At 71.1% G+C, this 57,671-nt stretch carries 30 protein-coding genes and 2 pseudogenes (2 of these 32 running past the window's edge); 24 read left to right on the top strand and 8 right to left on the bottom strand.

Going from position 1 to position 57,671, the window contains the following annotated elements; all coding sequences use genetic code 11:
- From WMF11_RS13390 to WMF11_RS13360, 7 genes are all read left to right on the top strand, one after another.
- A protein-coding gene (locus tag WMF11_RS13390; protein WP_437977753.1) for an amino acid adenylation domain-containing protein crosses the window boundary here: on the top strand, window positions 1-11,164 show its 3' portion. 1,364 nt of this gene lie to the left of the window's left edge; only the last 11,164 of its 12,528 coding nucleotides appear in the window; its start codon lies off the left edge, out of view; its stop codon occupies window positions 11,162-11,164.
- Window positions 11,165-11,270: 106 nt separating this feature from the next.
- Window positions 11,271-11,861, top strand: coding sequence for a cysteine hydrolase family protein (locus tag WMF11_RS13385; protein ID WP_437908794.1), 591 nt, complete (start codon window positions 11,271-11,273; stop codon window positions 11,859-11,861).
- Window positions 11,862-11,949: 88 nt separating this feature from the next.
- Complete coding sequence (gene hypE / locus WMF11_RS13380) at window positions 11,950-12,978, top strand: hydrogenase expression/formation protein HypE (protein WP_437977752.1); 1,029 nt, start codon at window positions 11,950-11,952, stop codon at window positions 12,976-12,978.
- Window positions 12,950-15,331: a carbamoyltransferase HypF gene (gene hypF / locus WMF11_RS13375; RefSeq protein ID WP_437977751.1), complete on the top strand. Its 2,382-nt coding sequence runs from the start codon at window positions 12,950-12,952 to the stop codon at window positions 15,329-15,331. Before hypE ends, hypF begins: the two co-directional genes overlap by 29 nt.
- Window positions 15,328-16,971, top strand: a complete 1,644-nt coding sequence (locus tag WMF11_RS13370) for a cyclic peptide export ABC transporter (protein ID WP_437977750.1) — start codon at window positions 15,328-15,330, stop codon at window positions 16,969-16,971. The genes hypF and WMF11_RS13370 overlap by 4 nt, the downstream gene beginning before the upstream one ends.
- Before the next feature lie 50 nt (window positions 16,972-17,021).
- Window positions 17,022-17,660 carry a glutathione S-transferase family protein gene (locus tag WMF11_RS13365; RefSeq protein WP_437977749.1) on the top strand — a complete coding sequence of 213 codons (639 nt, stop codon included), beginning with the start codon at window positions 17,022-17,024 and terminating at the stop codon, window positions 17,658-17,660.
- 369 nt (window positions 17,661-18,029) lie between these two features.
- The gene (locus tag WMF11_RS13360; RefSeq protein WP_437977748.1) at window positions 18,030-19,016 is read left to right on the top strand and encodes a hypothetical protein; all 987 of its coding nucleotides are present in this window, start codon (window positions 18,030-18,032) and stop codon (window positions 19,014-19,016) included.
- 103 nt (window positions 19,017-19,119) lie between these two features.
- On the opposite strand, the gene WMF11_RS13355 is transcribed toward WMF11_RS13360, so the two are convergent.
- Window positions 19,120-19,680, bottom strand: a complete 561-nt coding sequence (locus WMF11_RS13355) for a dihydrofolate reductase family protein (RefSeq protein WP_437977747.1) — start codon at window positions 19,678-19,680, stop codon at window positions 19,120-19,122.
- Between the two features lie 98 nt (window positions 19,681-19,778).
- On the opposite strand from WMF11_RS13355, the gene WMF11_RS13350 reads away from it, so the two are divergent.
- Window positions 19,779-20,438, top strand: a complete 660-nt coding sequence (locus WMF11_RS13350) for a winged helix-turn-helix transcriptional regulator (protein ID WP_437908784.1) — start codon at window positions 19,779-19,781, stop codon at window positions 20,436-20,438.
- A gap of 50 nt (window positions 20,439-20,488) precedes the next feature.
- Here the strand turns inward: WMF11_RS13350 and WMF11_RS13345 are convergent, their stop codons facing one another.
- Both WMF11_RS13345 and glgX read right to left on the bottom strand, forming a co-directional pair.
- Window positions 20,489-22,003: a serine/threonine-protein kinase gene (locus WMF11_RS13345; protein WP_437977746.1), complete on the bottom strand. Its 1,515-nt coding sequence runs from the start codon at window positions 22,001-22,003 to the stop codon at window positions 20,489-20,491.
- Between the two features lie 393 nt (window positions 22,004-22,396).
- On the bottom strand, window positions 22,397-24,736 hold the full coding sequence (glgX, locus tag WMF11_RS13340; RefSeq protein ID WP_437908781.1) for a glycogen debranching protein GlgX: 2,340 nt from the start codon (window positions 24,734-24,736) through the stop codon (window positions 22,397-22,399).
- Between the two features lie 304 nt (window positions 24,737-25,040).
- Between glgX and WMF11_RS13335 the strand changes: the two genes are divergently transcribed.
- Window positions 25,041-26,693 (top strand): 4-alpha-glucanotransferase, encoded by a 1,653-nt coding sequence (locus WMF11_RS13335; RefSeq protein ID WP_437977745.1) that lies wholly within the window; start codon window positions 25,041-25,043, stop codon window positions 26,691-26,693.
- Between the two features lie 230 nt (window positions 26,694-26,923).
- Complete coding sequence (locus WMF11_RS13330; protein WP_437555378.1) at window positions 26,924-28,228, top strand: ammonium transporter; 1,305 nt, start codon at window positions 26,924-26,926, stop codon at window positions 28,226-28,228.
- A 102-nt stretch (window positions 28,229-28,330) separates the two neighbouring features.
- On the opposite strand, the gene WMF11_RS13325 is transcribed toward WMF11_RS13330, so the two are convergent.
- The 3 genes from WMF11_RS13325 to WMF11_RS13315 form a co-directional block, all read right to left on the bottom strand.
- The gene (locus WMF11_RS13325; RefSeq protein WP_437977744.1) at window positions 28,331-29,041 is read right to left on the bottom strand and encodes a hypothetical protein; all 711 of its coding nucleotides are present in this window, start codon (window positions 29,039-29,041) and stop codon (window positions 28,331-28,333) included.
- 2,478 nt (window positions 29,042-31,519) lie between these two features.
- Window positions 31,520-31,744 (bottom strand): hypothetical protein, encoded by a 225-nt coding sequence (locus tag WMF11_RS13320; protein WP_437977743.1) that lies wholly within the window; start codon window positions 31,742-31,744, stop codon window positions 31,520-31,522.
- A 382-nt stretch (window positions 31,745-32,126) separates the two neighbouring features.
- On the bottom strand, window positions 32,127-32,330 hold the full coding sequence (locus WMF11_RS13315; protein WP_437977742.1) for a hypothetical protein: 204 nt from the start codon (window positions 32,328-32,330) through the stop codon (window positions 32,127-32,129).
- A gap of 427 nt (window positions 32,331-32,757) precedes the next feature.
- Between WMF11_RS13315 and WMF11_RS13310 the strand changes: the two genes are divergently transcribed.
- The 5 genes and pseudogenes from WMF11_RS13310 to WMF11_RS13290 all read left to right on the top strand — a co-directional run bounded on the left by WMF11_RS13310 (window position 32,758) and on the right by WMF11_RS13290 (window position 41,567).
- Window positions 32,758-35,730, top strand: a complete 2,973-nt coding sequence (locus tag WMF11_RS13310) for a diguanylate cyclase domain-containing protein (protein WP_437977741.1) — start codon at window positions 32,758-32,760, stop codon at window positions 35,728-35,730.
- Window positions 35,731-36,103: 373 nt separating this feature from the next.
- Window positions 36,104-36,379 (top strand): annotated as a pseudogene (locus WMF11_RS13305) (glutathione S-transferase C-terminal domain-containing protein); the annotation flags it as partial.
- Window positions 36,380-36,417: 38 nt separating this feature from the next.
- The gene (locus WMF11_RS13300; RefSeq protein WP_437979434.1) at window positions 36,418-36,693 is read left to right on the top strand and encodes a hypothetical protein; all 276 of its coding nucleotides are present in this window, start codon (window positions 36,418-36,420) and stop codon (window positions 36,691-36,693) included.
- 141 nt (window positions 36,694-36,834) lie between these two features.
- The gene (locus tag WMF11_RS13295; protein ID WP_437977740.1) at window positions 36,835-39,540 is read left to right on the top strand and encodes a TIR domain-containing protein; all 2,706 of its coding nucleotides are present in this window, start codon (window positions 36,835-36,837) and stop codon (window positions 39,538-39,540) included.
- A gap of 722 nt (window positions 39,541-40,262) precedes the next feature.
- The gene (locus WMF11_RS13290; protein WP_437977739.1) at window positions 40,263-41,567 is read left to right on the top strand and encodes a TIR domain-containing protein; all 1,305 of its coding nucleotides are present in this window, start codon (window positions 40,263-40,265) and stop codon (window positions 41,565-41,567) included.
- Window positions 41,568-42,532: 965 nt separating this feature from the next.
- Here the strand turns inward: WMF11_RS13290 and WMF11_RS13285 are convergent.
- The gene (locus WMF11_RS13285) at window positions 42,533-44,722 is read right to left on the bottom strand and encodes a substrate-binding domain-containing protein (protein ID WP_437977738.1); all 2,190 of its coding nucleotides are present in this window, start codon (window positions 44,720-44,722) and stop codon (window positions 42,533-42,535) included.
- Between the two features lie 229 nt (window positions 44,723-44,951).
- On the opposite strand from WMF11_RS13285, the gene WMF11_RS13280 reads away from it, so the two are divergent.
- The 6 genes and pseudogenes from WMF11_RS13280 (at window position 44,952) to WMF11_RS13255 (ending at window position 50,846) form a co-directional block, all read left to right on the top strand.
- Window positions 44,952-46,043 (top strand): hypothetical protein, encoded by a 1,092-nt coding sequence (locus WMF11_RS13280; RefSeq protein WP_437977737.1) that lies wholly within the window; start codon window positions 44,952-44,954, stop codon window positions 46,041-46,043.
- Window positions 46,043-46,648, top strand: a complete 606-nt coding sequence (locus WMF11_RS13275; protein WP_437552182.1) for an RNA polymerase sigma factor — start codon at window positions 46,043-46,045, stop codon at window positions 46,646-46,648. The genes WMF11_RS13280 and WMF11_RS13275 overlap by 1 nt, the downstream gene beginning before the upstream one ends.
- The gene (locus WMF11_RS13270; protein WP_437977736.1) at window positions 46,645-47,397 is read left to right on the top strand and encodes a hypothetical protein; all 753 of its coding nucleotides are present in this window, start codon (window positions 46,645-46,647) and stop codon (window positions 47,395-47,397) included. The genes WMF11_RS13275 and WMF11_RS13270 overlap by 4 nt, the downstream gene beginning before the upstream one ends.
- 539 nt (window positions 47,398-47,936) lie before the next feature.
- The gene (locus WMF11_RS13265; RefSeq protein WP_437977735.1) at window positions 47,937-49,931 is read left to right on the top strand and encodes a hypothetical protein; all 1,995 of its coding nucleotides are present in this window, start codon (window positions 47,937-47,939) and stop codon (window positions 49,929-49,931) included.
- A 16-nt stretch (window positions 49,932-49,947) separates the two neighbouring features.
- Window positions 49,948-50,370, top strand: a pseudogene (locus tag WMF11_RS13260) (sigma 54-interacting transcriptional regulator); the annotation flags it as partial.
- Window positions 50,367-50,846 carry a hypothetical protein gene (locus WMF11_RS13255; RefSeq protein ID WP_437552177.1) on the top strand — a complete coding sequence of 160 codons (480 nt, stop codon included), beginning with the start codon at window positions 50,367-50,369 and terminating at the stop codon, window positions 50,844-50,846. The pseudogene WMF11_RS13260 and the gene WMF11_RS13255, both read left to right, overlap by 4 nt.
- 49 nt (window positions 50,847-50,895) lie before the next feature.
- On the opposite strand, the gene WMF11_RS13250 is transcribed toward WMF11_RS13255, so the two are convergent.
- The gene (locus WMF11_RS13250; protein ID WP_437908750.1) at window positions 50,896-51,399 is read right to left on the bottom strand and encodes a hypothetical protein; all 504 of its coding nucleotides are present in this window, start codon (window positions 51,397-51,399) and stop codon (window positions 50,896-50,898) included.
- 300 nt (window positions 51,400-51,699) lie between these two features.
- Between WMF11_RS13250 and WMF11_RS13245 the strand changes: the two genes are divergently transcribed.
- From WMF11_RS13245 to WMF11_RS13235, 3 genes are all read left to right on the top strand, one after another.
- On the top strand, window positions 51,700-54,048 hold the full coding sequence (locus WMF11_RS13245) for a DUF2169 family type VI secretion system accessory protein (RefSeq protein WP_437977734.1): 2,349 nt from the start codon (window positions 51,700-51,702) through the stop codon (window positions 54,046-54,048).
- A 97-nt stretch (window positions 54,049-54,145) separates the two neighbouring features.
- Window positions 54,146-56,572, top strand: a complete 2,427-nt coding sequence (locus WMF11_RS13240) for a type VI secretion system Vgr family protein (RefSeq protein ID WP_437552174.1) — start codon at window positions 54,146-54,148, stop codon at window positions 56,570-56,572.
- A gap of 108 nt (window positions 56,573-56,680) precedes the next feature.
- On the top strand, window positions 56,681-57,671 hold the start of the coding sequence (locus WMF11_RS13235; RefSeq protein ID WP_437977733.1) for a DUF2169 domain-containing protein. It continues 1,676 nt past the right edge of the window; the window shows 991 of its 2,667 coding nt (coding positions 1-991); it begins with the start codon at window positions 56,681-56,683; its stop codon lies beyond the right edge, outside the window.

The raw sequence follows: 57,671 nt of genomic DNA, 5'->3' as shown, positions 1-57,671 counted from the left end.
AGGCGAGCTGTTCGTCACCGGGCGCATCAAGGACCTCATCGTCATCCGGGGGCGGAACCTGTACCCCGACGACATCGAGCGGACGGTGGAGGCGGCGCACCCGCGCGTTCGCCCGGGCTGCTGCGCGGCGTTCTCGATCGAGGTCGGCGGTGAAGAGCGGCTCGGCGTCGCGGCCGAGCTCGACGGCCGCGGCGGCGATGCGCCGCCGGACGTCGTGGAGGCGCTGCGATCGGCGGTCGCCAGGGAGCACGACGTGCAGCCGCACGCGGTGCTGCTGCTCCGCCCCCGGACCCTGCCGAAGACGTCGAGCGGCAAGGTCCAGCGGCACGCGTGCGCCCAGGGCTTCCGCGAGGGGACGCTCGACACGCTCGCGGTGTCCGTGGCGCAGGAGGCGCCGGCGCCCGCGGGGGCCGAGGGCGCGCGCGCGGCGGCCGATCCGGCGCGGGTGCTGCGCCTCGCGCTGCGCGCGGTGCCCGCCCCGGGGAGGGTGGGCCTGCTCGTCGAGGTGGTGCGCGAGGAGCTCGCCCGGCTCGCGCGGGTGGATCTCGGGAGCGTCACCCCGACCTCGAAGCTGATGGCGCTGGGGCTCGACTCGCTCGCGAGCGTCGAGCTCCAGGCGCGCTTCGAGGAGCTGCTCGGCGCCGCGGTGCCGCCGCAGCTGCTCTGGCAGGCGACGACGGTCGAGGAGCTCTCGGCGGCGCTCTCGGCGGCGGTCGACGCGCCGGCCGCCGGGCCGGCCCCCGCGCCAGCCGCGGCGGACGGCGAGCCGGCGGAGCTCTCGTCGCACCAGCTCCGCCTGTGGTTCTTCTGCCGGTTCGCTCCGGAGAGCCCGCTCTACCACGTGGTGTTCGGCGCGCGGATCGTGGGGGCGCTCGACGAGGCGCGGCTCGAGGAGAGCCTCGCGGCCGTCGTCCGCCGGCACCCGGCGCTCCGCACGGTGTTCCGCGAGATCGCCGGGGAGCCCCGGCAGATCGTGCTGCCGGAGGTGGCGGTGCCCCTCGCGCGCGCGCGGGTCGTCGACGACGTCGACGCCGCGCGCGAGGAGGAGCGCGAGGAGCGCCTGCGCGAGCTCGCCGCGGCGTGGGGCCAGGCGCCGTTCGCGCTCGAGCAGGGGCCGCTCCTCCGGGTGTGCCTGGTCTCGCTCGGCGAGCGCCACCACGTGCTCCTCTTCGCGCAGCACCACCTCGTGACCGACGGCCGGTCGATCGAGGTGCTCGTCCGCGATCTCGCCGCGATCTACGCCGGCCGCGCGGGCGCGCCGCCGGCGCTCGCGTACGGGTACGCCGACTACGCGCGCGCGCAGCGGGCCTCGCTGGCGCGCATGGACGCGGCGCGGGCCTACTGGAAGGCGAAGCTCGAGGGGCTGCCACGGCTCGAGCTGGGCGCCGAGCGCCGGCGAGCGGCGGCGTCGCCGTTCGCGGGCGGGACGGTCCGCTTCGCGCTCTCCGCGCCGCACGTCGAGGCGGCGCTCGCCGTCGCCCGGGCGGAGAACGCGACGCTCTTCGTCGCGCTGGCCGCCGCCTACGCGGCGCTGCTCCACCGCACGACCGGGCAGGAGGACCTCGGGATCGGCGTCGTCGTCGCCAACCGGAGCCGCCCCGAGCACCAGGGGGTCGTCGGCTTCTTCGCGAACACGGTCGTCCTGCGCGTGGATCTCGGCGGGAGGCCGACGTACCGCGAGCTCGTCCGCCGCGTGCGCCGGACGATGGCCGAGGCGATGGAGCACGCCGAGCTGCCGTTCGACGAGGTCGCGCGCGCCGCGGCCCCGGCAGCGGGGCGGGACGGGGAGCGGGACGCGCTGATCCAGGCGAGCTTCGTGCTGGAGAGCGCCTCGGAGCCGCCGGCGGAGGTCGAGGGGGCGCTGTGGCGGCCCGTGCTCTGGGCCCCCGACGGGGCCGTGGAGGGCACGGCGAAGTTCGATCTGGGGCTGAGCGTCGCGCGCCTCCACGGCGAGCTCGCCGCCGCGCTGGAGTTCCGCGCGGACCGCTTCGCGCGCGACGAGATCGAGCGCATGACGGGCCACCTCGGGGAGCTCCTTCGCTCGGCCGGGGCGGAGCCGGACCGCCCGATCGACGAGCTCCGGCTGCTCCCGCCCGAGGAGGAGCGCTACCTGCTCGCGGGCTGCAACGACACCGCGGCGGCCTTCCCGCGGGACGCCTGCTTCCACGATCTCTTCCGGGAGCAGGCCTCCCGGACGCCGGGGCGGATCGCCGTCGCGTGGGGCGAGCAGCGGCTCTCGTACGCGGAGCTCGACAGCGCCACCGACCGCGTGGCGCGGGCGCTCTCGGCGCGCGGCGTCGGGCCCGATCGCCTCGTCGCCCTGCTGACGCGGCGCGACCTCGACTTCATGCTGCTCGCGCTCGGCGCCTTCAAGGCGGCGGGCGCGTACGTGCCGCTCGATCCCGCGCACCCGGCGCGGCGCAACGCCGACATCCTGGCGCGGGCGGGAGGCCCTCCCCTCCTCGCCGGCGCCGCGATCCCGGGCGCGCTGCTGGACGAGATCGCCGCGGCGGGCGCCGGGGCGCTCGAGGTGCTCCCGGCCGGCGCGCTGCTCGCCGACGCCGCGGCGGAGCGCGGGGCGCTTCCGGCCGCGCGCGCGGAGCACCTCGCCTACGTCATCTTCACGTCCGGATCGACCGGCGCGCCCAAGGGCGCGATGGTCGAGCACCGGGGGATGCTCAACCACCTCTTCGCGAAGGTGCGCTCCCTCGGGATCGGGCCCGAGGACGTCGTCGCGCAGACCGCGCCGATCACCTTCGACATCTCGGTGTGGCAGCTGCTCTCCCCGCTGCTCGCCGGCGGGACGTGCCGCCTCGTGCCGGACGAGATCGCGACCGACCCCGCGCGGCTGCTCGACGCCGTGGGGGAGCTCGGCATCACCGTCCTGGAGATCGTGCCGTCGCTCCTGCGCGGGGCGCTCGACGAGCTCGAGGCGCGCCCGGCGTGGCGGCCGCGCCTCGACGGCCTGCGGTGGCTCGTGCTCACCGGCGAGGCGCTCCCCCCCGATCTCGCGCGCAGGTGGCTCTCGCTCTACCCGCGGATCCCGCTGATGAACGCGTACGGCCCGACGGAGTGCTCGGACGACGTGGCCCAGCACGTCATCGCCGAGCCCCCGGCGGAGGACGCGGCGTACGTGCCGATCGGCCGCGCGATCCAGAACACGCAGCTCTACGTGCTGGATCGACGGCGGCAGCCCGTGCCGCTCGGCGTCGCCGGCGAGCTGTACGTGGGCGGCGACGGGGTCGGCCGGGGGTACCTCCTCGACCCGGAGCGCACGGCGGCGGCGTTCCTTGCGGATCCGTTCTCCACCGCGGCGGGGGCGCGCCTGTACCGGACCGGCGATCTGGTGCGCCGGCTGCCCGGCGGCGAGCTCGTGTTCCTTGGGCGCATCGACCACCAGATCAAGCTCCGCGGCTTCCGCATCGAGCTCGGCGAGATCGAGGCGGTCATCGCGCGGTGCGCCGGGATCCGCGATGTCGTCGTCGTCGCGCGCGAGGACGCGCCGGGGGACCCGCGGCTCGTCGCCTACGTGGTCCCCGAGGCGCCGTCCTTCGAGCCGGGCGCCCTCAAAGACCAGCTCTCGTCGCGCCTGCCGGGCTACATGATCCCGGCCGCGATCGTCGCGCTCGACGCGCTCCCGCTGAGCGCGAACGGCAAGGTGGACCGCAAGGCGTTGCCCGCGCCCGCGTGGAGCGCCCCGGGCGAGCTCGCGGCGCAGACGGCGCCGCGCACCGGCCTGGAGCAGGCGATCGGCGACGTGTGGCGCGCCGTCCTCGGCCTCGATCGGGTCGGCGTCCACGACGACTTCTTCGCGATCGGCGGGCACTCCCTCTCGGCCACGCGCGCGGCGGCCCGCCTGCGCGACGTGCTCGGCGTCGACGTCGGCGTCCGGTCGCTCTTCGAGGCGCCGACCATCGCCCGGCTCGCCGCGCATATCGAGCGGTCGACCCGCGGGGAGGCGCGCCGGGGGCGGGCGCCCCTCGCGCCGGCGCCGCGCGTCGGCGAGGAGGCGCCGCTGTCCTTCGCGCAGCAGCGGCTCTGGTTCCTGGATCAGCTCGAGCCCGAGAGCGCCACGTACAACGTGCCCGCGGCGCTCCGCCTGCGCGGCGCGCTCGACCTCACGGCGCTCGCGCGCGCCATCGCGGAGGTCGTGCGGCGGCACGAGGTGCTGCGCGCGACGATCCACGCGGTCGACGGCCGCCCTGTCCAGCGCTTCCAGGGCGCGGGCCAGACGCCGGACGCGTGGCCCCTCCCCCTCGTCGACCTCTCGGAGATCCCCGCGGGCGATCGGGAGGTGGCTTTACAAAGCGACGCATCGCTGGAGGCCGCGAGGCCGTTCGACCTGGAGAAGGGGCCGCTCCTGCGCGTGACGCTCTTCCGGCTCGCGCCCGACGAGCACGTGCTGGTCGTCACCCTCCACCACATCGCCTCGGACGGGTGGTCGCTCGGCGTGCTCGCGCACGAGCTCACGGCGGCTTACACCGCGTTCGCGAGAGACGCGGCGCCGGCGCTCCGCCCGCTGCCGGTCCAGTACGCCGACTACGCCGCCTGGCAACGGCAGGAGCTCGCCCCGGAGGTGCTGGAGGCGGAGCGGGAGATCTGGCGCCGGAGGCTCGAGGGCGCGCCGCCGCTCGATCTCCCGACGGACCGTGCCCGCCCCGCGGCGCGCTCGTCGCGCGGGCGCACGCACCGGTTCGCGCTGCCGCAGGACCTCGCCGCCGCGCTCCGGCGCCGGAGCCAGGAGCTCGGGGCCACGCTGTTCATGACGCTGCTCGCCGCCTTCGAGGCGCTGCTCCACCGGTACAGCGGCCAGCAGGACTTCTGCGTCGGCACGCCGGTGGCCGGCCGCGGGCGGACCGAGCTCGAGCCGCTCATCGGGCTGTTCGTCAACACCCTTGTCCTGCGCGCGCGGCTCGACGGCGACCCGACCTTCGCGGAGCTCGTCGGCCGCGTGAAGGCGGACGCGCTCGAGGCGTACGCCCACCAGGATCTGCCGTTCGAGGCCGTCGTCGACGCGCTCGCCGTGGAGCGGGATCTCAGCCGGAACCCGCTGTTCCAGGTGATGTTCGCGCTCCAGAACGTGCCCCCGCCGGCGCTCACGCTGCCGGGCGTCGAGGCGTCGCCGGTCCCGCTCGACGTGGAGCGGGCGCGGTTCGATCTCACGCTCTTCCTCACCGAGTCGGGCGACGCCATCGAGGGCGCCCTCGAGTTCGATCTCGATCTGTTCGACCCCGAGACCGCCGCGCGGCTCGCGGGGCACTACGAGACGATCCTCCGCGCCGTGGCCTCGGACCCGGGGGCGCGGGTCGCCGAGCTCCCGCTCCTCACGGCGGGCGAGCGGCGCGAGCTCCTCATCGCGTGGAACGCGACGAGCGCGCCGCCGCCGCCCGCCGCGTGCCTGCACGAGCTCTTCGACGCGCAGGCCGAGCGGTCGCCCGGCGCCGTGGCCGTGGCGTCCGAGGCCGGCGAGCTCACGTACCGCGAGCTCCGCCGCCGCGCCGACGCGCTCGCCCGGCGGCTGCGCGCGCTCGGCGTGCGGCCGGAGACGCGCGTGGGCCTGTGCGTGCGGCGGACGCTCGACATGGTCGTGGCCCTCTGGGCCATCTTCAAGGCCGGCGGCGTCCACGTGCCGCTCGACCCGGGCTACCCGCGGCAGCGGCTGCAGGTGATCCTGGAGGACGCGGCGGCGCACCTGCTCGTGACCGAGCGCGCGCTGTCGGGGCTCGTGCCGGGAGGGTCGGCCGAGGTGCTCCTGCTCGACGAGATCGTCGCGGGCGCGGACGACGTGGAGGACGCGCAGGGCGGGCCAGCCGACGCGCTGCCGGCGGGGCGGCCGGACCAGGCGGCGTACCTCATCTACACCTCCGGCTCGACGGGCCGGCCCAAGGCCGTCGTGATCGAGCACCGCCAGGCCGTCGCGCTCGCGTGGTGGGCCAGGCGGACGTTCTCGGACCAGGAGCTCGCGGGCGTGCTCGCGTCCACGTCCACGTGCTTCGATCTCTCGGTCTTCGAGCTCGTCGTCCCCCTCTGCTGGGGCGGCAAGATCGTCCTCGCCGACGACGCGCTCGCGCTGCCCGCGCACCGGCGCCGCGACGAGGTCACGCTCGTCAACACGGTGCCCTCCGCCGCGGCGGCGCTCCTCGCGGTGTCGGGCATCCCCGGGTCGGTGCGGACCGTGTGCCTCGCCGGCGAGCCGCTCCGCGCCTCGCTCGCGCGCGACGTGCTCGCGCTGCCGCACGTCGAGCGGCTCCTGAACCTCTACGGCCCCAGCGAGACCACGACGTACTCGACAGGCGCGACCGTGACCGCCGCGGCGCGCCCGACGATCGGCAGGCCCATCGACCACACCCAGGTCTACGTGCTCGACGCGCGGCTGCAGCCGGCGCCCATCGGCGTCGCCGGGGAGCTCTACATCGCCGGCGCGGGCGTCGCGCGCGGCTACCTGGGGCGCGACGAGCTGACGGCCGAGCGGTTCGTCCCCTGCCCGCTCGAGGAGGCCCGCGGCGCGCGGATGTACCGCACCGGCGACCGCGCGCGCTGGCTCGCGAGCGGAGAGCTCGAGTACCTCGGGCGGCTCGATCATCAGGTGAAGATCCGCGGCTTCCGCGTCGAGCCGGCGGAGACCGAGGCCGCGCTCGCGGCGCACCCGGACGTGCGCGAGGCGCTCGTGCTCGCGCGGGACGACGGCCCCTCGGGCCGCTGGCTCGTCGCCTACCTCCTCGTCCGGCGGCCCGTGGACGCGCAGGCGCTGCGGGCGCTCGTCGCCGAGCGGCTGCCGGAGCCGTTCGTCCCGTCCGCCTTCGTCGAGCTCGACGCCTGGCCGCTCAACGCCAACGGCAAGGTGGACAGGAAGGCGCTCCCGGCGCCCAGTCGACCGGAGATCGCCCCGGAGATCGCGGGCGAGGCGCGGCGCGCGCCGGCGACGCCGACCGAGCAGGCCCTCGCGGGCGTCTGGGGCGAGGTGCTCGGCCGCGGCGGCATCGGGGCGACCGACGACTTCTTCGCGCTCGGAGGGCACTCCCTCCTCGCGGTCCAGGTGATCGCGCGCGCGCGGCGGCTGTTCGGCGTCGATCTGCCGCTGCGCGCCGCCTTCGACGCGCCGACGGTCGCGGCGCTCGCCGAGCGCATCGATCGGGCGAAGCTGGAGGGGCGCCGCGCCGCGCCCGAGCCGCTCCGCCCGGCGCCCCGGGGCGGCGACGCGCCGCTGTCCCACGCCCAGCAGCGCCTCTGGTTCATCGAGGCGCTCCAGCCGGGCACCGCGGTCTACAACATGCCGATCGGGGTCCTGCTCCGCGGGCCGCTCGACCGCGCCGCCCTGGAGCGGAGCCTCGATCGGGTGGTCGCGCGCCACGAGGCGCTGCGCACCCGGATCGAGGCGCGCGACGGCCAGCCGTTCCAGGTCGTGCTCCCCGAGGCGCGCCTCGATCTGCGGCTCGTCGACCTGTCCGCCGTCCCCCGGCACGAGCGGGACCGGGCGGCGCAGCGCGCCGCGGAGGAGGAGGCGCGGCGGCCGTTCGATCTCGCGTCGGGCCTGCCGATCCGCGCGGCGCTGATCCGCCTCTCCGACGAGGCGCACGTGCTGCTCGTCACGGCGCACCACATCGCCTGCGACGGCGGCTCCATCCCCGTCCTGTTCCGCGACCTGTCCGCCTTCTACGAGGCCGCGCGGGCTGGCCGCGCGGCGGATCTGCCGCCCCTCCAGGTGCAGTACGCCGACGTCGCGATCTGGCAGCGCGCCCAGGCCGACGCGTGGCGGGGGCAGCTCGAGTACTGGAAGCGGCAGCTGTCCGACCTGGAGCCGCTCGAGCTCCCCACCGACAGGCCGCGCGGCAGCGCCCTCTCCCACCGCGGCGACACCGTCCCGGTGAGCCTGCCCGCGCCGCTCGTCGAGGCCCTCCGCGCGCTCGGCAGGCGCGAGGGCGCGACGATGTTCATGGTGCTCCTCGCCGGCTTCGTCGCCCTCCTGCACCGCTACACGGGGCGCGCCGGCGTGGCCGTCGGCTCGCCGGTCGCCGGCCGCACGCAGGTCGAGGTGGAGCCGCTCGTCGGCTTCTTCGTCAACCTGCTCGTCCTGCGCGTCCGCGTCGACGACGACCCCACGTTCGTCGAGCTCGTGCGGCGGGTCCGGCAGGCGACGCTCGAGGCCCAGGAGCACCAGGACGTCCCGTTCGAGCAGGTCGTGGACGCCCTTCAGGTGAAGCGCGACCTCGGCCGCACCCCGCTCTTCCAGGCGGCCTTCGCGTTCCAGGGCGCGCCGGAGCGCCCGCGGAAGCTCGGCGAGCTCGACGCCTCGCCGTTCGAGGTCGACACGGCGACCGCGAAGTTCGACCTCCTGCTCGCGCTGGAGGAGGACGACAAGGCCGTCTCCGGCGGCATCGAGTTCAGCGCCGACCTGTTCGACAGGGCCACGATCGAGCGCTGGCGGGGCCACCTCGAGGCCCTGCTCGCGGCGAGCGCCGCGCAGCCCGGGCTGCGCGTCGGCGACCTGCCGCTGCTCGGGCGCGACGAGCGCGACCTCGTGCTGCACGCGTTCAGCGGGGGCCGATCGGCGCAGCCCGCCCCGGAGGCCGCGTGCGCGCACCGCCTGTTCGAGGCGCAGGCCAGGGAGGCGCCCGGGCGGGCCGCGCTCCTCTTCGAGGGCGCGACGGTGAGCTACGGCGAGCTCGACCGCCGGGCCAACCAGCTCGCGCACCACCTCCGCGCCCGCGGCGTGCGGCGCGGCGCGCTGGTCGGCGTGTGCCTGCCGCGCTCGCCGAACATGATCGTCGCGCTCCTCGCGGTGCTGAAGGCCGGCGGCGCGTACGTGCCGCTCGACCCGACCTACCCGCGCGATCGGCTCGCCTTCATGATCGAGGACGCGCGCCCCGCGCTGCTCGTCGCCCAGCCGGAGCTCCTCGCCGCGCTGCCCGCGGCGCTGCCGCCGGTCGTGCGGCTCGGGGAGAGCGAGCACGCCTTCCCGCACGAGCGGAGCGACGCCCCCGACGCCGGGTCGCTCCCCGAGGACCTCGCGTACGTCATCTACACCTCCGGCTCGACAGGGCGCCCGAAGGGGGTGCTCATCGAGCACCGCTCGCTCTCCGCGTTCGCCGTGGCGCAGCGCAAGCTGCTCGGCGTCGAGCAGGGGACCCGCGTCCTGCAGTTCACGCGGCTGAGCTTCGACGTCTCCGTGATGGAGATCTTCGTGCCGCTCTCCGCGGGCGGCGTCGTGTGCCTCGCGCGCGCCGAGGCGCTCATGCCCGGGCCCGGGCTCGTCGACCTCCTGCGCGAGCAGCGGATCCAGGTGGCGTCGCTGACCCCCTCGGCGCTCATGGCGGTCGGCTTCGACACGCTCCCGGACCTGCGCGTGCTGTGCGTGGCCGGCGAGGTGTGCCCCGCGGAGCTGCCGCGGCGATGGGCGCGCGGCCGGCGGTTCGTCAACGGCTACGGCCCCACCGAGGCGACGGTGCTCGCGACCGCGGCCGAGTACGCGCCCGACGTCGCGCGGCCCACGATCGGCCGCCCGCTGCCGAACACGCAGACGTACGTGCTCGACCCGCGGGGCCAGCCGGCGCCCATAGGCATCCCCGGCGAGCTCCACATCGGCGGGATCGGCCTCGCGCGGGGCTACCTGAACCGCGACGACCTCACCGCGGCGCGCTTCGTGCGCGCGGCGTTCCCCGAGGCGCAGGGGGCGCGGCTCTACCGCACGGGCGACCTCGTGCGGTGGCTGCCGAGCGGGGAGATCGACTTCCTCGGCCGGCTCGACGAGCAGGTCAAGATCCGGGGCTTCCGGATCGAGCTCGGCGAGATCGAGGCGGTGCTCGCGTCGCACCCCGACGTGACCGAGGCGGCGGTGGTCACCCGGGAGCACGCCCCGGGCGACGTGCGGCTCGCGGCCTTCTTCATCCCGCGCGGCGGGCGCGCCGCGGCGAGCGACGCGCTGCGCGGGTACCTCTCCGATCGGCTGCCCGACTACATGGTCCCGCCGGTCATCGCGCCGGTCGAGCGGTGGCCGCAGACCCCGAGCGGCAAGATCGATCGCCGGGCGCTCGCCGCCTCCGTGCCCGCGGCGCTCGCGGCGCTCGCGGGCGGAGCGCGCGTCCCGCCGAGGACCGGGCTCGAGCTCGAGCTCTGCGCGCTGTTCGAGGAGCTCCTCGGCGAGGGCGGCGTCGGCGTGACCGACGACTTCTTCTCGCTCGGCGGGCACTCGCTGCTCGCGGTGCGGCTCATGGCCGAGATCCGCGGGCGCTTCGGCCGCGATCTGCCGCTCACGAGCCTGTTCCGCGCGCCGACGGTGGAGGGCCTCGCGGCGCTCCTGCGCGAGGATGGGGGAGCGCCGCGGGGCCGCGCCTCCGTCGTTGTCCCGCTCCACGAAGGGGGCGCCCGCGCGCCGCTCTTCTTCGTTCACCCCATCGGCGGCAACGTCCTCTGCTACGCGGATCTCGCGCGCGAGCTCGGGCGGGATCGTCCCTTCTACGGCATCCAGGCGTTCGGCCTGGAGACCCCCCCGCGGCCGCTCGCCAGCGTCGGCGAGATGGCCGAGGCGTACTGCGAGGAGCTCCGCCGTGTCCAGCCCGAGGGGCCGTACCTGCTCGGCGGCTGGTCGATGGGCGGCGTGGTGGCGTTCGAGATGGCGCGCGTCCTCGAGCGCGGCGGGCGCAGCGTGGCCGCCGTCGTCCTCGTGGACGCGTACCTCCCCCCGTTCGACGAGCCCGGCGACGAGCTCCCGCCGATCGCGCAGTTCGCCGCGGATCTCGCGAGGATCGCGGGCGCCCCGGCCGCCGCGGCCCTCGCCTGGCCGGACGGCGGCGCGGCCGACGCCGCGTGGCTGCTGGAGCGCGCGCAGGAGCTCGGCGCGCTGCCCCGCGGGACGGCGCTCGGCGAGCTGGAGGCGCTGCTCGACGCGTTCCAGCGGAACGCGGCGCTGCTCGCGCGCTACGCCCCCGGCGAGCTCTCGGCCCGGGTCGAGCTCTTCCGCGCCGAGGCCTCACCGCGGAGGGATCCGCGGCCCGCGTGGGCGAAGTGGGCCCCCGGCCTGCGGAGCCACGTCGCGGCCGGCGACCACTACACGCTGCTCCGAAAGCCGCACGTCGGCGCGCTCGCCGAGCGCATCCGGGCCGCGCTGCTCGAGGCGGACCTCGGCGCGCCGCCCAAAGGCGCCGGAGCCGCCCGGCCGCCGGCGTGATCGGCGCTCGCGCCGCCGCGCTTCACCGCCCTGCCGCGCTCGTTGCCAGGCAAGGGCCTTTGACTGACTCGTCTCGAATCCATCAACCGAATCCAAGAGGAACATCATGCCCAACATCGCAGTGCTCACCAACGACCTTCAGTACGAGTTCATCGACAAGATGCCGGGAGGTCGCGAGCTCCTCAACAGGGTGGCGCCGCAGTTCAACATGTTCCTCGGCGCCATCCGCGCCCTGGGGCACGTCGTCGTCCACCTCCAGCTCATCAACGATCCGAACGATCCGCAGATCCAGCGCCGCTTCCGCGGGAAGGAGATCCCGGCGATCAAGGGCACGCCCAACGCCGAGCTGATCAAGGACTTCGTCCATCCGTCCGACATCGTGATGGTCAAGCACCGCGACAGCGGGTTCTACGAGACGCCCCTCGACGACAAGCTGAAGGAGCTCGGCGTCAAGACGATCCTCGTCACGGGCATCCAGACCCAGATCTGCGTGCAGACCACCGCGGCGGACGGCTTCTTCCGCGGGTACAAGGTGTGGGTCCCCGAGGATGGCGTGTTCTCCCTCAAGGAGGAGGACAAGAAGCGCTCTCTCGAATGGATGGCGTCGTACTGCGCGGCGATCGCCCCCGGCGCGGAGATCATCAAGCGCCTGCGCCAGAGCGACGACCTGCCGAGCCGGGAAGAGCTGCTCGGCTGACAAGGCACGACGAGGCCGCGCAGCCGGGCGGCCTCGTCTCTTTCACGACCCTCACCGCAGCGCTGCGGTGCCAACGCTGGAGCCTCACATGACGAAAGAACACGCGAAAGAGAACGAAGAGGTCGTCCTCGACCACGGGACGGGCGCCCGCCTGAGCCGGGAGCTCGTCGAGCGGATCGCCGCGACGCTCGGCGACACGTACATCGGCGCGATGGAGGACAGCGCCATCCTGGAGGTGCCCACCGGCCGGATCGCCGTCACCACGGACTCCTTCGTGGTCACGCCGCTGTTCTTCGGCAACGGCGATATCGGCAAGGTCGCCGTCTGCGGCACCGTCAACGATCTCGCGGTCAGCGGCGCGAGGCCCCTCTACCTGACCCTGGGGCTCATCATCGAGACGGGCTTCCCGATCCCCTTGCTCCTCCGCGCCCTCGAGTCGGCGCGCGACGCGGCGAGGGAGGCCGGCGTGAAGATCGTCGCCGGCGACACCAAGGTCGTCGGCAAGGGCGAGGCCGACCGGCTCTTCATGAACACGGCCGGCGTGGGCGTCTTCGAGCGCCCGCCGCTCGTGAGCCGCGCCGTGCGGCCCGGCAACAAGATCATCGTGAGCGGGTATCTCGGCAACCACTCCATCCACCTGCTCTCGGTCCGCGAGGGGCTCGGCTTCGAGAAGCGGGTGCAGAGCGACTGCGCGCCGCTCAACGGGCTCATCGACGCGGTCCTCAAGGGCGTGCCCCAGGGCGCCGTGGCGGCGATCCGCGACGTGACGCGCGGCGGCCTGTGCGCCGTCCTCCACGAGTTCGCCCGCGCGTCGGGCGCCGAGCTCTCCTTCGCGCGCGCGGCGCTGCCCGTGCTGCCGGAGGCCGTCATGGCGGCCGACATGCTCGGCATCAACCTCATCCACCTCGCCAACGAGGGGTGCCTCTGCCTGTTCGTGGAGGCGGACAAGGCGGGTGACGTGCTCGGGATCCTCCGCGCGCACCCCTACGGCCGCAACGCGGCGGTCATCGGGGAGGTCAAGGCCGCGGCGGAGCCCGTCGTGTCCATGACCGAGCCCGATGGGACTCAAACCCTGCTCGAGGAGCTTTATGGAGCCGAACTCCCCCGACTCTGCTGACGCGCGGCCGGCGCTCGTGACCCGCCGATTCCGGGTCTCGGGCATCGTCCAGGGCGTCGGCTTCAGGCCCTTCGTGCACCGGCTCGCCCGCGCCGTCGGGGCGCGCGGCTGGGTCCTCAACGACTCCCGCGGCGTGCTGCTCGAGCTGCAGGCCGGCGACGAGGCGATCCAGGCGTTCCTGCGCGCGCTCGTCGAGTCGCCGCCGCCGCTCGCCCGGATCACGGGCGTCCGCGAGGAGCCGCTCGCCGAGCCCGCCCCTCGATACGACGACTTCCAGATCCGCGGCAGCGTGGATCTGCGCAGCACCGACACGCTCATCCCGCCCGACTCGGACGTCTGCGCCGACTGCCTGCGGGAGCTCAGGGACCCTTCGAACCGCCGTCACCGCTACCCGTTCATCAACTGCACCCATTGCGGGCCGCGCTACTCGATCATCTGCGACATGCCGTACGACCGGCCGCAGACAACGATGAAGAGCTTCCCGATGTGCCCCGCCTGCGCGGGCGAGTACGAGGACATCGAGGATCGGCGCTACCACGCGCAGCCGAACGCGTGCCCCGCGTGCGGCCCCCGGCTCACGCTCACCGATCGGCTCGGCGCGCCGATCGAGGCCGACGATCCGGTGCGCTTCGCCATCGCCCGGCTGCGCGAGGGCGCGCTCTTCGCGGTGAAGAGCCTCGGCGGCTTCCACCTCGTGGCGGACGCGCGCAACGAGGCGGCGGTGCGGGAGCTGCGCCGGCGCAAGCGCCGCGACGCCAAGCCGTTCGCGATCATGGTGGCCGACGCCGAGGCGGCGCGCCGCCATGTCTCGCTCAGCGACCCGGAGCGGGCGCTGCTCGAGAGCCGGCAGCGCCCCATCGTCCTCCTGCGCAGGCGGCCAGGCGCCCTGTCCGAGGCGATCGCCCCGAGGAACCCGAGCTTCGGCGTCATGCTGCCCTCGACGCCGCTGCACTACCTCCTTCTCGAGGACCCGGCGCTCGACGTCCTCGTCATGACGAGCGGGAACCTCTCCGGACACCCCATCGCGTTCGACAACGACACGGCGCTCTCGCAGCTGCGCGACATCGCGGATTACTTCGTCCTTCACGACCGCGATATCCGCACCCGCGTCGACGACTCCGTCGTCCGGCTCACGGAGGCGGAGGGGCTCGACGCGCCGCTCGTCTCGTTCATCCGCCGCTCGCGGGGCTATGCGCCGTATCCGATCCACCTCCCGCAGGACGTCGGTGCGGTCGTCGCCCTCGGCGGCGAGCTGAAGACCACCGTCGCCGTCGGCAAGGACAACCAGGTCTTCATCAGCCAGCACATCGGCGATCTCAAGAACGACGCGACGTTCGGCGCGCACATCGACTGTTCGTCGCACGTCCAGCGGCTCCTGTCCGTGCAGACGGACACGGTCGCTTGCGATATGCACCCGGCGTTCCGCTCCACGCGGGCGGCGAAGCGCCAGGCCGGCGCGGAGGTCGCGACGGTGCAGCACCACCACGCCCACATGGCCGCCTGCATGGCCGAGAACGGGCTGAACGAGCGGGTGATCGGCGTCATCTTCGACGGCTCCGGCTACGGCCTCGACGACACCGTCTGGGGCGGCGAGTTCCTTGTCGGCGACTACCGTGAATTCGTGCGCGCCGGCCACCTCCGGCCGATGTACCTCCTCGGCGGCGACAAGGCGGTCAAGGAGCCCATCCGCGTCGCGATCTCGCTGCTCGTGGAGACGTTCGGGGAAGAGCTCGGCGGGGTCCGCGTCCCGGCGCTCATGGACGTCGCGGAGGAGCGCCGCGACGTCTTCGTGAAGATGGCCCAGCGGAGGCTGAACGCGACCGCCACGACGAGCATGGGCCGCCTGTTCGACGGCGTGTCCTCGCTCCTCCGCATCTGCCACGAGGTCGAGTACGAGGCGCAGGCCGCCATCGAGATGGAGGCGCTGCTCGACAGGGACTTCCGGACGGCGCCGCCGCTCCAGTACGGGATAGACGAGCGGGACGGCCGCCTCGTGGTCGACTACCGGCCTCTCGTCCGGGATCTCCTGCGCGCCCTCGACCAGCCGGACGCCACGCCCGCGCACCTCAGCCGCCGGTTCCACTCGACGATCGTGGACGTGATCGCCGCGGTGTGCCTGCGCCTGGCGGAGAAGTTCGACGTGCGCCGCGTGGTCATGAGCGGCGGAGTCTTCATGAACGAGTTCGTCCTGATCAACGCGCTCCGACGCCTCGAGAGCGAGGGGCTCACCCCGCATTGCCACCGGCTGGTCCCGCCGAACGACGGCGGGATATCGCTCGGCCAGATCCTCGTCGCGGCCGCCCGCGCCCCGTCGGCGCGAGGGGAGCGCCCCACCACCACCGATCGCCCATGAAGCTCCTCGCGTTCGTCGCCGGCTACTCCCGGCGGATCCTCGTCCTCGCGATCCTCGCGGGGACGCTCTGCGGCGCCTGCAACACGGCGCTCCTCGTGCTGATCAACGAGGCGCTGCAGCGCAAGCGCGGCGCGGTGATGTGGAGCTTCGCCGCGGTGTGCCTGCTGCTCCCGTTCGCCCGCTACCACTCGGAGATCCTGCTCACGCGCCTCAGCCAGGGGGCGCTCTTCGATCTCCGGGTGAAGATCTGCCGGAAGATCCTCGGCGCGCCGCTCCGCCAGATCGAGGAGATCGGCCCGTCACGGGCGCTGACCGCGCTCACGGACGACGTCCCCGTGATCACCACGGCGCTGATGCAGATCCCGATCGTCTGCATCAACCTGGTCATCGTGGTCGGAGGCCTGCTCTACATGGGGTGGATGTCTCCTGTCATGCTGGCGTCGGTGCTGACGCTCATCGTCCTTGGTATCGTCGGGTATCAGCTCCCGATGAGCCGGGCGACACGGCACTTCCGCCGCGCGCGCGAGGCGACCGAGGAGCTGATGAAGACCTTCCGCGCGCTCACGCGCGGCGTGAAGGAGCTGAAGCTCCACGCGCGGCGCCGCGAGGCGTTCCTCGCGACGTCGCTCGAGGGGGAGGCCGGCGTCGTCCAGGCGAGCAACCTGCGCGGCATGGTCGCGCTCACCGCCGCGAACGGGTGGGGACAGGCGATGGTGTTCACCATCATCGGCGTGACGCTCTTCGTCGTGCCGCTCTTCCAGGAGGCGAGCTCCGAGGCGTCGGTCGGCTACGCCCTCGTCCTCCTCTACCTGATGACGCCCATGCAGGTCCTTATCGGCGCGCTCCCGGCCCTGAGCCGGGCGGGCATCGCCGTGCAGAAGGTCGAGGACCTCGGCGCGAGCCTCATCGTCGAGGCGAGCGGGGCAGAGGCAGGGGCCCCGCTCCCCGAGAGGTGGAAGCGGCTGGAGCTCGCCGGGGTCACGCACGCCTACAGGTCCGAGGGAAAGGACGACACCTTCACGCTGGGCCCCATCCACCTCAGCGTGCGGCGCGGCGAGCTGATCTTCCTCGTCGGAGGCAACGGCAGCGGCAAGACGACCCTCGCGAAGCTGATCGCGGGCCTTTACGCGCCCGAGTCGGGCCAGATCCGGCTCGACGGCGAGGTGATCACCGACCGGAACCGGCAGGCGTACCGGGAGCTCTTCTCGGTGGTGTTCTTCGATTTCCACCTGTTCGAGAGCCTGATCGGGCTCGACTCTCCCGAGCTCACCCAGCGCGCCCGGGGTTACCTCTCTCGCCTGCAGCTCGACCACAAGGTGTCTGTCGAGGGCGGCGTCCTCTCCACGACGTCGCTGTCGCAGGGGCAGAGAAAGCGCCTCGCGCTGCTCACGGCCTACCTGGAAGACCGGCCGGTCTACCTGTTCGACGAGTGGGCGGCGGACCAGGATCCGGTGTTCAAGGACGTCTTCTATCGCCAGATCCTCCCGGAGCTCAGGGCCAGCGGCAAGACGATCCTCGTCATCAGCCACGACGACAGGTACTTCGGGCTGGCGGATCGCGTCCTCAAGATGGACTTCGGCCAGCTCGTGGGCGACGCACAGGTCACCGCGAGATCGGACGAGACATACGCCAGCGCCTGAGTTAGAAGCCGGCGCGTTCGTCGTCCGACGGCGAGCCGACGGGAGGTGTCATGGAACCGCTGGTGCTGTATCTTGGTACGAAGACGTATTCGACCTGGTCGCTCCGCGCCTGGCTCGCGCTGAGGCACACCGGCGCTTCGTTCACGGAGGAGGTCATCGCCCTCTACCAGCCGGGGTCGCGCGAGGCGCTCCTCCGGCGCTCCCCCTCGGGGCGCGTGCCAGCGCTGCGGCACGGTGACCTTGTCCTCTGGGACTCCCTCGCGATCTGCGAGTATGTCGCCGAGCTCTTCCCCGAGGCGCGGCTCTGGCCGGGCGATCGTGCGGCGCGCGCGCTCGCCCGGTCGGTGTCGAGCGAGATGCACTCCGGGTTCACGGCGCTGCGCAACGCGATGTCCATGGATCTCCGCCGGGAGATCGCCCCGATCGCGCGCGACGCCGCCGTGGACGCGGACATCGATCGTGTGACGTCGATCTGGACCGAGTGCCGGCGGGCCCATGGCCAGAAGGGGGAGTACCTCTTCGGGCATTTCACGATCGCCGATGCCATGTTCGCGCCGGTGGTCACGCGCTTCCGCACCTACGCCGTCCCGCTCGCGGGCGCCGCGGCAGCGTACGCCGAGACGATGTGGCGGCACCCTGGCCTCGCGGAGTGGGTCGCGGCTGCACGGACGGAGTCGCTGGCCGGCTAGCACCCGTCGCCGGATCAGCTCGAGGACGTCGAGGCTGAACCGCGACGATCGCGCGCGGCGGCAGACGATCCCTCCAGCGCCGCCCAGCGCGGCTGCGCTCCTCCGGCGCCGGTGAGCTCCGTCGCGCTCGACGTCCCGTCCGAGCGCACCTTCGAGCGCTGGTCCGACGCCACGTGCGGTATCCAGGGCGCAACGGACGGCGGCGACTCCACCCTCGACGAAGGCTGACGCCACAGCGGCTCTCCGTAGACTGGATTGCGGTCCATCCCGACAGGTGCGTTGATGTCGCGTCGCCTACCCTGGCGGGCATTGTGATGGCGCGATCGCCGCGAGTGTTCGCGACGATGCGCCGCCGCGAGGAGGCAACCCATGCCCGCGAACCGTTCTCCGCTCGCCGCGATCGCGCTCCTGTCGCTGCTCGTGCTCCCTGCCTGCTCCGCCGACGATCCGCCTGACCGCGCGGAGGATCCGCCCGCCGCTACCCCGCTCTCGCACGGCGATGCCTCGGGCGACGGTTGCCTTCGCTTCCCGCGAACGGTGGGCGGCCTGGACGCCGGCTTCGAGGCGCCGGAGAGCGCCTATTGGGACGAGGGGACGGAGGCGTGGTACGTCGCCAACATGGCCGGCGTCCCTGACGAGATGCTCGAGAGGCCCAGGTTCAAGGACGGTCGCGGCTGGATCAGCAAGCTCGACCGGTGCGGCAACATCGTCGAGGCGAAATGGCTCTCGGGGATGAACGCGCCCAAGGGCATCCGCGTCGCGCAGGGCAAGCTTTACACCTCCGACATGGATGAGCTCTTGATCATCGATCTCGCCACCAAGGACGTGCGCAGGATCCCGGCGCTCGGCGCGATCTTCCTCAACGATCTCGCGCTCGCCGAGGATGGCACAGTCTATATAAGCGACAGCTTCACCCGCACCGTGTGGCGCTGCAAGGACGAACAATGCGCTCCGTTCTTCTGGTCCCCGCTCCTCAACGTTCCAAACGGCCTGCTCGTGGACGGCGACAAGCTGGCCATCGTCACGCTCGGCACCTTCAGGGATCCCGCCTCGCTGGGCAAGGTCTGGATGCTCGATCTCGAGAGCAAGGAGCTCACGCGGTTCGGGACGCTCGAGGCAAAGCTGGACGGCATCGAGCGATATAGGGATGGATACCTCGTCTCGGTGAACGCGCCCCCGGCCATCTACTGGGTCACGGCGACGAGCTCGACCCTGGTGCGTGATTTCAGGGACGACGGGCTCACCGCCATCAACGATCTCGGGCTCGATCCGGCCCGGAGGGTGGTCGCGGTGCCGGCGTTCTTCCAGCATACGGTGACGTTGTTCCGGCTGCCGAGGAACCTTCAGCCGCGCTGAGCTCGGTCCGGCAGACGGATCGGAGCGACGATGTCCTCGCCTCGACGTGGATCCCGGAGACCGCAGCCAGCCTGCAGGCGCGGCGCGCCTCCGTCAGGCCCTGTCACGCCGTCGCTTCGTACCAGAGCACGACGTTCCCGTTGCTGAAGCTGCGCGTCTTCGTCAGCCGGAGGTTCGCCCGCTCCTTGACCCCCTCGAACAGCGTCCTTCCGCTGCCGAGGACGATCCCGTTCAAAACTATCTGGTACTCGTCGATCAGACGCGCGTCGGTCAGCTGGGCGACGATGCTGCCGCTTCCCATGACGACCATGTTCGGCCCGGGCTGCGCCTTCAGCTTGCGCACCTCTGTCGCGAGATCGCCCTTGATGAGCCGCGTGTTGTTCCACGCCGCGCCGTCGAGGGTCCTCGAGAAGACGACCTTCGGCAGGCTGTTCATCCGCTCGGCGACGGCGGGAGCCCGCTCCAGCGCCGCGGGGGTGGGCCAGAAGCTCGCCATGAGCTCGTAGGTCACGCGGCCGAAGACGAGCTCACCCCCGCCGCGCGCGTTCTCCGCAGCGAACGCGCCCCACTCCGCGTCCGCTTTGTGTGCCCAGCTCATGTCGCCGTGGCCGTCCGAGAAATAACCGTCCAGCGAGATCTGGTTGAAGACGGTGAGCTTGCGCATGCTGTTCCTCCTGATGTCCGCTTCTTCGTTAGTCCTATTCTAGGACTATTTGGTCCTCTTTCGCAAGTGCTGCGCAAGTGCGGTAGGATGTGGCCGCCATGACCGGCCTGAGAAGCTACGGGGATCCCTGCGGCATCGCGCGAGCGCTCGATCTCGTCGGCGAGCGGTGGGCGCTCCTCATCGTGCGTGAGCTCCTGCTCGGTCCGAAGCGGTTCACGGACCTCCGCGACGGCCTCGCCGGCGCGAGCCCCAACGTGCTGTCGCAGCGGCTCCGCGAGCTCGAGGGCGGCGGCGTCGTGCGGCGGCACAAGGTCGGCGCGCCGACCTACGAGCTCACGGACTGGGGCCGCGAGCTCCATCCGCTGCTCGTGCAGCTCGGCCGCTGGGGCGCGCGATCGCCCGTCCGGCCCGCGGGCGCCCTGAGCGTCGATGCGCTGATGATCGCGCTCGAGGCGACGTTCGTCGCGGGCGAGGCGGCTGACCTCCGCGCGACCTACGAGCTCCGGCTCGGCGAAGAGCGGTTCTCGATCGAGGTCGATCGCGCGACCCTCACCCTCGCGCGGGGCGCTCCGCGCACGCCGGACGCCGTGATCGCGACCGACCCAGCCACGCTGCGGGCGGTCGTCTTCGGGGACCAGAAGCTCGCCGACGCGCCGGTCGAGCTCCAGGGCGACAGGCGGCTGGCTCGAACGTTCTTCCGCCTCTTCGCTCGGCCGCGATCGACGCCGTCGACCCCGGGCCGCGCGCCCGCCGGATGACGGGCCAGCGTGGACTCGCGTGGCGAACGATCTGTTGCGCGCATCGACGCTCAGAAGATCGCGCTCTTCTGTGTGCCAGCGTCTCGCTTTCGCGCGGGCGCTTTGCCTGTGCTCGCCGGCGCGCCGGGCGCACGGACGGGGCGCGCCGCGGCTGGCCGCAGCGCGGGCGCCGGAGGCGTCGCGGCGGCGCGCGCCGCGGCTGGCAGCGGCGCGGGCTCCAGAGGCTGCGGGACGGGGGGCGGCGCCGTCGCGGGCCCGGCCGCGGGAACCGCCGAGGTCGCGCCCGCCTGGGGCGCCGCGGGCGCCTGCGCCACGAGAGCGCCGCGGGCGGCGGAGAGCACCTCGCCGCTCATCACCCGCAGCTCGGCGGTGGCCTCCAGGCGCTGCGAGGACAGCGCGGTGGTGAGCAGGAGCCCCAGCCCGAGCGCCACGACGAGGCCAGCCGCCGCGAGGTGCAGCCCGGTCCGCCGCGCCGGCGCAGCGGGCGCCGGCGCGATCGGCGCAGCCGAAGGGCCGACCGCGGCCACGAAGGCGGAGATCATCGGCTCGATCGAGGGGAACCGCTCCGCCGGATCCAGCGCGAAGGCGCGCGCGAACCACGTCTCCAGCTCCGGCGGCGCGCCGGGGCACAGCGTCGACAGCGGGGGGCGCGCGCTCCCCAGGATGGAGGCGAGCACATCGGCGATGGTGCGGCCGGCGAAGGGCTGCTCGCCGGTGAGCGCCACGTGCGCGACCACCGCGAGGGCCCACATGTCGAGCTGCGGATCCGCGTGCCCGTCGCACGTGTGCTCCGGGCTGAGGTAGCCCGGCGTGCCCAGCACCACGCCCTCCGCGGTCTGGCGGGGGAAATCGGCCGCCAGATCCTGGCGGATCCACTTGGCGATCCCGAAGTCGGCGACCTTGGCGCGCAGGCGCCCGTCGCGCCCCTCGCGGAGCAGGATGTTCGACGGCTTGATGTCGCGGTGCACGATCCCGAGGCCGTGCGCCACCGAGAGGGCCTCTCCGATCTGACGGAGGAGCGCGGCCAGCTCCGGCGCGGGCACCGGCCCCCGCTCGTGGATCAGCTGCCGGAGGGACCGGCCGCGCACGTACTCCATGACGAGGTACGGGCCCGCCTCGGGATCCTCACCGGCGTCGTGCACCGTGACGATGAAATCGGTCTTCCGCCCGAGCTGGGCCGCGACCTGCGCCTCGAAGCGGAAGCGCTCCATCGCGTCGATGGCCAGGTTCTGGCGCGGGAGCACGAGGAACTTGAGCGCGACATCGAAGCGCCGGACGCTGTCGTGCGCGCACCACACCTCGCCCATCGCGCCCTGGCCGAGCGGATGCACGAGCCGGTACCGCCCGGCCACGACGCGGCCCGGAAGGAGCGCGCAGCGCGCCTCGTCCCGCCTTGCGCCGCTCGGAGGAGGAAGACCGAGCGGCCCAGGCTGTCCGCCGAGCGTGGTGGCGTCGCGCGCGGCGTCTCTCGCCGAGGAATCGGGCGGTCGACCCAGGGAGGGCGGCTGCAACACGCCGGTGATCTTCGTGCCGCCGCCGTTCCCCGGACCGGTCGATGCGTCCATGGGACAACGACCTGAGGAGAGAGGCGACGACATGATCTCAACGTATCGCGAATGCGGATGCCTTTGAACGGCGAACCCCCGCCCTCCTCGCGCACTTGCACGTGAAGGCCCACGCGGCAGCGTCGCGAGGCGCAGCGGTGCTGTACTTGTTGATGGTCGGCGCCGAGGGTGCGGGCTACCGGACGCCGCGCGCAGCGCCGAAGCAGCAGCGCCCCCTCATGCACCCCGGTCCGCCACCGATGTGCGCGTCCGGGCCGCGACACGACATCGGTCGCGCCGCACGACGCCGGTCGCGCGGCACGGGTTCGCGTGGCTTGAACGTGCTCGAACAGCGCTTCAGGGGTGACATCGACGCATCGCCGTCCGAGAGAGAGAGCGCGCGCGTCGGGACGACTACGCCCGCTGCGCCTTCACCCGCTTGACCTTCTTCTTCTCCTTGCGCTCCAGGAGCCGCAGCACCGCCACGGACCGGTCGACGAGCAGGTAGCGCTCTCCCCCTGCCCTCGCGGGCACCGTGCGCGCCGGCTCCCCGGCGGTGCGGGTGTCGATGAGCACCTCCCACCGCTCGCCGAACTCGATCGCGGGCAGCACGAACTCCAGCGGCGAGTGGTTCGCGTTGATGAGCACGAGCAGCGTGTCGCCGGAGATCGGCTCGGCGCGCGGACCGAGCGCCGAGAGGGCGTCGCCCCCGAGCAGGTAGCCGACCGCCCGGGCGTTCGGGTGGGTCCAGTCCTCCGGCGTCATCTCGGCGCCGTCGGGGCGGAACCACACGATGTCCTTGAGCCCGCTCCCGTGCACGTAGCCGCCCGAGAAGAACATCCGCCGGCGCAGCACGGGCTGGCTACGGCGCAGGGCGATGAGGCGGCAGGTGAACTCGAAGAGCTGCTTCCGCCGCTCGTCGAGGTCCCAGTCGTGCCAGGAGAGCTCGTTGTCCTGGCAGTAGGCGTTGTTGTTGCCGAGCTGCGTCTTTCCGATCTCGTCGCCGGCGTTGATCATCGGCACCCCCTGCGAGAGGAGGAGCGTCGCGAGGAGGTTGCGCTTCTGGCGCTCGCGCAGCTCGACGACCGCGGGGTCGCAGGAGGGGCCCTCGACGCCGTGGTTGTAGCTGTGGTTGTTGTTCGTGCCGTCCCGGTTGCCCTCGCCGTTCGCCTCGTTGTGCTTCTCGTTGTACGAGACGAGATCGTTCAGCGTGAAGCCGTCGTGCGCCGTCACGAAGTTGATGCTCGCGTACGGGCGGCGCCCGCTGGACGCGTACAGATCGCTCGACCCGGTGAGCCGATAGCCGAGGTCGGCCGCCAGCAGATCGCCCTTCCAGAAGCGGCGCACCGAGTCGCGGTAACGATCGTTCCACTCCGTCCAGAGGACCGGGAAGTTGCCGACCTGATAGCCGCCCTCGCCCACGTCCCACGGCTCCGAGATGAGCTTCGTGCGCGAGAGGATCGGATCCTGATGGATGATGTCGAAGAACGAGCTGAGGCGGTCGAAGTCATGGTGACCGCGGGCGAGGGCCGACGCGAGATCGAAGCGGAAGCCGTCGACGTGCATCTCGGTCACCCAGTACCGCAGGCTGTCCATCACCAGCTGGAGCGTCTGGTAATGGCGCGTGTTCACCGTGTTCCCGCAGCCCGTGAAGTCCATGTAGTAGCGCGGGTTGTGCGGCACGAGCCGGTAGTAGGTCCAGTTGTCGATCCCCTTCAGGGAGAGCGTCGGGCCGAGGTGGTTCCCCTCCGCGGTGTGGTTGTACACGACGTCGAGGATCACCTCGATGCCGGCGGCGTGGAGCGCCTTCACCATCGCCTTGAACTCGGTCACCTGCTGGCCGAGCCGCCCGCTCGACGAGTAGCGGCCCGCGGGCGCGAGGTACGCGAGCGTGTTGTAACCCCAGTAGTTGACGAGGCCGCGCTCCCAGATCTCGCGCTCGCTCGCCATCTCGTGCACGGGGAGCAGCTCGATCGCCGTCACGCCGAGCTTCTTGAAGTGGGCGATCGCCGCCTCCGAGGCGAGCCCGGCGTAGGTGCCGCGCAGCTCCTTCGGGATGCCCGGGTGCCGCTGGGTGAAGCCCTTCACGTGGACCTCGTAGATGATCGTGTCCTGCCAGCGCGTCGCCGGCGGCCGGTCGCCGTCCCACGCGAAGCGGTGGTCGACGACGACGGACTTCGGCGCGCCCCAGGCGCTGTCGCGGTGGCAGATCTCCAGGTCGTCGAGCGGGGCCGGCGGGGGCGGCGGCGTGGAGTCCTTCCCGCGCGCCTCGGCGGCGCGGCGATCGCTCGCCGTCTTGCCGCCGCGCCCGCCCTCGCCCTTCTCGGGCGCCGCGCCGTCCCGGCCCGCCTCCTTGGGCCGGCCAGCGCCGCCCTCGCCGCGCTCGGGGTGCCCCCCGCGGTCGTAGGCGAAGAGCGGCGCCTTCCAGTTCGGCTCGCTGGAGAGCGCGTACGCGTAGGGATCGACGAGGAGCTTCGCCGGGTTGAAGCGCTGCCCGGAGCGCGGGTCGTAGGGCCCGTGCACCCGGTAGCCATAGAGCTGGCCGGGCTTGAGCCCCGGCACGTAGCCATGGAAGACGTGGGCCGTCCGCTCGGGGAGCTCGATGCGCTCGCGCTCCACGACATCGTCGACGGCCTCGAAGAGGCAGAGCTCGACCTTGGTGGCGGACTGGGAGAAGAGCGTGAAGTTGACCCCCTCGCCGTCAAAGACGGCGCCGAGTGGGGTGGGGGTGCCGGGCCATATGCGTCTGGTCATCTGAAAAACCTGTGAAGCCGCCCTATTCGCGAGATCGGCGCCGCTGTCGAGACACAAGCGCGCGCGGCTTGATTTTTCGGTCGCCGCCCCCGGGATCGCCGGCCCCCCCGGCCGCACGGCGGGCCCGCCCCCGCGCCGCGCGCGACGTCGCGGCCCTCCTCGCGAGCTCGGCAGCGGCCGCGGCCTCGACGGCCTCGACGGCGGCGCGGCGGCGCTACCGCACGGTCGCAGAAGGAGCATCCAGGGCGGCGCGACCCGGGATAGACTTCGCCCCCGAACGCCTGGAGCCAAGCGAAAAACGCCCATGTCTTCCCCCTCTGTTGAAAATCAGTCCCAGAGCTCACCGTCCCCTTCCGGTCCCGGTTCCGCCGCGCGCCGCCGCATCGCCGGCGTCACGGTGCCGCTCTTCTCCCTGCGCAGCGATCGCTCGTGGGGCATCGGCGAGATCGGCGATCTCCCCGAGTTCGCCGCGTGGATGCGCGCCGCTGGCCTGCGCCTCGTCCAGCTCTTGCCGCTCGGCGAGGTGTCGGGGGGCGAGACGTCGCCGTACATGGCGCTCTCCGCGTTCGGGATCGATCCGATGTTCATCTCGCTGTCCGCCGTGCCCGAGCTCCCGGCGGAGCGCCTCGGCGAGGCGCTCGGCGACGACCTCGGGGCGCTCGATCGCGCGCGGAACAGCGCGCGCGTCGACTACGATCTCGTGCGCCGCGTGAAGGGTCGGGCGCTGCGCTTCGCCTTCGACGTGTTCGAGCGCGAGCACCACGCGAAGCAGACGCCGCGCGCGGCCGAGCTCGGCGAGTTCGTGAAGCGGCAGTCGGACTGGCTGCCCGACTACGCGCAGTTCCGCGCGTTCAAGGACGCCTTCGAGGGCAGGGCGTGGTGGGACTGGCCCGAGGCGATCCGCGAGCGCAGGCCGGAGGCGCTCGAGGCGCTGCGGCGCGAGCGCGCGCGGGACATCCTCTATTACGAGTACGTCCAGTGGCTCGCGCACGCGCAGTGGGAGGCGGCGCGCGCGGATCTCCGGGGCAAGGGCGTGGAGATCATGGGGGATCTCCCGTTCATGGTGTCGCGCGACAGCGCCGACGTGTGGGCGCACCAGGGCGAGTTCCGGCACGACATGACGGTCGGCGCGCCGCCCGACCAGTTCGACACCGAGGGGCAGCGGTGGGGGCTCCCGCCGTACTTCTGGGCCCGGATGCGCGAGAACGACTTCGCGTGGCTCAGGCGCCGCTGCCGCTACACGGGGCTGCTCTACGACCGGTTCCGCATCGATCACCTGGTCGGCTTCTACCGGACGTACATCTTCCCGGAGCAAGGGCAGACGCCCCCCGGGGGGGAGCGGCCCAGGGCGACCTTCGATCCCGCGGAGGAGGCGGAGCAGCGCGACCACGGCGATCGGGTCGTGCGGGCGATGCTGGCGGGGGCGGCGGAGACCGGGGCGCAGCTCGTGGCGGAGGATCTCGGCGCGGTGCCGGGGTGGGTCCGGGAGTCGCTCTCGGAGCTCGGGGTGCCTGGCTACAAGGTGCTGATCTGGGAGAAGAACGACGTCGTGTTCCGCGATCCGGCGGAGTATCCGGCGCTCTCGGTGGCCTGCTTCGGGACGCACGACACCGACTCCGTGGTGGTGTGGTGGGAGTCGCGGGACGACCGGGAGCGCGCAGGGGTCCTCGAGCTGCCGCAGCTCGCGCCGCGCCGGCAGGAGCTCGGCCCGCAGTTCACGAAGGAGACCCACCGCGCGCTGCTCGACCTGATCCTCGGCTCGACGAGCGAGCTCGTGCTGCTGCTCCTCCAGGACGTGCTCGCCACGCGCGACCGGATCAACGTCCCGGGGACCGTGGGGCCGCAGAACTGGTCGCTCCGGCTGCCGGCGCCGCCCGCTGCGCTCGATCGCGATCCCGAGGTGCGGGCCGCGCTCGATCGGGTGCGCGAGAGCATCGAGGCCAGCGGGCGCGGATAACGCGTCATCTCCCGCCGTTTCACGGCCCCTCGGGCCCACCGGCGATATAGCCTCACTGCAAATCCATCGACCCGCTGTAGGAGCGAGTCCCCCGGCCCGCTGACCGCGGAGGCGCCCACGCGCTGACTCGCTGCGTCGTCGCGGTATGTTTCGTGCTGTCGCGAAGTATATGCCGACGAAACATTCCGGAAAACTGCGTTCTCTTAGTGTCGCCGTCGAGGAGGCCACCAGTGAACGAAATCAACGCCTCGGACACCACCTGGCTCCTGGTCTCGTCGGCAATGGTTCTGCTGATGACGCCAGCGCTGGCCCTGTTTTACGGGGGCATGGTCCGAACGAAGAACACGCTCAGCACATTCATGCACAGCTTTTTCGCCATGGGTATCGTGACCCTGGCGTGGGTGACGCTCGGGTACTCGATGGCGTTCGCCGAATCCAAGGGCGGGTTCATTGGCGGCTTCGACTACGCGTTCCTGAACAACGTTGGCACCGAGCCGCGCGTCGGGACGACGGTGCCTCACCTCCTGTTCATGGCGTTCCAGATGATGTTCGCCATCATCACGCCGGCGCTGATCTCGGGCGCCTATGCGGAGCGCATCAAGTTCTCGTCGTATGTGGTGTTCACGCTGCTCTGGTCGCTCCTCGTCTACAGCCCGATCTGCCACTGGGTCTGGAACCCGGGCGGGTGGCTCCTCGCGCGCGGCGCGCTCGACTTCGCCGGCGGCACCGTCGTTCACCTGGCCTCGGGCGCGAGCGCGCTCGTGATGGCGATCATGCTCGGCAAGCGCAAGGGTTACCCGACGCGCAAGATCGTGCCGCACAACCTCACCATGACGCTGCTCGGCGCCGGCCTCCTGTGGTTCGGCTGGTTCGGCTTCAACGGCGGCTCCTCGCTCGCGGCGAACGGGCTCGCCTCGGTGGCGTTCGTGAACACGCACATCGCCGCGGCGATCGCGGCGCTCGCGTGGGCCCTGATCGAGGCCGTGCGCTTCGGCAAGCCCTCGCTCCTCGGCGTGGCGTCGGGGCTCGTCGCGGGCCTCGTCGCCATCACCCCGGCGGCGGGCTTCGTCGGCCCGATGGCGTCTGTCGCGATCGGGCTCGCGGCGGGCGCGGTGTGTTACGGCGCCGTGATGCTGAAGGGCAAGCTGGGTTATGACGACAGCCTGGACGCGTTCGGCATCCACGGCGTGGGCGGGCTGCTCGGCGCGCTGCTCACCGGCGTGTTCGCCTCCAAGGTGTGGAATTCGGCCGGCCAGGACGGCCTGATCAAGGGCAACTCGGCGCTGCTCACCGAGCAGGCGATCGCGGCCGCGGTCGCGGCGGCTTACGCGGCGGTGGTCACCTTCGTTCTCGTGAAGGGCATCAGCGCGGTGATGGGCTTCCGGGTCGACGAGGAGATCGAGGACGAGGGCCTCGACGTCGCCCTCCACGGCGAAGAGGCCTACTCGCTCGGCGAGGGCGGCGCTCACGCCGTCGAGAGCGAGCCCCCGGCCAGGCCGGCGCCGGCGCCTGTGCTCGCGCGCGAAGGCGCCTGATCCAGCGCAGCGGAGGCTCGTTTGCGGAGGCCGTCTGGCGGGTGCCAGGCGGCCTTCGTCGTTTTGTCCCCTTGGCCCCCTGCCCTTCCCGGCAGGGAGCGGTCACCTGCACGTGAAGGCGGGCTCGCCGGTCTCCTCGCAGCCGTTCTCGCACGTGACCTTGGCGCACCCGCAGCGGCGCAGCCCTCCGCGGTCGCCGTCGGCGCGCCGGCCGCAGTCCTCGCTCAACGTGCGGCACTCGTCCTGACAGCGCTCCTTCTGGGCGGGCGACGGCGCGCAATCGACGACCGCTGCGCTGCCGGAGGAGCCCGTGCTGCTGCACAGCTCGACGGACGCGACCTGCTCCAGCAACGGGATGATCCCCCCGATCATGCATTGAGCGTGCGGCTCGCAGACGTGGTCGCGCAGCACCGCCAGCACGCGGACGCGCTGCCCGGCCAGCGCGCGCCACTCGGGGCCGAGCCAGCGCTCGGCGTCCTCGCTCGACAGCATCCTCCCGGCGATGAGGGGCTGCGAGCCCTTCGTCAGCTCCAGCGTACCGACCCAGCGCTCGCGCGCCGGTGCGTCGCCAGATGGCGCCCCCGCTGTCGGCGGAGACGCCGGCGGCGTGCCGGCGGGCGGGGCGCTCGCGGCGCTCGCGGCGGGCGCCGGCGCAGCGGCCCGCGCCGTCGAGGCGACCCGCGGCGCCGGAGACGTCGAGGAGGGAGCGCGCTCCGCGCAGCCCATCGCCCAGGCGCAGCACGCGCCGGCCAGCGCCCGGGGAAGCCATCGCCGCAAGCCCGCCGAGGCGGGGTGGAGCCGAGGGGAACGCACCGGGTTCATGGAAGGCACACGACATTTTTACCATACGCCGGCGTGCCTGCGCGCCAGGGCGCGAGGGCGCGGCGGTCCGGCGGAGCGAGCCGCCCGCCGGCCGCTCCTTGGCGCCCGCGGCGAGCAGGATCGAGGACAGCAGCGCCTTCGCCCACGTGCTCCCGGGTAGCGGAACTGTTTCGACCCAAGTCCACACGACCGAGAAGAGGCACATGTAGATCGTCGCCTCGCCCATCAACACCGTGTCCATCGCCACATCCGGCACCACCTCGTTTCCGAGTTGCGCCGGGATCGGTCGGTAACCGGGGTAGGTGGCCTCGATCTCCCGAGCGATCTCGCGCGCCACCGGCTCCTCCTCGGGGATGCCGGAGAGGTGGATACCGACGTATGGCCCGAGCAGGGATACGTGGAAGCTGAGCGCTGTTTGTCCCTCGCCCTTCGTGGCCGCTCCAGGTAGACACCGGCGAGTCCGCCGCGTTCGCGAGCTCAGACGTCAAGGCGGAAGGAGGAGCGGAGTAAAGTACCATCAACAATAGCCAGCCTGTTTCATTTCGACTTCACCTCGAATCTCCGAGTCGCTGGCGATACGCCCGAACTCGACCAGCTGGACGGAGGTCGCGCCGCGCTCGCCGATGTCCGTCCACCTCGACCGCCCCACCCCGCCGCGGGGGCTGCGCCGCGCTCACGCTCGAGACCTCCCGCCCCGGGCGTCACAACGCGCGGAGCAGGCTCAAGGCTCAAGGCCGCGTCGACGTGCGCCTCGACCTCCGATGGTCCGCGCCGAACTCGGCCGCGACGATGTGCAACCCGCTTCGCTCAGCTCGAGCTCGGCTTCGGACCGGGGCAAGGTTAACCAGCCGTAGCGGCAGGAACGCAATCCATGCCCTGAATCACAGTTGACGCGGCCCCTCCGCACACGCATCTGGAAAACGTGGAGGATGAACATGCGCCACCGACTGAAGTTGAAGGCGATCCCTGTTCTTATTCCTCTCGGTCTCACGGTGTGGGCGTGCAACTACGACGTGGGCGAGTGCTATCTTAGAGGGACGGAAGGCACAGGGGCCGGAGGACCATACCCACCGGGGTCAGCAGCTGCGGGAGACCGGTTCGGAAATGGTGACGACGTGGGGAGCGGCGCCACTGAAGAGATGGCAGGGTGCACGCCCGACAAGACATGCACAGACATGTTCGTGGATTGCCAAGAGATCGGCGGCAAGTGCATCACGGGATATCCAGGCTGCGACAAATGGGGCCACACACCGTGCGAAAGCTGCCGCGACGCCTGCCAGAATGAAACACAATACCCGCCAGCATGCAAATGCAGATCGTGCGGATTCAGATGATGAATGTTCCGATACAGGGCGCAATACATGTTGCCGTTGGCAGGATTGCCGGAGCGGCTCTAGCCAAGGTTGCATCCCCGGTCGTGGCCGACGATGACAATCTCCTGCTGGGTCCATCAAGAGTCGATCCGAAACGTCATCGTGCTGCGCGCGTCAGATACTGGGGGGGAGAGCCGTCTACCGATCTCAATGAAGAGCTTGCGCGTTCTGATGGGCCGCCGATCTGCGTGGCGCTTCCACCGACACCAGGCGGCCTGATGAGCCTCTGTCGAATCTGTGCTTCCGTAGTCGAGCGCGGGCGTACGGTGTTCGTCGTTGATCTCAGCCCAGAGACCGCCGGAACATTTCCGCAAGGGCCCGGCCCAGGCATGGCTATATCCATCTATGTCGCGGATGCTCTGCTACGCAAGCCGCCCGTGGTCCAATGGTCGAAGCTCGAGACAACTTTCGCGGCTACGCTCTGGAAATTGTGGTGCCGCCGCTCGCCCGTTGCCTTTTCTAGGTTCTGTGCGTCTGGGAGCATGTTCCACCCGCAGTTGGCCAACCTTGGGCGTTATCATGCCGGACTCTTTCCCCGACGGGCAGGCAATGGGCTATTACCGTCGCTCTTTGACGAGCTCCTCCTGCGACAGCTATCGCAAGAGTGGCTCTCGCCAGTTAAAGTGTACGCCAACGCACTCAACGCCGGATCTGAGCTCGCTGCATGGTTTCCACACACAGGAGATCTGTACATAGCCAAACGGCTCAATGAGTGGTATCGCCATACGCGAGGCCGCATCATCGAACGTCGGAACGCGCATCACCCGAGACCTTCCGAGATGACGAGATGGTCCTTTCGATGGCGTGCGGGGAGCGAGGAGATCCTCGACGCGCTGCCGAGTGTGCAAGCGGCCCCACCTGTATCTATTGGAGGTGCTACCGCGTATGATCCTGACCACGTGTGGGTATGCCAATTTGATGCACGAGGCACACCTTACCTGAGCCGATTTGACACCGCATCGTCGGGCGACAGGCTGGAATAGGGCGTATAGGATAGCGCCTGCGACGATGCGAAGTCCTTCGCCAGTGCGTCCGTTGTTGCTGGAACGCTTCTCCCCCTGGCTGTTCGCCAACCAACCGGTGGACGAACGGCCAGTCACCGGCGCCCGATGTGTATACCTCGACCTCCGCGGACCGCTCGCACCCCGGACAGGTGGACATCGACGGCCCCGGCCCGAAGATCGCGGGCGTTCACCTCGACCCTCCCCCGGTTGCTCGAACAGGCGGACTGCGACATCGCCGCGGCCTCGTGCTCGCGGACCTCGCCGGCGACGAGCTCGGCCAAGTGGACGACGACGGCCCCGAGCTCGGCACTGAGCACTGGCGTCCAGTCACCCGCGCCCGACGTGGCCCTCGACCTCCGCGGGCCGGTCCACGCCGGCCAGAGCATCGAGGGTCCCGAGTTCGACGGGCGCCATCTCGACCCCGCGGCCGCTGGGTGGCCGACGGCGGCGCGGCCATGGGCGTCCAGGAGGACGCTGGCGAGCGCGCTACGGGTGTCGAGGGCCACGTCGGGTGCTGGCGACTGGACACCGGTGCTCAGCGCCGGCGAGCCCGGCCACGTGGCGGGCGAGCTTCTCGAGCGCGGGCTCGGCGCCGCAGCTTTGTCTACCGTGGCAGCGGCGGCGGGGTCGAGGAGGACGTCGGCGAACTCGGGGCTGTCGATGTCCACCCGGCCGAGGCGGAGCGGGCCGCGTCGATGTTCACCAGATCGAGGGCGGAGTGGCCGCGTCCACTTGGTCGAGGCGGAGCTCCGCCGTCGCTCTGGCCGAGCTCGTGTCGCGCCACCCGGCGAGGAGCCCGAGGCGAACGCGGCGGCTCACCCGCGCGGCAGGGCGGGCGCGGAGGTCGAGGCGCGCGTCGGAAAGCTCGGGGCTATGGCCCTCGATCTGATCGAGCTCGGCCACGCCGCCCCGACGGCGGAGCGGCCGGCGTCGGCGGCACGGGTGCGCCGCGGGGGCGCCCCTCGGCCAGGGGATCCTCGACAGGAAGTTACCCCCAACGCTGGCGGCCTGTGCGCAAGCAGAGCTCGATCGGGAGCGTCACCCAGGCGCCGAGGCTCTGGAGCGTGAGCTCGGAAGCGTGCGCCTCAACGTCGTAGCCACGCGCCCAGAAGGCGGTTTCGCGAGGCGCTCCGCCGATGGCGCGTGCTGAGACGCCTCAAGGGGTCGAAGTGCGGCCGCACGGGTTGAGCCCCATCGGCGCGGGCATACCCCGCTGTCAAACGCGTGAGCCTGGCGCCCGACGAACGGCGCGGCCCCTGAAAGTCACCGGGCGGCCGGGTCCCCCCCGGCGGCGCTTGCCGCTTCGACCTGTTCCCGGTGATACTTGCGCATGGCCGAAGGAGAGCAGCCTCGTCTCCGGATCTTCATCAGCTACAGCCGTAAGGACCAGCGGCTGAAGGACCAGCTCCTCGAGCACCTCAGCAGCATCGGCGGTGTTGACGCCTGGACAGACGACCGGATCCTGCCTGGTGACGAGTCGCGCAGCGAGATGAAACGCGCGCTCGATGCGGCCGACGTGGTGCTCCTGCTCGTGAGCCCGTCGTTTCTGGCCTCCGACTTCATCGCCGATGCCGAGGTGGCCAGGCTCTTTGAGCGGCGCGACGAGGGCCGGGTGCGGGTCATCCCCGTCCTCCTGAAGACCTGCCTGTGGGGCGACCACCCTTTGCTGGCGAAGCTCGGGGTGCTCCCGAAGGGTGCGTTGCCCATCGCGTTCCTGAGCGGCGATCGCCGGAACCAGGCCATGTCCGAGGTCGCCGGCGAGATCGCGCGGCTCGCGCGGTCGGCGGGCGCGAAGGATGCACCACGGGACGTCAGTCCTCCCAGGAAGTTGCTTACCCAGTATCACCTTCGGCCGTCAGAGCTGCCGTCCGACAAAGAGGCCCCGAGGGGCGCCGCTGCGTCGCCTCCGCTCGGCACGAGCAGCACGCTCGAGCTGTCGAACCCGACGCCGCCCAGGGTGGATGGGCCGACCGAGGGCTCTATCGAAACGCCGACACTCCATCCACCTGCTGCGTCCCCCGCGGGCGCACCTGCCCCGGGCCCCAGCGTCAACCCTCTTCAGAAGGCGAGAACGTTGATCTATGCCCCGGGCACCCCCGCGAGCGTTCCGCGCAGCGACAGCTGCGTCGTCGTCGTCTGGACGTCGGACGACAAGCAGCGGGGAAAGCGGTACGTCGTGCGCGGGGCAGGGATCTCGATCGGGCGAGATCCGGAGAATGACATATCCATTGATGATCCGACCATCTCCGGCCGTCACTGCTGTATTCGGGGCGAAGGAAAGGAGGTCGTGGTTCAGGATCTGGGATCGACCAACGGGACCTACGTCAACGACGTGAACGTCAGGCGGCAAGGGCTGGTCGGGGGGGAGCAGCTCTGGCTGGGCGCAACGGTCCTCAAGTACCTTACCGGGACGGACATCACGGCTCACTTCCACGAGATCGTCAGCGAGCTGGCGACGACCGACGCTGCGACCGGCGTCTATAATGCACGTCATATGCGCGACGAGATCGCCCGGCTCGTGGAGCGCGCGGTCCAGCGGAGTGAGCCCTTCACGATGGTGGCGCTGGCGGTCGACCACGCGCGGCAGATCGAGGCCAGCTATGGGGACACGGCCACGGACGCCGTCCTCGTGGAAATCGTGCGTCGTATCAAGGCGGCGCTGCCGCAGGTGGACACCGTCGGGCGCGACGGGAGCGCCTGCTTCCTGCTCGCGCTGCCGCGGACGGGACTCGCCGAGGGCAAGGAGATGGCCGAGCTCGTCCGCCAAGCGGTGGAGGCACGCGACGTCTTCTACAAGGAGTACGCGATCCGGACCACCGTCTCAATCGGCGTGGCCGAGCTCTCCGCGGGTGTGCCCGGGCCTGATCTGGTGCGGCTGGCTCGCGAGCGCAGGTACGCTGCCGAGCGGGCGGGCGGCAACCAGGTGGTCGAGGCTGCGGTGATACTGCACCGCCTCCAGGACGCGGAGTGGATGATCCGCAGGATGGTTGCAGCCGAATCGTTCGGTGCAGTCGCGGCCTTCGAAATGGAGGACGAGACCTCGCTCATCAGCCAGCTAGGGCGGCGCGTGCGCGATGAATGGTTCAAAGAGCTCGTGGATGATGTCGAATTTGCCCTGCACGAGGCCGACATGATCGCGACGTGGCAGGAACGGTACGTCCTAGCCGGCCTTGTGAACCGCCGCGCGGGGGACGCGGAATCGTTCCTCGCACGCGTTCGGGAACGCTGGACCACCCGTCCGGTGCCCGCGAAAACCCAGCACGTCGCCGTGAGAGCATTGCGGTTGGCCGCCCTGGGTCCGGAGGAGCTGCGGACGTATCGGGAGGCGTCGCTCGACGAGATTCTGGTCCGGCTCGTCCACCGGAATGACTTCAGCGCGGAGGGGGGCGACGAGGAACGCCTGCCGTTTCCCATCGCCGTCATCCCGGCGGTCGTCCGCACGCGCCCCACGGCGTTGTCGCGGGCGCGCGCTCTGAGCAGGGGCATCGAGGTGATCCTCCGGCTCGCGGTCGCGCTGGAGCTCTCCGCGCTGCTCCTGCTGAACGATCCGGCGGTCCGACAGAAGGTGGCGAGCACGCTGCGTCCCTACGTCGAGAGCAGGCTCTCGGGGAGATCGTGGGAGAACCTCGCATATAAGCTAGGGATCCTCGGCAAGGCGGCTGGGCTGGGCGAGCGTTCGGTCGCGCGGCTGCTCATCGGCACCGAGGCGGGCACAGAGCGGCGCTCTGACATCGGCAAAGCCATCCTCGAGGTCATCCTGCGTGCAGATCGCCATGCCCATGGGCTCGGCCTGCCCGAGGAGGAGCACAAGAAAGAGGACGCGAAGCTGCGGAGGGTCTTCGACGATCTGCTCGGGCTGCTCCGGCCGCTGGGCGGCTATCGGCTGGTCAGCCGCGAGAGGGTGGAGGATTTCGAGGACGATGAGAGCGGGCAATACGAGTACCTGCTCCGGGAGCTCCGCGGGAGCTCCGAACATTTCGCGGTGGAGAAAGCGAGCCTACCCGTCCGGCTCCTCCGGGATTGGTGTTACTTGCTCACGCCCGGAGGCCAGCCGATGAACCTTGCCCCGCTGTTCTGTGCTCAGGTCTGTCCGCGGTGCATGCGGGTGGAAGTTTTCGTCGCGGACGAGCTCAAGTTCGGTCCACCCGGCGCGGAGATCCAGGCACGCGGAGTGACGTCAGATCATGACGTGATCCTGAACGTGCCCAGGCACCGGCGGCTCGCGGAGCTCCACGAGCTCATCTCGACCACCGCGCCGGCTGCGAGGGAACAAGCTGCGCTCGATCGCCTGTTGGGGCGGTGATCCGCTGCGGCCGGCGGGCGCCGCGCTCACCTGACGATGCGGCGCGCGACCGGCCGGGGCCCGCTCGAAGCCCTGCGTGCCCCGGCAGCGTAGCAACCGTGCAGGCGTCGCGGTATCCGGCCGTGGAGCGAGGGTGGGCAGGATCTGGCGCGCCACGCGGGCGGTCTGCTGGTTAGGGTGCCCGCAGGCTGTGGACTGAACGCGGTCCCTTCAATGCATCGATACGTTGTTGACAGCGTCACTTTTCCAGGAGGGATGTGGATCGCATAAGGTTCTATACGTTAACCAGCGCATGCAGCGTGGCTGTACGGGGGTGGGATGGCCGCTATGAAGAGCTTGACTTTCGGATCACGTTTGGATTTTCTACCCCCACATGCTGCCGGTCCTGCCCCGGGACATCCTGATCGATCGCGCGGCGGTGGCGCCCGCGATAACCAAGGACGCGCTCGTCGAGGCGGCGCCGCAAGCGCTCGGCCAGGCGCTGCTCTCGATGGATCGCCCGGACCGCCAGCTCCGCGGCCGGCCTTTCCTGCTGGGCGACGCCTTCTCAATCGCCGACGCCGCGTGCTTTCACCCGGTCTGGTTCCTGAAGAACAGCGCCCGGCTGTTCGGGGCGGTGGCCGCGCTGCCGGCACTCGCGGCGTGGTTCGCACGTGTCGAGCGTTTCGGCCCCGCGACGTGCGACCGATGGCCGCCGCCGGGGTGCTCGCGGTCGCCCGCGAGGCCGAGCCGGCGGACGTCGCCGGCGGGGAGCTCGCGACGCGCACGGCGCTCTCGTCCGACGACGGCCTGTCGCCAGGGGACGTCGTGGCGATCACGGCCGACGCCGACGGCCGCGAGGAGACCCGCGGCACGGTCGTGCGCCTCTCGGCGGAGAAGATTGCGAGCCGGCGAGAGGACCCGACGCTCGGGGAGATCGCCATACACTTCCGGCGCGCACGATACCGCATCGTCAAGCAGTGAGCCGAGCCCTCCCGCATACGCTGTCGCTATGCCCACGAGCGCCGACCGCTCGCCGCGCGTCCATCGAATCACCCCGGCATGCGGAGACCAGTACGATTTTCAGCTGTTCGCCACCGGGCCGCATGTGCAGAATGAACAGCTATGACCTCGTTCGGTTGGCTGCACCTGAGCGATCTGCACCAAGGGCTTGAGGGCCAGGGGTGGCTCTGGCCCAACGTCCGGGAAGTGTTCCTGGAGGATCTCGCCAAGCTCCACCGGCTCTGCGGTCCGTGGGACATCGTTCTCTTCACGGGCGACCTGACCCAGCGCGCGGGGGACCAGGAGTTCACGCGGCTCACCAAAACGCTCGACGGGATCTGGGAGCACCTCCGGGACCTCGGCTCCGACCCGATACTGCTCGCCGTCCCTGGTAATCACGACCTGGTCCGGCCAAACCCGAAGAACCCGGCCGTCAGGGTGATGGGAAACTGGAACAGCGACGCGGACGTGCGCAATGAGCTGTGGCACGACCCAGGCTCGCCGTACCGCAGTGTGATCGCGGACGCCTTCGCGCACTACACGCAATGGTGGAACGCTCACCCGCTGCCGCGCGCGCGGAGCTACCGTCCAGGCCTCCTGCCCGGCGACTTCGCGGCCACGATCGAGAAGAACGACGTCCGCCTGGGCGTCGTGGGGCTCAACTCGGCGTTCCTGCAGCTCACCGGCGGCGATTACGAGGGGAAGCTCGCCCTCGGGCTGGGGCAGATCCAGGAGGCCTGCGGCGGGGACGTGGCCGATTGGGCGAGGGCGCACGACGTGTGCTTACTCCTGACCCATCACCCGCCTGGCTGGCTTGGCCAGGCTGCGCGGCAAGCCCTCCACGGGGAGATCGCACCGCCGGGGCGCTTCGCGGTGCACCACTTCGGCCACATGCACGAGGGATGCACCCAGACGCTCTCGGTAGGCGGCGCCGAACCGTGGCGGAGCTGGCAGGCCGCCTCGCTCTTCGGCCTCGAGTCGTGGGCGGACGGGCGCGTCGAGCGGCGGCACGGCTATGCGGCTGGACGCATCAAATTCGAGGCCGACGCAGCCTACCTGCGGATCTGGCCCCGCATCGGCCTCCAGCGCAAGGAGGGATTCTGGCGTCTCGTGCCGGACCTGACGTCGTTCGATCTGGAGGAAGACCAGGGAACGCGGCCGGAGCAGCTCAGCCTGCGACGCCGGCCCAAGGCTATGCCGGCGAGGGGCGCGCCGAAGAAGGCCGCACCGGAGCCGGTGCCCTCGACGGCCGCTGCGCGGAGCGCTCGACCGCCCGGCGCTCCGGTGCGGGTGCTCATGTCCCATGCCGCGGAGGACAGCACGTTGGCCGCCGAACTCCGGCTGCACCTCAGCCCCCTCCGGCGCGAGGGGCTGATCGATCTTTGGGACAGCTCTCGCGTGGAGGCCGGCCTGGAGGTTGCCGCCGAGTTGGAGCGGCAGCTCAGCGACACCGACGTCGTGATCGTCTTGTTGAGCTCGAGTTATCTCAGCTCTGCGTACGACGAGACGGAGAGAATGCTGGCGCGGAGCGCCGACGGCGCGCTCCGCGTCATTCCCATCATCGCGCGGCCATGCGACTGGAGTGAGTCCCCGCTCGGATCCATCCAGCCGCTTCCGCGCGGCGGCAAGCCCATCACGAAATGGAGCGATCGTGACGAGGCGTGGCTGGACGTCGCCCGCGGGCTCCGCGGCGTGTTGGCGAGCTTCAAGCAGCGTCGGACCGCGGCTGGGGAGGCTGCCCCCGCCGAGATCATCTCCATCGGCGACATCTTTCGCACGACCGGGCAGCCGGACGTCACGTTCGTCGAGCCGTCGCAGATGACGCAGCTGGAGATCTACCTCCGGATCATGGGGCAGGGCTTGGTCGTGGAAGGCCCCTCCGGCATCGGCAAGACGACGGCCACCAGGAAGGCGCTAGAGAAGGCGAGGCAACAGTGGCCGGAGACGTACCTCACGAGCAAGGCTCGTGAGGACGTCGAGCGGCTGGATGCCGCCGTGAGGACCGGGTTCACGGGGCACCTCGTCGTCGACGACTATCACCACCTCGACGACCACCGGAAGCGGCAGCTCGCCGATCTCATCAAGACGATGGCCGACAAGAATCGCCGCGACGCGAAGCTGACGATCATCGGGATCAACCCGGTCGGCGACTCGCTCGTAGCCGGATTTCCGGACCTGGTGGGGCGTTTCGTGACGGTGTCGATGGCGACACAGCCACGGGAGAAGCTCGACGAGCTCGTGCGCAAGGGAGAGGCGGCGGCCCACGTTGTGTTCCTCCGACGCTCGGAGTTCGTCGAGGCGGCCGCGGGCAGCTTCTTCACGTTGCAGCAGCTCTGCTTCCAGGCGGCGATGACCCAGGGCATCGTGGAGACCCAGCCGGTCAAGACGGAGATCAAGCTCGGGCCGCGCGACGTGCTCAACGCCGTGCTCGATAACCTTAAGTTCAAGTACTACAGGCCCCTGTCGGCGTTCGCGTCGACCGACGAGAGCTCGCCGCCGCGGGGTGCCGTGCTAGCGCTGCTGTGGCTCCTGTCGGAAGAGAAGGAGGGCCACGTCCTCCTGCACGACGCGCGGCTCCGGTACCCCACGCTCGCCCTTGCGTTCGAGTGGCTCGGCAGTCACATGCAGCGCTGCCTCGAGGAGATCCCGCAGCTCTCGAGCCTCTTCTGTTACCAGCCCGGCGCGGGCGTGCTCAGCGTGGAGGACCCGCAGCTCAAGTTTTACCTTGCCCAGATGTCGTGGCTCGACTTCGCGAGACGCACAGGGCACCACGGCGTCCGCCTGGATCCGAGGAGAGGTCTCGTATTCGGAGCGAGCGAAAACGGGTGAGCTCTGGATCTAGCGGGGAGGGCAGACTGAGCAGAAGCTCCAGCATGTCGGAGAGGCCAGGGAACACTAGCTGGGACCAGGCGTCGAGCCCGCGCAGACCCAGCTCCGGCGCGAGCAGCGAGCGCGGCGTTCCGGTGTGCTACTTCGCCCAGAGCACGGCGCGCTCGAGCTCGGTCGCATCGAAGCGCGCGACGCGGACGCGCGCGCCGCCTCGCGGTGGGTGGAGGCGGGGTTCCAACCGCGACCGGGGGAGCCTACGCGCAAACCAGAGCGCGGTCGGGAGCGCGGCCCCGGCGCCGCGCCTGCGGGCGCGACCCCGACAGCGTGCGCCTTGACGCCGCCCCCCTCGCTGTGGGCTCGTCCTTGATGACCTCCGTGCGTTCTCGAGCCGGCGCGCTCCCGAACTCGCCTCCGTCCACCTGGACGCCAGCCGCGCCGAACTCGGCAAGGTGGCCGCCTGCGCCGCCCAGCGGCAGCGTGGACGCGCTCAGAGACGCCTCGGGCGAGTTCCGGCGGCTTGTGTCCGGCAGGTGGACCGCGTGACCCGCCGCCTAGCGGCGGCATGGGAGCTGCGCGCGAGTTCGGCCAGTCTGGCTGCCCATCGGAGTCCCCGACGCCCGAAAGGCAATTTTTGCGCGCTGCCTGGCGACTGGAAAACCCGCGGTGCAGCAACATGCATGCCGCCGCTTGACGGCGCCTGAAAATTCGTTCAGCCTTCCGCGATGGGATCGAAGTACCTCCTCGTGCATCAAATGGATTTTACTTCGCTCTTCAACTCCCTTGATCCCTTTCGAGGCGCCTTCAGCACCGTGAATTCACTCACGAAGGCGCTGGAGCCGCTCCACGCCTCGGTCGCAGCAGGTGCGTCGCTCGCGAAGGCGATGGAGCCGCTCCACGCCTCGGTCGCAGCAGGTGCGTCGCTCGCGAAGGCGATGGAGCCGCTCCACGCCTCGGTCGCAGCAGGTGCGTCGCTCGCGAAGGCGATGGAGCCGGTTTATGGCATTAGTAACATGTCGGCGGCCGCCAAGGTGATCGACGTGTTCGGCGCAGACAAGATGCCAGCAGCTGCCAGGGTGATCGATATGCTCGGTACAGACAAGACACCAGCAGCTGCCAGGCTGATTAATGTGCTCGGCGCAGGCAATGTGTCAGCGGCTGCCAGCGTGATCGATGGGCTCAACGCAGGCAAGACGTCAGCGGCTGTCAGGATGGTCGACATGCTCGACAACGTCATTAGCACTACCGCAGGCATCAAGCTCGACTTCGGTCATTCCATCTGGCGCCACGGGAATAGCGTCGATATTCTAGCGATCCTTGACCCTGGGGCGAGTCGCAATGCTGTGGCTCGCAGCATCGACCTCATTATTGAATCGATCGCCTCGGTTGCCCGAAACGCAGATGTCTTAGACGTTGAGGATGCCACCCCTGATGCGCCGACAGACCGATCGGCGCGGCAGGACGGTCGACGTGTCACGAAGGAAAGCCGACTGTGGACCCCCGAATCCGCGTCAGGGGCAGGGGTACACCAAGACGCTGGATATGACGATTTCCCAGGCGAGGCCATTGATCCTGTGACTGTGTTCTGCGGCAGCGCCGATGTGGACAAGCAGCACAGGGACGCTCTGATAAAGCATCTCTGGGCACTCCGAAGCAGCGGCGTGATCAAAACTTGGCACGAGGGCGACATCACCGCGGGAGACAATCGAGAAGCATCCATTTGGCAAAATCTGGACCTGGCACGACTTATCCTGCTGCTCATTAGTGCGGATTACCTCAATCACCTGTGGGAGAACAACATGCTTCGGCGCATCGAAGCGCGAGCGAGAGCAAGAAAGGCCATCATTGTTCCAGTTCTAGTGCGTCCGACTTATGCTGAAGGAACTCTTGTTGAGCGTTTACCCTCGCTTCCATCCAATGGGATACCAGTAACAACGTGGGTAAATTCGGATGAGGCCTGGGTCGATGTTGCGCGCGGCGTTCGAGAAGTCGTCGCGTCGATTAGACGTGCGAGTGCCCGGTACCATTGAGACCAGGCGGCGCTATGCGTCACCGCGCGCCTGCGCTTCCACTGCTTGAGCAGCAGGGCCCGGAAGCGGCGCCGGATGTGCACGTCCGCGTCGAGGTTCAGCCGCACCGCGCGCCACAACGGGACGGCGTCGAGTTCTCTAGGGCTGCCGGAGAGGTCGAGGCGTGCACCTCCAACGAGGCGGCCTCTACGGGCGACGTGGGAGCGCGCACCTTGCGGGCGCCCACGGGGAGTTCCGGGCGGTTCCCCTCCGCGAGGCGGCTCGCGTCATTTCCAGCGGCCGGGGAGCGCATCATAGCGGAGCTCGGCAGCTCACCCTCGGCGAGGGGATCTTCTCCTGCGTGTCAAGGCTCAGCCTCATGCGCCACACGTGGGTCGGCCAAACGAATCCTGAGATCGCGAGCACCGCCGTCACCGCGATCACGACCCAAGTACTCCCACACCCTCAGACCGACGACAGACCGCCATCACGCCCCCGACTGAGGCCGACTCATCGGGCGCGATGGCGATCGGCCAGCCGGAGGGCGAGAGCCTCGGCCAGCTTGCTTTGGCACACGGCCAAACGCTGCGGCCGTGATCCCGCACCTGCGCCGTCGGACGTCGGAGCGCCGGGTCGGTGATATCCGGCGCAGGTGGCCCTGATGCGGGACCGACGTTCGGACAGGCCTGCGTCGGCGTGCGTTCGCAAAGCTGCGCCCAGCGGCGCGCAGCTTGCCGAAGGCGCAGCCAGATGCCTGTGCTCGCGCCGTTCCATCGGTCGCGGCCGCCGCGGCCGGACACAGCATGTAAACAATTCATATTATTGATAAATATTATGCACCTACGAATCGTTTCCCCCTTGCAGAAGACGTCGCCGAACACGCTCGCCGCGCGCAGCACCCTGCGCGCCTCGCCGTCCAGCGCCGCGAGCCTCGCCTGGACCATCGCAAGCACCGTCTCCGCGCGCTCAGCGCGACACGCGGAGCGTCACTCCGATCGTCCGCGACGCCGCAACTCGGAGATCGCGTTGCGCGACGAGCGCGGCGGCGCTTCCGCCGCGTCACCCCGTCTCGTGCGGAGCGATGGGACTCCTGTCGACACGAGGTCCTCGAGCGCCGACGCCAGCGACTGGTGGCTGGAGAGATCGCCCAGCTGGATATCGAGGGCGACGAGGCGCATCGCGAGCTCGGGGCGCACGCCGACGAGGCGGACGCGGGCGCCGAGCAGGGAGGCCGCGCGCTGCGTCTGCCCGAGCGCGTGGGCCACCTGGGCGTCGATGCTCGGGACGCCCGTGATATCGAGCAGCACGCAGCGCGCCCCGTGTCGGCTCACCCCCTCGACCACCCGCTCGAGCATCTGCCGGGCGCGATCTCCATCGAGCTCGCCGACGAGCGGGACGAGCAGCACGCCGGGCATGAGCGGGATGAGCGGGCAGCCGAGCTCGCGCACCGCGGCCGAGAGGGCGCGCTCGCGCCGATAGGCCTCCTGGAGGCTCGCGTGCTGCTCGGAGAGCGACTGCACGAGCGCGTCCCGCTCGAGGGCGGCGCCGAGGAGCGCCCCCCAGATGGAGATGGTGCCCTCGTCGCCGGCGACCTCGATCGAGCTCGGGCCGACGATCGCGAGGACCCCCCAGTCGTGGCGGAGCGTGCGGATCGGCAGGAGCGTCACCATGAACGGGCCGCCGGCGGTCGACGCTGGCAAGCGCTCGGCGGGCGGGAAATCCTCCCGCGCGCAGACGGCGCCGAGCGAGGGAGTCGGGCTGCCATCGCGGCTGTAGGCGCCGGCGATGACGAGGCGCGCGCGGGTCGCCGGGTCTTCCCAGAGCGCGAGGCAGCCCCAGACAGCGGCGGTCGAGTCGAGCCAGGAGAGCGAGCGCGAGTCTTCCTGGGTGCCGCCGAGCAGCGCGAGGCTCACCTCGTGATCGGAGCGCGTGAGCGCCCCGAGCTCGTCGACGAACTGCCGCTCGGTCTCGACGCGAGCCAGCATGAGCGAGAGGCGCAGCCGCTCCTGGAACTCCTCGGCTCGCTCCTCCGCGGACTCCGCTGCTTCCCTGTCCAGGCGCGCGCGGCGTCGCTTTCCGGACCGGCCGAGGAGGCGGGCGATCCCCATGAGGCTCTCCACGTCAGGCGTGAGGCGGACGGCCTGCTGACAGGCCTCGTCGATCTCGGCCGCGGGCGGGGGCGCGGCGCCCTCGAGCGCCGCGGTATATCCAGCGATCACGGCGGAGACGCCGGGCCAAACGGCCGTGGGGGGCGTCTCGGGCGGGAGCGGCAGGCGGAGGAGCAGCTCGACCATCTGCCGTTCGATGGCGCCGAGGTCGTCGTCGGGCGCCGCGCCCTTCCGGTGGAGCAAGCCATGGAGCGGGTCGCACCCGCACGTCCGCCGCCTGACGAACGTGGTCGGCGCGAGCACGGGCCCGGACGGCACGACCTGGCCTGCGCGCCGCGCGAGCACGAGCTCGTACGCGAGCGCTCCGAGGGCGTCGAAGCGCTGGCGCACGGTCGTCAGCGGAGGGGTCGACCACTGCGCATCGGTGATGTCGTCGAAGCCGATGATCGCCAGATCGTCGGGGATGCGGTATCCGGCGGCCTGGAGGGCCGACATCATCCCGAGCGCGTTCTTGTCCGTGGCGACGACCGCGGCCGTGAGCTCTCCCCTGCGCGCGATGAGCGCCTCTGCGGCGCGCTGGCCGCCGGAGTGCCAGTTGTTGTCGGCGTCGAAGACGAGGCCGGGATCGAAGGGGATCCCGCTCTCGACGAGCGTCTCCATGTAACCGTCGAAGCGCGCGCGGATGTCGTCCTGATCCATGCAACCGACGAACGCGATGCGCCGGTGTCCATGCTCGATCAGGTGGCGCACCGCGCTCCGGACGCCCTCGCGGTTGTCCGGCATGACGGTCGGACAGCCCGCCTCGGGGGCGCAGGAGCTGACCGTGACGAGCGGGACACCCGCCTGCGCGAGGCGCTCGATGCCATCGGTGGCGAGCACGACGATCCACCCGTCCACCTGATCCCGGGCGAGCGAGGGCGCCTGGACGTACGCTGGCGTGCCGCGCACCACCAAGACACGATGGCCGCGCTGCTGCGCCGCCTGACGGATCCCCCTGAGGACCGAGGTGAAATAAAAGCCGTCGAGGAAGGGCGTGAGGACGCCGATGGTGGTCGGGCGGGAGTGCATGGGCTGCGGGCTCGCGGATGGATGAATACCGGATCTCCGTCTCGCTCACCGACGGCGTTCACCGCCACCCGCCAGAAATTCCTGTGACTCGCGAATCGTCCGGGTGTACAGCATCGCCGATCCGTTTGGCCCTCGATCGAACCCTTCTCGCCGTCATGGCGCGCCCGCCGTTCGAGCCCGCGTCTTTCCCCGGAGAGGGATCGAGCGGGCGAAAGGAAGGGAGCGGACGGTGAGCGCGCCGGTCGCGCGTGCGCTCGTCTCCGCGCTGGGCGCCTGCGCGGCGCTCACGCTCATTGGCGTGCCGCGCGCGCGGGCGGAGTGCGATCGCGCGGCCGCGGACGTGTCGTGGGTGCGCCTCGCGGGCGCGGAGGGGCGGTGCCCGTCGGCGTCGCGGTTCCGCGCCGAGATCTCGCGGCGGCTCGGGCGGGAGCTCGTCACGACGGGCAAGGCCGCCTCGATCGAGGCTGTGGTGCAGGGGCAGCCCGGGGCCTGGTCGGCCACGATCCGGACCGAGCTGTGCGACGGCGCCCCGCCGACGGTCCGCGAGCTCTCCGACGACCGGCAAAGCTGCGATGGGATCGTGGCCGCTGCAGCGGTGCACATCCTGCTCGCGACCGATCCCGAGGCCGGCTTCGCCCCCCCGACCGCCGAGGCGCCGCGCCCCCCGCAGGCCCCCGAGGCGCCGCGTCCCCCGCCGCTGCCTGCGCGCCCTCCGGCGGCGGAGCGGGCCCCGGAGCCGCCGTTCCCCTGGCCGGCGGAGGCCAAGGCGACGCCGCCCCCGGCCGAGGCCCCGCCGCCGCCCCGGCTCTCGGTCTCCTGGCGTGGGTTCGCTTCCACGGGCATCGTCCCCTCGCCCGGGTTCGGCGTCGCCTTGTCGGGCGAGTGGTCGATCCTGCCGCGGTGGACGCTCGAGACAGGCGCGCTGTGGCTCCCGGAGCAGCACGCGACCCGGCGGACGTTCGCCTTCGGGCTCACGGCGGGCTGGCTCGGCGCGTGCTTTGAAATGGTCCGGAGCCGCTCGGTCGCCTTCGGGCTCTGCGGCAGGGCGGTGGCGGGCGCCATCTACGCCGTCATCCACGGAGACGACGACGTCCCGCCGACGATCCTGCCGACCGACGTCGGCTCCCGCGCGTGGCTCAGCCTCGGGGCCGGCACGCGGCTCGGCGTCCGTGTCCTCGGGCCATTGCGGCTCGAGACAGGCATCGATCTGTTCGTTCCAGTGACACGGTACGATTTCCAGATCGAGGGCGGGCTGCCGACGGGCCTGGAGCAGGCCGCGCTCGCCGCCGCGGTGTTCGGGGGGGTCGGCCTCACATTTTGATGAAGGAGCCCCGGGCTGCCGGCATTCAGTTTTCCGTGGAGCAGTGCTTACGAGCCGACGTCCTGCGCGACGCCAAGCAGCCGCCGCGGAGCCTCGTCGCCCTGCACGCCGAGCACGGCAACTTCGTCTGGGCGACCCTCCAGCGGTTCGGCATCCAGCACCCTGACCTGGAGGATGCCTTCCAGGACGTCTTCGTCGTCGTCCAGCAGCGGCTCCCGTCCTTCGACTGGGCTTGCCCGATCACGACCTGGCTCTTCGCCATCTCCCGCCGCGTCGCCTCGTCTCACCGCCGCCGCGCCCACACGCGCCGCGAGCGGCTCGGCGAGGTGGTGGACGACGTGCCGGACTCCGCCCGCGGCCCGGAAGAGATCACCTCCAGCCGCGAGGCGCGGCAGCAGCTCGAGGGCATCCTCGAGGCCATGGATCTCGATCGCCGGGCCGTGTTCGTCATGTTCGAGATCGAAGAGATGCCGTGCGACGAGATCGCGCGCCTGGTCGGCGTCCCCGTCGGGACCGTCTACTCGCGGCTCCACGCGGCGCGGAAGGAGTTCGCGACGCTCCTGAAGAAGTCCGAGGCCGAGCGCGCGCGCAGGGGGGCCAGATGAGCGATCCGAAGCGATGGAACCAGGAAGGAGGAGGCGCCCCGCCCGGCGCGCGCGAGCTGCTCCGCGCCGCCGCGCCGATCCGACCGATGACCTCCGCCGAGCTCGCGCGCACCGCGGCCCGGGTGGCGCCGCTCGAGACGGCCGCGGGCGCGGCCGCCGGCGCCGGCGCGACGATGCCGGCGTGGATCAAGGGGATCTTCCTCGTGGCGGGCATCGGGGCGGGCGGGGCAGGGCTCCACGCTGTCCTGGGCGAGGCCCCGAGCGCTGCCGCGCCGATCGCGCCACCTCCGGTGCTCACCGCTCTGCCGCTGGAGCGGCTGCTCTCCCGCGCGGAAGGCCGCGCGACGGCCGGGTCGCCGGCGGCCGACGCGCCGGCGGCCGACGCGCCGCGCCCGACCCCCTCGGCCCTCCGCCGCGAGGCGCCGCGGAGCCTTCGACCGGCGGCGCCAGCGCCGGAGGCGACCGCCGCGGCCGACGGCGACGACCTGGTCCGGGAGTCCAACCTCGTCGACGCGTCCAGAGCGGCGCTCGCGCAGGATCCGGAGGCCGCCCTCGCCGCGCTGGAGAGGCACCAGGCCGAGTTCCCGAAGGGGCGGCTCGCGGAAGAGCGGGAGTTCATCGCGATCCGCGCGCTGGTGCGCCTGGGGCGCGCCGACGAGGCGCGGGCGCGCGCGGCGGCGTTCTTCGCGCGGTATCCATCGAGCTCCTTCGCCGACCCGCTGCGCCGGATCGTCGGCGCGGCTCGGTGATTGCCTCCACGACCGCGGCTCCGCCAGCGAGACCAGCAAACTCCACACCACGTTCGAGCACACGAGCGGGAACACCTCGCCTGCGCCGGCGGCGACGACATCGACGCTCGCGCGGACGACATGAAATAGACACGAAAACTACGCTCGCACGGACCGCGAAAAATTAACGCGAGCACAAACACGAGCGTTCATATCGCTTGCCCTGTACGTAAACAGTATTAACATACGACCCGCGTTCACGGGCGGCCGCGCCGAGAGGCGGCGGCGCCGGGGCGTTTCATCGCAGAACGGTGGATTCAGCGGCTCGATGAGGCCAGGCTGCCGTGGCAGCGTCGGCCTCGGCGAGGCACGTCGCCCACGCGGCGCGCGCCGGGCGTCGTCTCTTTGCGGACCGACGCGGGCGCTCGCCGGCGGTCGTCCTCCTCGGGCCGCCCCGTCCATCCGCGAGCGCGCGATCGCGCTCTCGCGCGGCTCCGCCGTTCTTCGGGGTCATTTCAGGAGGTTTCATGTCGTCGAAGCAGTCGAGTTCGAGCAGTCCGGTGCGCTCTCATTCTGTTCCTGCCTCCCCCGGCGCGTGGCAGGGGGCGCGGCGCGCCGCGCTGGCCGCGCTCGCGATACTGCCGGTTTCTTGCGCGGATCTCGGGCCCACGGACGGCGCTCCGGCCGATCTCTCCGAGGGGGAGATCGCGGAGGCCGGCGAGGCGCTCTCGCTTCCTTTCCCCATCAAAGAGCGGAAATCGCTCGTCGTCACGAACACCGACATCCTCGGCGCCTTCAAGCTGAAGGACGTGTTCCAGCAGCTCATCGATCAGGCGGGCGTCAGCCTGACGCCCCTCCAGCTCTTCCGGCAGTTCATGGACACGAACCGGAAGGCCGCGGACGGGATCGGCCTCGGCCCGCACTGCGATGACGTGGTGATCCCCGGCTCGGCCGGGTCCATCAACGGGTGGCCGGTCGACTGCCCCCGCGTCGTGGGCGAGGAGGCCGACAGGGATCCTTTCGCCGACGAGGAAGCCCCGAACGCCTACGTCGCCACGACCCTGGCGAACCGCTTCGACCTCGCCCCGCCGGACGGCGCCAACTGCGGTGAATACCGCGTCGTCTTCGCCAGGCGCTCGGGCATCCCGGAGAGCGCGTTCCAGATGCGCAACTTCATCATCTTCGAGGGCAGGCTGCCCAACCCGACCCCGAGCCTTGGCCGGGAAGGGTGCCGCCCGGTCGTCGACTTCTGGTACAACCTGTCGGATCCGGCGAAGAGCCTGGAGCAGCGGAGGGACGAGCTGCTCGCCTTCTACTTCGACGGCCTGCCCGGGGGGTTCGAGCCCGCCATTCACATCGATCACTACGGCCAGAACGCGGGCCCGCTCGGCGGCCAGATCCGGACCAACGAGTTCCTCTTCGCCCCCGAGGTCGACGGCGATCCGCCCGAGCCCTTCACGACGTGGAACCTCCGGGAGTTCAGGCTCCTTCACAGCGGCTCGGGGAGCAGCGCCACGCTGGTCGTGACCCCGTCGTTCGTGAAGGACAACCCGGCCGCGCCGCTCTTCGATCCTGCCTCGACCGACGCGCGCGCCGTCGCCTTCAGGAACACATGGTTCCCGGGCCTGGTGGAGCGGCTCGCCGCGGCGGACGACATCAACCGCTTCGCCCTGGAGCCGAGCTATCCGACGACGATGAACGCCGGAGAGAGCCAGATGATCGGCCTCCAGAACAACTACTTCACGACGTTCGGCGCCGGGCCCTCGGCCCTCAGGACCAGCGTCCAGAACAAGCTCACCGCGATGGGCAGCGCGCTCACCCCGGATCAGGTCGTGGGGCGCGCGTTCTCCCTCTCGTGCAGCGGGTGCCATGAGCCGATCGGCGACGCCACGGGCTCCCCGACCGTCGAGCTCGATCTCGGCACGACCGCGACGCTGGCGAAGCTGCGGCCGTTCACGCAGACCTCCGAGCAGCTGGAGGCCGATCCGGACGAGCCGGGCGGGCAGCGCTTCAAGATCTCGGAGGCCCTCACGGACGTGTTCATCCCGTTCCGGAAGAACGTGATGGCGGAGTTCCTCCTCAACAACCCGATCCTCGGGTTCGAGAAGCCGGGCGCGTGGACGTCGGCGCAGGCCCAGCTGTCGGTCCACACGGGCCGGGTGGTGGAGGGCATCTCGTCGCTCCAGGTGCAGACGCCCTCCTCGTTCAACGCGATCGTCAGCCCGAGCTTCAGCTCGGCGAACCTCGCGCCGGTGGGCAACAAGATCACGCTCGATCTCTTCGTGTCTCCCGTCCAGCCGAACCCGAGCTGGGTCGGGAACATCGAAGTGCTGATCTCGATCCCTTCGGCCGGCATCCACAACCAGTGGGCCGGCAACGTCCCGCTCACCCCGCTCCCCCGCGGCCAGTTCGTGAGGATCCAGTTCGCCCAGCTGCAGACGGCCACCAAGAACGCGCTGAACGCAGGGGCAAGCGACGTGAAGCTGCAGTTCAACCTCAACGTGAACAGCAACTCGGGTCCGTACTACCTCGACAACGTGCGGTTCGAGAACTGACCGCGAGCTCAGCGCGCGCCGCGGCCGGCCCTCCCTCGCCGTGAGCTGCGCGGTGCTGTCGCCCGCGCTCGCGGAGAGCGAGCTCTTCGGCCACACGCAGGGGGCGTCCCCGAAGGCGCTCACCATGAAGCACGGCCTGCTCGAGGCCGCCGAGGGAAAGCCCGCGCCTCGCGCCAGACCAGCGAAGGTGCGAGATAGAGCGACAACCCCCCCTACGCCCCCTACGCCCCCGGTGCGAGCGAGCCTCGAGCGGCACGGACCGATTGCGTGTCCTGCACAACAGATGCACCGATTGCGTGTCCTGCACAACACATGCGCACGCGATGCGTGCTCCAGACTCGCCGAGCACGTCGGGTCGCTCTTTTCACGTTGGCGCGCAACGTGCGAGTCTGGGGATCGTGCAGGCCCGGACGGCAAGGCGAGGAGGGTGTTTGTATGAGCTCAATCCATCCCGGTGCGGCAACGAACGCAGTCGCAGCGTCCCTGGCGCGCCCCGCGGCGAGCGCCGGCGCGAGCGTTAATCCCGGCGCAGGGGCGCCGGAGCTCTCCGGAGGGGAGCTCGAGCCGCCACCCAGCGTTACGCGCGCGCTGGCCGCCACGGCGGAGTCGGAGGGCACCGAGCGCGCCGCGTCCTGGGAGCTCTGTACCGCGATGCTCGCGATCGCCACCGGCTGGCTCGCGTGGACGCTGCCGGAGCCGAGCGCCCGCGACGTGCTGCTCGTCGCGCTCTGCCTGGCGCTCGTCGCGATCGAGCGCCGCAGGGCCGGCGCGCACTTCAGGAAGGCGATCGCCGCGGCCGCGGGCGCGCGCGGCGCGACGGCGGGCGAGGCGACGCGCGCCGCCTGGCGGCTGGACGCGGCGTTCTGCGCGGCCCGCGCCACGGGGCGAGGCGCGATGGGCGAAAGGCGCCGCTGAGCGAGCTCGCCCGCCGGAGAGGCCTCGCGCCGCCGGGATCACCGGCACATCACGAGCACGTCTCCCCTTTCGCTGACCCGCGCGCTCCTCCGGGCTCGGCGTCGAACGGCGAGCCGGCCTGTCCGCACCGCGCGCGCCATCCTCCACCCACGTCGCGCTCGCGGAACTCGGGGCGCAGCTCGCTGCGCGCGTCGGCCGCGAGCAGCTCGCACGGATCGAAGTAGTGCGACGTCCGCGCCTGCGCGGCGATGGGCGGCAGCTCGCCAGAGAACTCCGGCACCCCGGGGCAGCGATGGTGCCAGAGGGCATAACGCTCCGGGACGTCGCCCAAGCAGAGCACCTCCTTTACGCCGCCGTTGCAGTTCGTGCTCACGACGAGCACCGGCGCCGGCAGCGGCGCGAAGCGGTGCACCCGGAGGACCACGTCGTGGTGGAACTCGCCCTGCTTCCAGTGGGCGAGGAGATCGAACTCGCCATGTCGATCCCGGATTTCCTGCAGCAACGACCCGAGATCCATCGCATCGGCGAGGGCTTGAACAGACGCATCGGTCATGGCGCGCGCTCCTTCGACGGTGAGCTGCCGTTGGTGTAGCACGGCGCCCGCGCGGCGCCGGGACGCGGGGCCCTCCGCCGGTGGCGGAGAACTCGTGTCCTTGCACCGCACCAGCGAGCACGCCCGATGCGTCGCTCGCCGGGAGATCTTCACAGCGACATGGTCGCGTGAGGAGACTCGACACGAGGGGTCGTCACCGCCGACTCCCGCGCTTGCGCCCGAGCGACGCGCCGCGTATCGTCCGTTGCCTGAGAGCCCTCCGCGGCGGTGAAGGCGCGCGGGCCAGTCGAGATGACGCCCGTGCAATCGTCCTGGCCTGTCTCCGTCGTCGCCCTGACACCGGCCTCTTGCGGGGCCGTCCTGTGGCGCGCGCAGGGCGCGGAGCGGCTCACGGTCGTGGTCAAGGCCACGTTTGCCCTCGTCCACGACACGAGCGCCGAGCTCGCCGCCCCGTCGGGCCTGATCCGCGCCGATCGGCTCCGAGACGGCTGGGGCAGCCTGGAGGAGGCGAGCGAGACAGCCCCTTACCTGCCGTGCGCAGGGGTCCTCGTGCGAGGGCACGCGGCCGCGCCGGCGGGGACGACCGCGACGGCGCTCTCGGTGCGGGTCGCGCTCTTCCGCGAGGATCGCTGGGTCCTCGACAAGGTGCTCCACGTCTACGGCGACCGCACGCGAGAGGCCCCGGATCCGCGTCCGTTCGGCCTCATGCCGCTCGCGTACGAGCGCGCTCACGGCGGCCCCCACATCGACGCGAACCCGGTGGGCGTCGGCGCCGGGACGGCGCTCCCGAACATCGTGGATCCGGCCGATCCCACGAGGCCCGCGGGCTTCGGGCCGGTCGCGGGGCACTGGGCCCCGAGGAGAGCCTTCCTCGCGCGGGATCAGGCGCCCGATCTCCCGGCTCCGGAGCTCGGGGGCAGCTTCGACTTCCGCTATTTCGTCGCCGCGCCCGCGGACCAGCAGATCGAGTTCCTCCGCGGCGACGAGTGGATCCTCCTGGAGGGGCTGCACCCGCACTGCCCGCGGATCCAGTCCTGCCTGCCTTCGGCCCGCGGGCTCGCGCGGCTCCACCGGCTCGGGCCTGGAGGCGACGACCACGGGCAGCCGATCGAGCTCGTCGCCGACACGCTGACCATCGACGCGGACCGCCTGCTCTGCTGGCTGATCTTTCGCGGGAACGTCGCGCTGCTGCCGGGCGACGAGCCGGCGCGGATGCGGGTGGTCGCCGGCGTCGAGATGGCAGGGCGCCCCGTCCTGTGGCCCCCGGCGGCGGAGGGCTCTCTCGCGATCGCGGCGCCGGAAGGCCCGCCCGCCGCCGGGGAGACGGCGCTCCCGGCGGGGCACTGGAGCGCCGTCACGCAGCGGGTCACGCCGCTGCTCTCGCCGCCTCCCCTGCCCTTCTCGCGGCCCCAGGAGGCGCACTGGAGCGTCGTCACGCAGCAGGTCGCGCCGCTGCTCGCGCCGTCTCCCCTGCCCTTCTCGCGGCCCCAGGAGGCGCACTGGAGCGGCGTCACACAGCAGGTCGCGCCGCTGCTCGCGCCGCCTCCCCTGCCCTTCCTGCCGGCGCCGGAGCCGCCGCCGCGCCCGGCGCCTCTCCCGGGGTCGGTGCCGTTTGCGATGCCCTTCGCCCATGCCGGGCCCGAGGGCTCTCCGCCGGAGCCGCCGGCGCGCGTGCAGCCCCCGCTCGGCGGGCTCGACGAGGCGACCCTCGTTGTCGACCTGCCCCCCGCGGTCGACCCGCCCGCCGTGGTGGACCCGCCCGCCGTGGTGGACCCGCCCGCCGTGGTGGACCCGCCCGCCGTGGTGGACCCGCCCGCCGTGGTGGCCTTGCCCCCCGTGGTCGACCTGCCTCCCGTGGTCGACCCGCCGCCGCCAACCGCGCCCGACGAGGCCGCCGCCGTCGCGGAGCCGCCGCCTCCGCCTCCTCCGGCCGCCGCGTCGCCGGAGCCGGAGCCGGAGGCTCGCGGCCTGCGCGGGGCGGTGCTCGCCCGCCTGAGGAGCGGCCAGCCGCTCTACGACCTCGATCTCGCGGGCGCCGATCTCGAGGGGATCGACTGGAGCGGCGCCTCGCTCGAGCGCGTCAACCTCGCCGGCGCCGGGCTCGCCCGGTGCAACTTCGCGTCCGCGCGCCTCGCCCGGGCGAACCTGAGCGGCGCGGATCTCACCGGCGCGAGCTTCCAGGCGGCCGACCTGACGCGCGCCGATCTCTCCCGCGCGACGCTCGACCGCGCGGCGCTCTCGTCGGCGATCCTCACGAGCGCGGACCTCACCTCGGCCAGAGGCTCGCACGCGCGCTTCGACGGCGCGGCGCTCGACGGCGCCGACCTGCGGCAGGCGCGCCTGATCGAGGCGGTCTTCGACCGGGCGAGCCTCACCGACGTCAACGGGAGCAAGGCGGACATCTCGCGATCGAGCTTCGCGAACGCCAACCTCGCCGGCGCCATCCTCCGCGCGGCGAAGCTCAAGGAAGCGAGGCTCCCCCGCGCCAACGTCGATGGCGCCGATCTGCGCGAAGCGGATCTCACGGGCGCCAACCTCTACGGCGTCACGCTCGCAAACGCGAAGTCGAGCGGCGCGATCTTGCGCGACATCGTCGAGACCCCACCGCCCGAACCCGAAGAGGAGTTTAACGTTTCTTTACAAGGTTGACGCCCAGGCTCTCTTTTGCCTAACTCCACAGGACGGGCCGCCTGGGTATGTTCAAGGCGGATTGATTCACCTCCTCGCGCCAGGAAGAGACACCACCATGAGCGACCTCATCAACTTCTCTTCGAGCATCCTGGAGGGCCCGGCGCGCGTCGTCGGATTTCGCGGCGTGGAGGCGATCTCGCGCCCGTACAGGTTCGAGATCTTCCTGTCCATCCCGAGCGAAGGCGACGATGACACGGACTTTGCGGAGATGGTCGGGGCCAAGGCGCGGCTCTCGATCGATCGCCAGTCCGACACGACCCCGCCCTACGTGTTCGCCGGCATGCTCGCCGGCGTCGATCTCCTGCACGAGTTCGGCGGGCGCGCGCTGCTGCGCGCGGTGCTGGTGCCGCGGCTCTGGGGGCTCACCCTGTCGAAGCACAGCCGCATCTTCACGAAGAAGAGCGTGCCCGACGTGATCAGGCTCGTGCTCGAGGAGAACGGCATCACGGGCGGCGATGTCGAGCTCAACCTCGGCAGCTACGAGGCCGAGGAGCACATCTGCCAGTACCGCGAGAGCGACTTTGATTTCATCTCGCGCTGGATGGAGCGGGAGGGGATCTTTTATTATTTCGAACACACCGAGGACGGAGAGAAGCTCGTCCTCTGCGACGACAAGAGCTACCCGGCCGAGGCGCTCGGCGCGCCGGTCCGCTACCACCCGCAGACCGGCGAGGACAGGAGCGCCTCCGGCTCGTTCCGCACCTTCTCCTGCCAGCACGGGGCGCTGCCGTCGCGGGTGAAGCTCAAGGACTACGACTATGTGCGGCCGCAGTTCCCCCTCACCGGCGCGGCCCCGGTGTCCCAGTACGGGACAGGGGAGATCAGCCTCCACGGCGAGCGCTTCTTCAGCGCCGACGCCGGCAAGCGGCTGGCCCAGCTGCGCGCCGAGGAGTACCTCGCCAGGGAGGCGGTCTACCAGGCCGCAGGCGCCCGGCTCCACCTGCGCTCGGGGACCACGTTCGAGCTCGAGGACCACCCGCGCGCGCGGCTCAACGCGAAGTACCTCGCTGTCGAGCTGCGCCACCACGGCAACCAGTCCGCCGGGCACAGCGACTTCGCGGAGCTCGCCGGGCTCGCGCACGAGGAGGTCTATTTCGTCGAGGTCTCGGCCATCCCGGCGGCGACGCAGTTCCGCGCGGAGTCGCGGACGGCGTGGCCGCGCATCTACGGTTACGAGAACGGCACGGTCGACGGCTCCGCGTCGAGCGAGTACGCGCAGATCGACGACCACGGGCGCTACCTGGTGAAGTTCAAGTTCGACGAGGCGAGCCCGCGGGACGGCAGCGGGTCCACGTACGTGCGCATGATGCAGCCGCACGGCGGCGGCGTCGAAGGGTTCCACTTCCCGCTGCGGCGGGGGACCGAGGTCGTGCTGAGCTTCCTCGGCGGCGACCCGGATCGGCCCGTGATCTCCGGCGTCGTGCCCAACGTGCTCACGCCGAGCCCGGTGACGAGCGGCAACCACACGAAGAACGTCATCCAGACCGGCGGCAGGAACCGCCTCGAGCTCGAGGACCAGGCCGGATCGCAGCGCATCACGCTCTCGACGCCGTACTCGAACACGTACATGCGCATGGGGTCGCCCAACGACGGGCACGAGCTCATCGGGAAGACCGATGGCAACATCCTGCTCGACAGCGGGGTGAACATGGACTTCCTGGTCGGCGCCAGCTGGACGAGCATCGTGACGAACGACATCACGACGACCGCCGCCTCAGGCAACATCACGACGACGGCCACCACGGGCGACATCACGACGACGGCCACAGCGGGCGACATCACGACGCAGGCCGTCGCCGGCACCCTCACCGAGAAGGCCAAGGGGGACGCGACGTTCGTCTCCGAGGCCGGCCACGTCCATGTGAAGTCCCTGGCCGCCGACGTGAACGTCTTCGCCCAGGGCCACTACAACATCAAGGCGATGGGAAACAAGAACGAGACCATCGCGGGCGACCACAACACGACGAGGCTCGGCAACTTCAACCTGAACACGATCGGGAGCGTCCGCGCCCTCGTGCTCGGGAAGAGCACGTCGATCACCATGGGGAACGGCCTTGACATCAAGATGGGCTCGTTCGAGTCGCACACCTCAGGCTCGACGAAGGAGTTCAAGCACAGCGACGCCGAGAGCTTCACCAACGGCAGCACGTACGATCACAAGGTGGGCACCTTCAAGACGATCACCGAGGGGACGTCCCTCGACGTCAAGCTGACGCAGGCCTACGAGTTCACCTTCGGAACCAAGCTGTCGCTGTCGCTCAGCGCCACCGCGGAGGTCGTCGCTGGGTTCAAGTCGTCGGCGAACCTCGCAGGCACGCTGGACCTCAAGCTGGGGCCCGTGGTGACCATCAAGAACGGTCCGGAGCTCGTCATCCAGAACGCCATCTTCAAGGCCGATACCGTCACCATCGAGAACGAGAACTTCAAGCTGAAGAACGTCGTGGCCGAGATCAAGAAGAGCGGCATCTTCATGATCACCTGACGCTCGGGACGGTCACCTGACGCTCGGGCGAGGCGCGCGGCGCTCGCCCACCTCTCGCCGGCGTTCGCCCTCACAGGCGTTCCGGCCACAACTCACGATTCGAGCTCCATGCGCGTCATCAAGCCCCTTCGCCTCTCCGTCATGCAGCGCGTGCTCACGATCCGGCGCAGCCATCACCTGAGCGTCGGGCTCCTGGTGTTCTTTCCGCTCGACGCCCCGGAGGTGCCGCTGCCCGAGGTCTCGATGTGGCAGCGGGTGACGCCCGCGCTCGGCAAAGACGGTCTCCTGGACGAAGGGTTGCCCAAGCCGCGGGGCGAGGTCCTCGTCTTCGGCAAGGCGTTCTCTCCCGGGGGGGAGCCCCGGCCGGCCTTCGCCGCGAGCCTGACGGTCGGCCCGGCCGACAAGCCGCTCGTCGACAAGACGCTCGCGGTCGTCGGCAAGCGGCGGTGGCACCACGGCGCGCCGACCGAGCCCGAGCCGATCACCGAGATGCCGCTCGTCTGGGAACATGCGTTCGGCGGCCCGGACTACCCGCTGAACCCGAAGGGCATGGGGCTCGGGCCGATCGAGGACGAGGAGGCCAAGGTGCACTACCTGCCCCACCTCGAGGACCCGCGGTGCCTCCTCAAGTCGCCCGGCGACAGGCCGCCGCCCGCGTGCTTCGGGGCGCTCGATCCCACGCTCGCGTCGCGGCTCGCCAAGCTCGGCACGTACGGCGCCGAGTGGCTGCAGCACGATTTCCCCGGCTACGCCCGGGATCTCGACCCCGAGTACTTCCAGGTGGCCCCGGAGGACCAGCGGCTGCCGGACTACTTTCAGGGAGGAGAGCCGATCAGGCTCAAGAACCTCCACCCGACGCGGCCGCAGCTCGGGACCCACGCGCCGAGGCTCCGCGCCCGGTGCTTCGTGCGCCAGCGGGGCGCCGCAGAGGCGGACGGCGAGGAGGACCTCCGGGAGGTCGCGACGCGCCTGGAGACGGTGCTCCTCTTCCCCGACCTGGAGCGCGGCGTCGCGATCTTCCGCGGGGTCGTCCCGGTGGCGGAGGACGACGCCGACGACGTGCGCCTGATGATCGCCGGCCTGGAGCGGCTGGATGCGC

The organism is Sorangium sp. So ce295 (assembly GCF_051527405.1).
Classification (GTDB): domain Bacteria; phylum Myxococcota_A; class Polyangia; order Polyangiales; family Polyangiaceae; genus Sorangium; species Sorangium cellulosum_B.
The sequence above is the reverse complement of the archived record's forward strand: the minus strand, read 5'-3'. Positions and strand labels throughout refer to the sequence as shown.

Bases quoted from the DNA above. Each gene is read 5' to 3' on its own strand.
- WMF11_RS13300 (WP_437979434.1), top strand. From the start codon at position 36,418: ATGGCCGCCGCCGGGGTGCTCGCGGTCGCCCGCGAGGCCGAGCCGGCG.
- WMF11_RS13350 (WP_437908784.1), top strand. From the start codon at position 19,779: ATGACCGGCCTGAGAAGCTACGGGGATCCCTGCGGCATCGCGCGAGCG.
- WMF11_RS13295 (WP_437977740.1), top strand. From the start codon at position 36,835: ATGACCTCGTTCGGTTGGCTGCACCTGAGCGATCTGCACCAAGGGCTT.
- WMF11_RS13290 (WP_437977739.1), top strand. From the start codon at position 40,263: ATGGGATCGAAGTACCTCCTCGTGCATCAAATGGATTTTACTTCGCTC.
- WMF11_RS13365 (WP_437977749.1), top strand. From the start codon at position 17,022: ATGGAACCGCTGGTGCTGTATCTTGGTACGAAGACGTATTCGACCTGG.
- WMF11_RS13275 (WP_437552182.1), top strand. From the start codon at position 46,043: ATGAAGGAGCCCCGGGCTGCCGGCATTCAGTTTTCCGTGGAGCAGTGC.
- WMF11_RS13250 (WP_437908750.1), bottom strand. From the start codon at position 51,399: ATGACCGATGCGTCTGTTCAAGCCCTCGCCGATGCGATGGATCTCGGG.
- WMF11_RS13255 (WP_437552177.1), top strand. From the start codon at position 50,367: ATGAGCTCAATCCATCCCGGTGCGGCAACGAACGCAGTCGCAGCGTCC.
- WMF11_RS13270 (WP_437977736.1), top strand. From the start codon at position 46,645: ATGAGCGATCCGAAGCGATGGAACCAGGAAGGAGGAGGCGCCCCGCCC.
- WMF11_RS13370 (WP_437977750.1), top strand. From the start codon at position 15,328: ATGAAGCTCCTCGCGTTCGTCGCCGGCTACTCCCGGCGGATCCTCGTC.
- WMF11_RS13360 (WP_437977748.1), top strand. From the start codon at position 18,030: ATGCCCGCGAACCGTTCTCCGCTCGCCGCGATCGCGCTCCTGTCGCTG.
- WMF11_RS13310 (WP_437977741.1), top strand. From the start codon at position 32,758: ATGGCCGAAGGAGAGCAGCCTCGTCTCCGGATCTTCATCAGCTACAGC.
- WMF11_RS13240 (WP_437552174.1), top strand. From the start codon at position 54,146: ATGAGCGACCTCATCAACTTCTCTTCGAGCATCCTGGAGGGCCCGGCG.
- WMF11_RS13345 (WP_437977746.1), bottom strand. From the start codon at position 22,003: ATGGACGCATCGACCGGTCCGGGGAACGGCGGCGGCACGAAGATCACC.
- WMF11_RS13385 (WP_437908794.1), top strand. From the start codon at position 11,271: ATGCCCAACATCGCAGTGCTCACCAACGACCTTCAGTACGAGTTCATC.
- WMF11_RS13355 (WP_437977747.1), bottom strand. From the start codon at position 19,680: ATGCGCAAGCTCACCGTCTTCAACCAGATCTCGCTGGACGGTTATTTC.
- WMF11_RS13335 (WP_437977745.1), top strand. From the start codon at position 25,041: ATGTCTTCCCCCTCTGTTGAAAATCAGTCCCAGAGCTCACCGTCCCCT.
- hypE (WP_437977752.1), top strand. From the start codon at position 11,950: ATGACGAAAGAACACGCGAAAGAGAACGAAGAGGTCGTCCTCGACCAC.
- WMF11_RS13285 (WP_437977738.1), bottom strand. From the start codon at position 44,722: ATGCACTCCCGCCCGACCACCATCGGCGTCCTCACGCCCTTCCTCGAC.
- hypF (WP_437977751.1), top strand. From the start codon at position 12,950: ATGGAGCCGAACTCCCCCGACTCTGCTGACGCGCGGCCGGCGCTCGTG.
- glgX (WP_437908781.1), bottom strand. From the start codon at position 24,736: ATGACCAGACGCATATGGCCCGGCACCCCCACCCCACTCGGCGCCGTC.